The 54,419-nt window shown below is 64.1% G+C and carries 62 protein-coding genes and 2 tRNA genes (2 of these 64 only partly in view); 13 read left to right on the forward strand and 51 right to left on the reverse strand.

All coding sequences use genetic code 11. From position 1 onward, the window contains the following. The 4 genes from ACKVEX_RS05420 to ACKVEX_RS05435 form a co-directional block, all read right to left on the reverse strand. Nucleotides 1–338, reverse strand: the 5' portion of a protein-coding gene (locus ACKVEX_RS05420) for a c-type cytochrome (RefSeq protein WP_473214680.1). 25 nt of this gene lie to the left of the window's left edge; only the first 338 of its 363 coding nucleotides appear in the window; it begins with the start codon at nucleotides 336–338; its stop codon lies beyond the left edge, outside the window. 210 nt (nucleotides 339–548) lie between these two features. After that, entirely contained in the window at nucleotides 549–1,433 is an 885-nt protein-coding gene (locus tag ACKVEX_RS05425; RefSeq protein WP_473214681.1) for an ethylbenzene dehydrogenase-related protein, read from the reverse strand. Between the two features lie 33 nt (nucleotides 1,434–1,466). Further along, entirely contained in the window at nucleotides 1,467–2,069 is a 603-nt protein-coding gene (locus ACKVEX_RS05430) for a NapC/NirT family cytochrome c (protein ID WP_473214682.1), read from the reverse strand. Between the two features lie 382 nt (nucleotides 2,070–2,451). After that, entirely contained in the window at nucleotides 2,452–4,104 is a 1,653-nt protein-coding gene (locus tag ACKVEX_RS05435) for a cytochrome D1 domain-containing protein (RefSeq protein ID WP_473214683.1), read from the reverse strand. A gap of 201 nt (nucleotides 4,105–4,305) precedes the next feature. Between ACKVEX_RS05435 and cobA the strand changes: the two genes are divergently transcribed. Further along, nucleotides 4,306–5,244: a uroporphyrinogen-III C-methyltransferase gene (gene cobA / locus ACKVEX_RS05440; RefSeq protein ID WP_473214684.1), complete on the forward strand. Its 939-nt coding sequence runs from the start codon at nucleotides 4,306–4,308 to the stop codon at nucleotides 5,242–5,244. 27 nt (nucleotides 5,245–5,271) lie between these two features. After that, nucleotides 5,272–5,347: transfer RNA gene (locus ACKVEX_RS05445), tRNA-Thr, on the forward strand. Nucleotides 5,348–5,603: 256 nt separating this feature from the next. Here the strand turns inward: ACKVEX_RS05445 and ACKVEX_RS05450 are convergent. From ACKVEX_RS05450 to ACKVEX_RS05600, 31 genes are all read right to left on the reverse strand, one after another. Beyond that, nucleotides 5,604–5,918, reverse strand: coding sequence for a DUF2335 domain-containing protein (locus ACKVEX_RS05450; protein WP_473214685.1), 315 nt, complete (start codon nucleotides 5,916–5,918; stop codon nucleotides 5,604–5,606). A 573-nt stretch (nucleotides 5,919–6,491) separates the two neighbouring features. Continuing rightward, the gene (locus tag ACKVEX_RS05455; protein WP_473214686.1) at nucleotides 6,492–6,662 is read right to left on the reverse strand and encodes a hypothetical protein; all 171 of its coding nucleotides are present in this window, start codon (nucleotides 6,660–6,662) and stop codon (nucleotides 6,492–6,494) included. A gap of 303 nt (nucleotides 6,663–6,965) precedes the next feature. Next, entirely contained in the window at nucleotides 6,966–7,088 is a 123-nt protein-coding gene (locus tag ACKVEX_RS05460) for a hypothetical protein (RefSeq protein ID WP_473214687.1), read from the reverse strand. Nucleotides 7,089–7,284: 196 nt separating this feature from the next. Next, nucleotides 7,285–9,261, reverse strand: coding sequence for a phage tail tape measure protein (locus ACKVEX_RS05465; RefSeq protein WP_473214688.1), 1,977 nt, complete (start codon nucleotides 9,259–9,261; stop codon nucleotides 7,285–7,287). Nucleotides 9,262–9,293: 32 nt separating this feature from the next. Further along, nucleotides 9,294–9,485 (reverse strand): hypothetical protein, encoded by a 192-nt coding sequence (locus ACKVEX_RS05470; RefSeq protein WP_473214689.1) that lies wholly within the window; start codon nucleotides 9,483–9,485, stop codon nucleotides 9,294–9,296. Nucleotides 9,486–9,790: 305 nt separating this feature from the next. After that, nucleotides 9,791–10,924 carry a phage major capsid protein gene (locus tag ACKVEX_RS05475; RefSeq protein ID WP_473214690.1) on the reverse strand — a complete coding sequence of 378 codons (1,134 nt, stop codon included), beginning with the start codon at nucleotides 10,922–10,924 and terminating at the stop codon, nucleotides 9,791–9,793. Between the two features lie 75 nt (nucleotides 10,925–10,999). Next, entirely contained in the window at nucleotides 11,000–11,398 is a 399-nt protein-coding gene (locus ACKVEX_RS05480; protein WP_473214691.1) for a hypothetical protein, read from the reverse strand. 195 nt (nucleotides 11,399–11,593) lie between these two features. After that, nucleotides 11,594–11,869, reverse strand: coding sequence for a helix-turn-helix domain-containing protein (locus ACKVEX_RS05485; protein WP_473214692.1), 276 nt, complete (start codon nucleotides 11,867–11,869; stop codon nucleotides 11,594–11,596). Nucleotides 11,870–11,964: 95 nt separating this feature from the next. Next, nucleotides 11,965–12,441, reverse strand: a complete 477-nt coding sequence (locus ACKVEX_RS05490; RefSeq protein WP_473214693.1) for a hypothetical protein — start codon at nucleotides 12,439–12,441, stop codon at nucleotides 11,965–11,967. Continuing rightward, a complete protein-coding gene (locus ACKVEX_RS05495; protein ID WP_473214694.1) occupies nucleotides 12,438–12,641 on the reverse strand; it encodes a hypothetical protein in 204 nt (67 codons plus the stop codon). The genes ACKVEX_RS05490 and ACKVEX_RS05495 overlap by 4 nt, the downstream gene beginning before the upstream one ends. Then, nucleotides 12,638–13,354: a 3'-5' exonuclease family protein gene (locus ACKVEX_RS05500; RefSeq protein WP_473214695.1), complete on the reverse strand. Its 717-nt coding sequence runs from the start codon at nucleotides 13,352–13,354 to the stop codon at nucleotides 12,638–12,640. Before ACKVEX_RS05500 ends, ACKVEX_RS05495 begins: the two co-directional genes overlap by 4 nt. Beyond that, nucleotides 13,332–13,667 carry a phage tail assembly chaperone gene (locus ACKVEX_RS05505; RefSeq protein ID WP_473214696.1) on the reverse strand — a complete coding sequence of 112 codons (336 nt, stop codon included), beginning with the start codon at nucleotides 13,665–13,667 and terminating at the stop codon, nucleotides 13,332–13,334. The genes ACKVEX_RS05500 and ACKVEX_RS05505 overlap by 23 nt, the downstream gene beginning before the upstream one ends. A gap of 58 nt (nucleotides 13,668–13,725) precedes the next feature. Further along, nucleotides 13,726–14,085, reverse strand: coding sequence for a single-stranded DNA-binding protein (locus ACKVEX_RS05510; RefSeq protein ID WP_473214697.1), 360 nt, complete (start codon nucleotides 14,083–14,085; stop codon nucleotides 13,726–13,728). Between the two features lie 11 nt (nucleotides 14,086–14,096). Further along, the gene (locus ACKVEX_RS05515; RefSeq protein WP_473214698.1) at nucleotides 14,097–14,648 is read right to left on the reverse strand and encodes an ERF family protein; all 552 of its coding nucleotides are present in this window, start codon (nucleotides 14,646–14,648) and stop codon (nucleotides 14,097–14,099) included. 292 nt (nucleotides 14,649–14,940) lie between these two features. Continuing rightward, on the reverse strand, nucleotides 14,941–16,044 hold the full coding sequence (locus tag ACKVEX_RS05520) for an AAA family ATPase (protein WP_473214699.1): 1,104 nt from the start codon (nucleotides 16,042–16,044) through the stop codon (nucleotides 14,941–14,943). Beyond that, nucleotides 16,041–16,460, reverse strand: a complete 420-nt coding sequence (locus ACKVEX_RS05525) for a hypothetical protein (protein ID WP_473214700.1) — start codon at nucleotides 16,458–16,460, stop codon at nucleotides 16,041–16,043. The genes ACKVEX_RS05520 and ACKVEX_RS05525 overlap by 4 nt, the downstream gene beginning before the upstream one ends. Continuing rightward, a complete protein-coding gene (locus ACKVEX_RS05530) occupies nucleotides 16,457–16,708 on the reverse strand; it encodes a hypothetical protein (protein WP_473214701.1) in 252 nt (83 codons plus the stop codon). Before ACKVEX_RS05530 ends, ACKVEX_RS05525 begins: the two co-directional genes overlap by 4 nt. After that, nucleotides 16,705–16,911 (reverse strand): hypothetical protein, encoded by a 207-nt coding sequence (locus ACKVEX_RS05535; protein WP_473214702.1) that lies wholly within the window; start codon nucleotides 16,909–16,911, stop codon nucleotides 16,705–16,707. Before ACKVEX_RS05535 ends, ACKVEX_RS05530 begins: the two co-directional genes overlap by 4 nt. Beyond that, complete coding sequence (locus ACKVEX_RS05540) at nucleotides 16,911–17,138, reverse strand: hypothetical protein (protein WP_473214703.1); 228 nt, start codon at nucleotides 17,136–17,138, stop codon at nucleotides 16,911–16,913. Before ACKVEX_RS05540 ends, ACKVEX_RS05535 begins: the two co-directional genes overlap by 1 nt. A gap of 88 nt (nucleotides 17,139–17,226) precedes the next feature. After that, complete coding sequence (locus ACKVEX_RS05545; RefSeq protein WP_473214704.1) at nucleotides 17,227–17,931, reverse strand: hypothetical protein; 705 nt, start codon at nucleotides 17,929–17,931, stop codon at nucleotides 17,227–17,229. A 99-nt stretch (nucleotides 17,932–18,030) separates the two neighbouring features. Further along, complete coding sequence (locus tag ACKVEX_RS05550; RefSeq protein WP_473214705.1) at nucleotides 18,031–18,228, reverse strand: hypothetical protein; 198 nt, start codon at nucleotides 18,226–18,228, stop codon at nucleotides 18,031–18,033. Between the two features lie 86 nt (nucleotides 18,229–18,314). Next, nucleotides 18,315–19,646, reverse strand: a complete 1,332-nt coding sequence (locus tag ACKVEX_RS05555; protein WP_473214706.1) for a tyrosine-type recombinase/integrase — start codon at nucleotides 19,644–19,646, stop codon at nucleotides 18,315–18,317. An 835-nt stretch (nucleotides 19,647–20,481) separates the two neighbouring features. Further along, complete coding sequence (locus ACKVEX_RS05560; protein ID WP_473214707.1) at nucleotides 20,482–20,814, reverse strand: helix-turn-helix domain-containing protein; 333 nt, start codon at nucleotides 20,812–20,814, stop codon at nucleotides 20,482–20,484. After that, complete coding sequence (locus ACKVEX_RS05565; protein WP_473214708.1) at nucleotides 20,811–21,008, reverse strand: type II toxin-antitoxin system RelE/ParE family toxin; 198 nt, start codon at nucleotides 21,006–21,008, stop codon at nucleotides 20,811–20,813. The genes ACKVEX_RS05560 and ACKVEX_RS05565 overlap by 4 nt, the downstream gene beginning before the upstream one ends. Before the next feature lie 266 nt (nucleotides 21,009–21,274). Further along, nucleotides 21,275–21,688 carry a tyrosine-type recombinase/integrase gene (locus ACKVEX_RS05570; protein WP_473214709.1) on the reverse strand — a complete coding sequence of 138 codons (414 nt, stop codon included), beginning with the start codon at nucleotides 21,686–21,688 and terminating at the stop codon, nucleotides 21,275–21,277. A gap of 341 nt (nucleotides 21,689–22,029) precedes the next feature. Then, nucleotides 22,030–22,302 carry a hypothetical protein gene (locus tag ACKVEX_RS05575; RefSeq protein ID WP_473214710.1) on the reverse strand — a complete coding sequence of 91 codons (273 nt, stop codon included), beginning with the start codon at nucleotides 22,300–22,302 and terminating at the stop codon, nucleotides 22,030–22,032. 309 nt (nucleotides 22,303–22,611) lie between these two features. Continuing rightward, nucleotides 22,612–23,637, reverse strand: a complete 1,026-nt coding sequence (locus tag ACKVEX_RS05580) for a DctP family TRAP transporter solute-binding subunit (RefSeq protein WP_473214711.1) — start codon at nucleotides 23,635–23,637, stop codon at nucleotides 22,612–22,614. Between the two features lie 49 nt (nucleotides 23,638–23,686). After that, nucleotides 23,687–24,985, reverse strand: a complete 1,299-nt coding sequence (locus tag ACKVEX_RS05585; protein ID WP_473214712.1) for a TRAP transporter large permease — start codon at nucleotides 24,983–24,985, stop codon at nucleotides 23,687–23,689. Beyond that, complete coding sequence (locus ACKVEX_RS05590; RefSeq protein ID WP_473214713.1) at nucleotides 24,982–25,518, reverse strand: TRAP transporter small permease; 537 nt, start codon at nucleotides 25,516–25,518, stop codon at nucleotides 24,982–24,984. The genes ACKVEX_RS05585 and ACKVEX_RS05590 overlap by 4 nt, the downstream gene beginning before the upstream one ends. After that, nucleotides 25,511–26,494, reverse strand: coding sequence for an alpha-ketoacid dehydrogenase subunit beta (locus ACKVEX_RS05595; protein ID WP_473214714.1), 984 nt, complete (start codon nucleotides 26,492–26,494; stop codon nucleotides 25,511–25,513). Before ACKVEX_RS05595 ends, ACKVEX_RS05590 begins: the two co-directional genes overlap by 8 nt. Then, nucleotides 26,485–27,507: a thiamine pyrophosphate-dependent dehydrogenase E1 component subunit alpha gene (locus ACKVEX_RS05600; RefSeq protein WP_473214715.1), complete on the reverse strand. Its 1,023-nt coding sequence runs from the start codon at nucleotides 27,505–27,507 to the stop codon at nucleotides 26,485–26,487. The genes ACKVEX_RS05595 and ACKVEX_RS05600 overlap by 10 nt, the downstream gene beginning before the upstream one ends. A 227-nt stretch (nucleotides 27,508–27,734) precedes the next feature. Here ACKVEX_RS05600 and ACKVEX_RS05605 point away from each other — a divergent pair. Further along, nucleotides 27,735–27,811, forward strand: a tRNA-Met gene (locus ACKVEX_RS05605). A gap of 293 nt (nucleotides 27,812–28,104) precedes the next feature. On the opposite strand, the gene ACKVEX_RS05610 is transcribed toward ACKVEX_RS05605, so the two are convergent. The 11 genes from ACKVEX_RS05610 to ACKVEX_RS05660 all read right to left on the reverse strand — a co-directional run bounded on the left by ACKVEX_RS05610 (nucleotide 28,105) and on the right by ACKVEX_RS05660 (nucleotide 36,414). Next, a complete protein-coding gene (locus ACKVEX_RS05610) occupies nucleotides 28,105–28,626 on the reverse strand; it encodes a hypothetical protein (protein WP_473214716.1) in 522 nt (173 codons plus the stop codon). Between the two features lie 77 nt (nucleotides 28,627–28,703). Next, nucleotides 28,704–29,153 carry a DUF4124 domain-containing protein gene (locus tag ACKVEX_RS05615; RefSeq protein WP_473214717.1) on the reverse strand — a complete coding sequence of 150 codons (450 nt, stop codon included), beginning with the start codon at nucleotides 29,151–29,153 and terminating at the stop codon, nucleotides 28,704–28,706. 310 nt (nucleotides 29,154–29,463) lie between these two features. Further along, nucleotides 29,464–29,925, reverse strand: coding sequence for a hypothetical protein (locus ACKVEX_RS05620; RefSeq protein WP_473214718.1), 462 nt, complete (start codon nucleotides 29,923–29,925; stop codon nucleotides 29,464–29,466). 68 nt (nucleotides 29,926–29,993) lie between these two features. Next, nucleotides 29,994–30,431, reverse strand: a complete 438-nt coding sequence (locus tag ACKVEX_RS05625; protein ID WP_473214719.1) for a DUF5681 domain-containing protein — start codon at nucleotides 30,429–30,431, stop codon at nucleotides 29,994–29,996. A 111-nt stretch (nucleotides 30,432–30,542) separates the two neighbouring features. Further along, nucleotides 30,543–30,854, reverse strand: a complete 312-nt coding sequence (locus ACKVEX_RS05630) for a hypothetical protein (protein WP_473214720.1) — start codon at nucleotides 30,852–30,854, stop codon at nucleotides 30,543–30,545. Between the two features lie 136 nt (nucleotides 30,855–30,990). After that, entirely contained in the window at nucleotides 30,991–33,024 is a 2,034-nt protein-coding gene (locus tag ACKVEX_RS05635) for an AAA family ATPase (protein ID WP_473214721.1), read from the reverse strand. 8 nt (nucleotides 33,025–33,032) lie between these two features. Continuing rightward, complete coding sequence (locus tag ACKVEX_RS05640) at nucleotides 33,033–33,383, reverse strand: hypothetical protein (protein ID WP_473214722.1); 351 nt, start codon at nucleotides 33,381–33,383, stop codon at nucleotides 33,033–33,035. A 288-nt stretch (nucleotides 33,384–33,671) separates the two neighbouring features. Then, nucleotides 33,672–34,292, reverse strand: coding sequence for a hypothetical protein (locus ACKVEX_RS05645; protein WP_473214723.1), 621 nt, complete (start codon nucleotides 34,290–34,292; stop codon nucleotides 33,672–33,674). A gap of 121 nt (nucleotides 34,293–34,413) precedes the next feature. Further along, nucleotides 34,414–34,698 (reverse strand): hypothetical protein, encoded by a 285-nt coding sequence (locus ACKVEX_RS05650; protein ID WP_473214724.1) that lies wholly within the window; start codon nucleotides 34,696–34,698, stop codon nucleotides 34,414–34,416. 54 nt (nucleotides 34,699–34,752) lie between these two features. After that, a complete protein-coding gene (locus tag ACKVEX_RS05655) occupies nucleotides 34,753–35,067 on the reverse strand; it encodes a hypothetical protein (protein WP_473214725.1) in 315 nt (104 codons plus the stop codon). Between the two features lie 33 nt (nucleotides 35,068–35,100). Beyond that, the gene (locus ACKVEX_RS05660) at nucleotides 35,101–36,414 is read right to left on the reverse strand and encodes a tyrosine-type recombinase/integrase (protein ID WP_473214726.1); all 1,314 of its coding nucleotides are present in this window, start codon (nucleotides 36,412–36,414) and stop codon (nucleotides 35,101–35,103) included. 391 nt (nucleotides 36,415–36,805) lie between these two features. Between ACKVEX_RS05660 and ACKVEX_RS05665 the strand changes: the two genes are divergently transcribed. Both ACKVEX_RS05665 and mgtE read left to right on the forward strand, forming a co-directional pair. Then, complete coding sequence (locus ACKVEX_RS05665) at nucleotides 36,806–38,218, forward strand: dihydrolipoyl dehydrogenase (RefSeq protein WP_473214727.1); 1,413 nt, start codon at nucleotides 36,806–36,808, stop codon at nucleotides 38,216–38,218. A 117-nt stretch (nucleotides 38,219–38,335) separates the two neighbouring features. After that, the gene (gene mgtE / locus ACKVEX_RS05670) at nucleotides 38,336–40,000 is read left to right on the forward strand and encodes a magnesium transporter (RefSeq protein WP_473214728.1); all 1,665 of its coding nucleotides are present in this window, start codon (nucleotides 38,336–38,338) and stop codon (nucleotides 39,998–40,000) included. A gap of 44 nt (nucleotides 40,001–40,044) precedes the next feature. Here mgtE and ACKVEX_RS05675 read toward each other — a convergent pair whose 3' ends face one another. The 3 genes from ACKVEX_RS05675 to ACKVEX_RS05685 all read right to left on the reverse strand — a co-directional run bounded on the left by ACKVEX_RS05675 (nucleotide 40,045) and on the right by ACKVEX_RS05685 (nucleotide 43,500). Next, a complete protein-coding gene (locus tag ACKVEX_RS05675) occupies nucleotides 40,045–40,527 on the reverse strand; it encodes a DUF456 domain-containing protein (protein WP_473214729.1) in 483 nt (160 codons plus the stop codon). A 109-nt stretch (nucleotides 40,528–40,636) separates the two neighbouring features. Then, nucleotides 40,637–42,064 carry an alanine/glycine:cation symporter family protein gene (locus ACKVEX_RS05680; RefSeq protein ID WP_473214730.1) on the reverse strand — a complete coding sequence of 476 codons (1,428 nt, stop codon included), beginning with the start codon at nucleotides 42,062–42,064 and terminating at the stop codon, nucleotides 40,637–40,639. Nucleotides 42,065–42,303: 239 nt separating this feature from the next. After that, the gene (locus tag ACKVEX_RS05685; RefSeq protein ID WP_473214731.1) at nucleotides 42,304–43,500 is read right to left on the reverse strand and encodes an NnrS family protein; all 1,197 of its coding nucleotides are present in this window, start codon (nucleotides 43,498–43,500) and stop codon (nucleotides 42,304–42,306) included. A 237-nt stretch (nucleotides 43,501–43,737) separates the two neighbouring features. Here ACKVEX_RS05685 and ACKVEX_RS05690 point away from each other — a divergent pair, with 237 nt between their 5' ends. Beyond that, complete coding sequence (locus tag ACKVEX_RS05690; protein ID WP_473214732.1) at nucleotides 43,738–44,190, forward strand: RrF2 family transcriptional regulator; 453 nt, start codon at nucleotides 43,738–43,740, stop codon at nucleotides 44,188–44,190. 246 nt (nucleotides 44,191–44,436) lie between these two features. Further along, nucleotides 44,437–44,967, forward strand: a complete 531-nt coding sequence (locus ACKVEX_RS05695) for a Spy/CpxP family protein refolding chaperone (RefSeq protein ID WP_473214733.1) — start codon at nucleotides 44,437–44,439, stop codon at nucleotides 44,965–44,967. 15 nt (nucleotides 44,968–44,982) lie between these two features. Here the strand turns inward: ACKVEX_RS05695 and ACKVEX_RS05700 are convergent, their stop codons facing one another. Together ACKVEX_RS05700 and ACKVEX_RS05705 are read right to left on the reverse strand one after the other, a co-directional pair. Then, entirely contained in the window at nucleotides 44,983–45,573 is a 591-nt protein-coding gene (locus tag ACKVEX_RS05700) for a response regulator transcription factor (RefSeq protein WP_473214734.1), read from the reverse strand. Next, entirely contained in the window at nucleotides 45,570–46,838 is a 1,269-nt protein-coding gene (locus ACKVEX_RS05705; protein ID WP_473214735.1) for an ATP-binding protein, read from the reverse strand. The genes ACKVEX_RS05700 and ACKVEX_RS05705 overlap by 4 nt, the downstream gene beginning before the upstream one ends. A 276-nt stretch (nucleotides 46,839–47,114) precedes the next feature. Here ACKVEX_RS05705 and nosZ point away from each other — a divergent pair, with 276 nt between their 5' ends. From nosZ to ACKVEX_RS05735, 6 genes are all read left to right on the forward strand, one after another. Further along, entirely contained in the window at nucleotides 47,115–49,028 is a 1,914-nt protein-coding gene (nosZ, locus tag ACKVEX_RS05710) for a TAT-dependent nitrous-oxide reductase (protein WP_473214736.1), read from the forward strand. Between the two features lie 271 nt (nucleotides 49,029–49,299). After that, complete coding sequence (locus ACKVEX_RS05715; RefSeq protein ID WP_473214881.1) at nucleotides 49,300–51,501, forward strand: 4Fe-4S binding protein; 2,202 nt, start codon at nucleotides 49,300–49,302, stop codon at nucleotides 51,499–51,501. Nucleotides 51,502–51,558: 57 nt separating this feature from the next. Next, nucleotides 51,559–52,002 (forward strand): transcription regulator, encoded by a 444-nt coding sequence (locus tag ACKVEX_RS05720; protein ID WP_473214737.1) that lies wholly within the window; start codon nucleotides 51,559–51,561, stop codon nucleotides 52,000–52,002. A 2-nt stretch (nucleotides 52,003–52,004) separates the two neighbouring features. After that, nucleotides 52,005–53,417 (forward strand): nitrous oxide reductase family maturation protein NosD, encoded by a 1,413-nt coding sequence (locus ACKVEX_RS05725; protein WP_473214738.1) that lies wholly within the window; start codon nucleotides 52,005–52,007, stop codon nucleotides 53,415–53,417. Nucleotides 53,418–53,511: 94 nt separating this feature from the next. Then, the gene (locus tag ACKVEX_RS05730; RefSeq protein WP_473214882.1) at nucleotides 53,512–54,375 is read left to right on the forward strand and encodes an ABC transporter ATP-binding protein; all 864 of its coding nucleotides are present in this window, start codon (nucleotides 53,512–53,514) and stop codon (nucleotides 54,373–54,375) included. A gap of 14 nt (nucleotides 54,376–54,389) precedes the next feature. Next, nucleotides 54,390–54,419: the beginning of an ABC transporter permease gene (locus tag ACKVEX_RS05735; protein ID WP_473214739.1), read on the forward strand. It continues 786 nt past the right edge of the window; the window shows 30 of its 816 coding nt (coding positions 1–30); its start codon is at nucleotides 54,390–54,392; its stop codon lies off the right edge, out of view.

The following is a 54,419-nucleotide window of genomic DNA, read 5'->3' on the forward strand; positions in this document are numbered from 1 at the left end:
AAACCTTCGGCGAATGCACCGACCATCCATGTGGCTTCGCATTCGTCCATGAAGCGCGACCAGCCGGGCATCGCGGTGCCGGGACGGCCGTTCATCACCGTCGCGACCATCGAGTCGAGCGGTTTGTCGGCCATGGTTTCGGGCAGCAGCGGCGGACCGAGTCCGCCCGCGAGCGTGAGCCCGTGACAGGAGCCGCATTCCTGGCGCACCAGTTTGATCAGTTGGTCCTGTCGTTCCAGCGCAGGCGCCGCAGCCTCGTTGGCCTCGGCGGTGAATGCTGCCAGCAGCGCGGCTCCGAGCAGCACGGTGACATGGATGACGACCGGCGGGAGATTCATCTCCTTTCTCCTGAAACGCAGTGGAATGACGGGAAGCTTAGAGAGGAACGCACGCCGGAACCTTGACAGGTATCAACCCACGACCGTGCGGGGTTCGGAAGATGGCGGCACGAAAAGCATACCGGGGCGGCCCTGTCCGTCAGGGGCGCCCCGGCATGTAGCGACCCGATACGGCGGAACGGATGTCCGCCCGCCGTATCGGCCATGAATCTACTGCTTCTTGGCGGTGATGTCCGCTTCGGCGTCCAGGCCCAGCGTGTAACCCAGCGACACGTAGTGGAAACGTCCGGCGGTATGGCCATCGTGGATCGCAAAGCCGAAGTTGTACTTGTTGCCCGGTTCGAGGCTCACGTCGCCCTCGCCGCCGGCGAGCTTGCGCGTGAACACGACGGTCCAGTTGTCGCCGTCCTGCGTGCCCTCGGCACTGACCAGCGCCGAGCCGCCTTCCATGACCCGCTTGTCCGCGACGTAACCGTCGTAGGCCTTGTTCTCGCCGCTGCGCCACTGCGCCAGATCGTAATACACGCCGCTCGCGAGCGAGCCGTCCTTCACGTACTTGGTCTTGTCGTCCGCGCCTTCCGGCATCATGCGCGAATCGCCGTGGCAACTGGCCCAGCAGCCGCTCAGATCGGCCGTCTCGACCTTGCCCGCATCCAGCATGTACGCGATCTTGACCGGATTCGCCTCGTCCATCTTGGCGCCCTGAGACGCGGGCGGCTGCTGCCAGGTGAATTTCAGGTACAGCATCTCGCCGTCATGGGTGGCCTGCACCTTGACCGGAACATGACCCGCCTTGCCCGGGATAGGCGTCGGCTCGAGCTTCTCGCCCGACACGATTCTGGCGCCCATTGCCGCAGCCTCGTCCGAGTGGCAGTCGGCACAGGTGTCACCCTGCTTGAAGGCACGTCCGCCACCGTGGCGCACGCGATCGACGCGGATGTCGCCGGTGATCCATTCCATCGGCGACACGCCGGGATAGAAGAGGATGATTTCAGTCGCGTCGACGGCGCTCCAGTCGGCCGGTGGCGCCGCCAGCGCCAGGGTCGGGGCGGCGAACAGCAGGGCGATCGAGGTGGTGATCAGGTTCTTCTTCATGGGTCGGTCCTCCACAGACGGAAATCGATTCGTTCAGTTGAAATAGTCTTCGTCGGTCATGGCATCGGACAATTCGTGCGCGATGCCCTGGTGGCAGACGATGCAGGTCGTGCCATCGGCGAGCGCACGCTCATGCTGCCGAGCGGCACGTGTTGCCTGCTTTGCACTGTCCATGCTCTCCAGGCTGTGGCAGTTGCGGCACTCGAGCGAGTCGTTGGCGAGCATCCGCTTCCATTCGCGACGTGAAAGTTCCAGGCGCTTCTCGACGAACTTCTCGCGCGTGTTGATGGTGCCGGTGAGCTTGCCCCATACCTCGCGCGAGGCCTGGATCTTGCGGATCATCTTCGGACCCCACTCCTGCGGCACATGGCAGTCGGAACATACCGCACGCACACCGGTGCGGTTGTTGTAGTGGATCGTGTTCTTGTATTCCGTATACACATTGTCATGCATCTCATGGCAAGAGATGCAGAACTTCTCGGTGTTGGTATATTCCATCGCGGTGTTGAAGCCGCCCCAGAAAAGAATCCCCAACACAAATCCGACGATCAGCAGACCACCCAGCGAGTATTTGGTACTCGGCTTCTTGAGTCGACTGAATAACCCACCGGTTTTTTCGGGCGTCTGCTTGTCCATTTTCCTGCTCTTGTCCGTTTATTCACTCACACCACGCGCCTGCTGGCCCGGGTGACCTCACCGAAACCCTAGAGGGGCCCTCGGCATTCAAGACTTGTTCGTTACTGGTGTATCGACCCGCGTTGGGCCGACTTACCGTCGCCGCGTAGTGGTCATTACGCCGCTATTTGCTCCATGATTCCTTGTCCAGCATCAACATCCAGCCGACCAGCGTGCGAATGTCCTCTTCCGGCACACGCCGTGTTCAGGCTCAATGCAAGACTCGCAAGGACGATTCGCTTCGTCGTCGCGTCTCGTTGCATGCTGCTCTCCGATCGACGCCAGCCCACCGTGTAGCAGCGCGGGGCCCCGAAAGGCCCCGCTTGCTTGCAACCGACCTGGATCAGGTCACGTGGTTGGTACGGTTATAGACGTTGAACTTGCCGGTCGGCGCATACAGCCCGTCGACACGTCCCTTCTCCTTGAGCGTCTTGGCATCGAACACGATCATCGAACCATTCGGCTGCAGACTGTCACCGCGGTTCCAGACCGACGCCCAGACTTCGGAGCCGTCTTCGCTGAACTCGAAGTGCACCGCCACCTGACCTTTCTGTTCGGTCAGGCGGATCGTCTTCACGATCTCGCGGGTCTTCTTGTCGATGACCTTGATCGACTGCTGAACTTCAGGCTCGGGGTGCAGGGTCTGGTCGATCCACACATAGTCGCTCTTCGGATGGGTGCGGATGAACAGCCCCGGACCGTCGGTCTCGACTTCGTAGCAGATCTTCCAGGCGTGATCCTTGTTGCCTTTCGGATCGTTGCCCCAGGCCGTCATCTTGCCGACGCCCAGGTGAGGCGTGCCGCCCACCGGACCGCAGGTCGGATCGATCCAGTTCGCCCCCGGACCCGGGTGCGGACGCAGATCGGTGTCGATCAGGGCCTCGAGCTTGCGGGTCTCGGTATCCATGATCGCCATCTGGTTCGACGCGTTGGCGGCGATCTGGAAGTAACGACCGGTCGGATCGAAGAAGCCGTCATGCAGGAACTTCGAGTTGTCGATCATCTCGATGCGCAGGTTGTCGATGTCGGTGTAATCGACCTGCCAGGTCTGCCCCAGCTCCTTGATGTTGACCAGCCAGGTCGGCGCCAGCGGCGTGTCGTAGATCGCGGCAACGCGCGCTTCGTTGACATACTCGCCATCGATGTTGACCCCGCGTGCCGACACCACCTTGAGCGGCTCCATCGTGCTCGCATCCAAGATCACGAAGTGCGGCGGCCAGTATCCGCCACCGATCACGTACTTGCCGTCACCGGACACGGCGACGTCACGCGCGTCATACGCGACTTGCGTTTCGGCGACCAGCATCTTCTCGGGCACCTGCCACAGGTCGATCTTGGTCATCTTGCCGTCACGACCCATCGTGTACCAGAAGCGGCCGATCTCTTCCGGATTCGGATGTGCGATCGCCTTGTTCTTCTCGACGGTCTTCAGCACGTGCACCGCGTAGCCGGTCGGGATACGTGCGACCAGTTCGTACTTGTCGCCGTCGATGACCGAAACCGAACCGTGGTCGCGCTCGATGACCAGGAAGAAGTTCTTCCAGTTGCGGTCGTGCATCGGCTTGGTCGGATAGTCCGCGATTTCGACGTGACGCTTGACGCTCTCCTTCATCTGCGCGAGCGACATTTCCGGCGGAACCGGCGGCGTCATCTGGATGTAGGTCGCGAGCAGCGAAATGTCTTCGGCCGAGTAGATCTTGTCGAAGTTGTTCATGCCGCCTTCGGTACCCAGCGCGATGATACGCTCGAGACGCTGCTGGCCGAGCTTGAGCATGTTCTCCGGCTCGAGATTCTTGCCGGTCGCGCCCTTGCGCAGCACGCCGTGACAGCCGGCGCATTGCTGGAAGTACAGCAGGTTGGCGCGGTCGAATTGCTCCGAGGACAGCGTGGGCGCATCCTGCGCCTGCGCAGTCGCACCAAACGCCGCCATGCCGCCTACCAGCAAGCTGGCGAGGACGGAAGCGTAGCTTTTGCGAAGCTTGGGTCTCACTTTCATGTTTGTATCTCCTCTGAATTGCCGAAAGTGGCATCTTTCAGGACCGGTCAGCCCGCGCACATGTAAGTCACACGTGAAGACTTGCCCTGGCCAGTGCATACTTTCTCCCCATGGCGACATGGTTTCTTTAACCTGCGTCAAGTTCAGCCATTCCTTCGCACTGCTACAGTCCGTCTCAAGCTACCGGCGAAAGGAATCGCGATGAATGCCCCGACCCAAACCCTGTTCTGCCGCACGCCCGGGCAGGTCACCGCATCACTCGATCCATCGGCGGCCCTGCTTTCACGGCATGCGCCTTACACGCCTGACTTCATGACAGCGAGAACACCCTCTACCAACGGTGAAAAGAACGACGGGCCACTACAGACCAACGCCAGCACGCCACGCGGGCGCGTCTGTCTGGTCGGGGCCGGGCCTGGCGACCCGGAACTGCTGACCGTGCGCGCGGCGCGCCGCATCGCGGAGGCGGATGCGGTGGTCTATGACAATCTGGTCGGAGAGGGCATCCTCGATCTGGCGCGGCCGGATGCGCGCCGCATCTATGTCGGCAAGCAGGCCGGTAATCATGCGTTGCCACAGGACGAGATCAACCGCCTGCTGGTAGACCTCGCCGGCCAGGGACTCAATGTGGTCCGGCTCAAGGGTGGCGACCCACTGATCTTCGGACGTGGCGGCGAGGAGATGGAGGATGTCATCGAGGCCGGCTTCGCCTGTGAGATCGTGCCCGGCGTCACGGCGGCCTCAGGCATGGCGGCGAGCACCGGCATTCCACTGACGCACCGGGATCATGCGCAGACGGTGACCTTCACCACCGGTCACCTGCGCGACGGCAGCGTCAACCTCGACTGGGAGGCCCTCGCGCGCCCGCACCAGACGGTGGTGATCTACATGGGCATGGGCGCGCTGGAGATCATCTGTCGGGAACTGATCGCGCACGGCCTGCCGGCGAGCACACCGGCCGCAGTGGTGCATGCGGCGACCACACCGAGACAGCGCATCGTCACCAGCCCGCTCGCCACGCTGCCCGAACTGACCCGCGAGGCCGGCCTGCGCACCCCGTCGCTGATCGTGATCGGCTCGGTGGTCGACATGTACGAGCGGGTGAGCCACGCCGTGCTCGGGAGCGCCAGTAGCGCATGAAAGCATATGCGCTATAATCCGCCCCGCGCCGGCATAGCTCAGTTGGTAGAGCAACCGCCTTGTAAGCGGTAGGTCATCTGTTCGAGTCAGATTGTCGGCACCAAGGAATCAATGACTTAGCCCGGTTACACAGACCGGGCTTCTTGCTTCTTGGGTGCCGTGTAACCCCCATGTAACCCGCAGCGATGCATGTAACCCACTGTGAAAGTGCATCAAGTGTTCAGTACCCGCACCAGCCGATCAACAAACACGCCCACCACGCCATCAGATAAGCCCGTGCGCCATTCGCGCCCGGTCATCGGCCAGGCACAAGAAACCCGCTCTGGGCGGGTTGCGGTTTGTTGCTGGGGGTGGGTGAGTCAGCGTCGTGTAATAAGCGCTCGCACCGCGCCCATGACGGGCACGCTTACAAGCGCGATCGGAACGGTAGGGTGCGCGTCGGCATAGATCGCAAAGATTGCACCGCCTATCGCCATGGCGGACACGAGAAGCCCCATCCATGACCCCCGACGCGCCGCCTCAATCTCGGCCAGGGTTGCGGCTGAGTTGACTTTAAGCGCGTCGGCTTCGGACTTGATCCTGTGCTCTTGCTCTTTTTCCGCCATCCGGAAGATGCGCTCGGCACCTCCAGCCACAATGTTGTCGAACTTCTGGACGGCCTCGGGGGGTGGCAACGGGCCTTGCCACGCGGTCGAAACCGAGTGGGTAGGCGGTCGCTTAATGCTTGGGGTTGGACGCCCTTTCTTCGCAGGCGATGACACGGGCAAAATCGTCTCCAATCCTTATCCAGTCGCCGCGCATGGCGTCACGCGCTCCGCCTGAAGGCGGCTCAACTCTTGTGATTCTTGTGGGCTCGGCAGCAAACAGCACGGCCGGGGACGAAACTGCACTCCAGAACGCAGCCCAGAACGCCCGTTTGCGGCGTTCTCGAATTGATTCCATGATTACTCTCCTTGTCGTGCAAAAAGCCGCTCTTTTCGGCGGCTCCTGTTTGACACACCGAATCTACCATCGTTTCCCGGAATCCGCTGTGGATAAGTGGTAGAAAGTGTGAGTGTGTGTGGAAAACGTTCGGATCTCTGCGGGACCATCACAGCCCCTCTCCCGCCGTTCGTGTCCCAAGTTGATCGTTCAGCGACTGGACCGCTCACGCGAACATACGTTGCGTGCTGCTCCAGGTGCAGGCCTCTGCGTCTGATGATCGCGAGCAGCGCCCGGACGCGATGGTTGCTGGTGTTCAGCATGGGTCAGGCTCCGAGCAGCATTTCGTAGCCGTCCTGGTTCACCCTTACCTGTATCGCTCTGAGAATTTCCCACATGAAAGCCTCGAGGTGTGGCTGTAGGCCGGCGCCGTCGATCTGGATCATGGCGTCGCCCCGTTGCATGGCTTCGGTGCGGGCCTGGATTTCCTTGATCATCGCGTCTGTGAGTTTCTTCTGCTGGTCGAACGCCTCGGCGCGGCGGTAGCGCCAGATCGGCCCAGGTGCCGACCGTCGAGGGTAGTCGATACGTCGGGCGCCTCGACGTGGCGGAGACCGTCAGCGGGCTTCAGGCAGATTTGTAGCGGCGGCGACGTGTTGCCGTGCAGCACCGCGACAACTAAAGCAAGTTTCCCTCCATTGTCGTATTTGCCATGCTGCACAAGCGAGGCCCCGATTCTTGCTTAGGCTTGTGGTTGGCATTGTGCGATGCAGGATCGACGGCCGGAGACGCCGCGGGAATTACTCGCGGTTTCGGGTGCGAGCGCGCGGGTCGAGTTCGTCCAGCTGGATCAGGTCGAGGCGCAGTCCGCGCGACTCGATCAACCGGATCGTCCGCTGTCGCTTGCGCTTTAGGTCCATCATCGGCTTCGGATCGCTGGCCCATGCACGAGTCGCCGGGCGTCGTAACCAAGTCGGATTAGTGTCGCCTCAATCGCGTGGTCGCTGCCCCTGGCGCGAGACTCGATCTCACTCGCCAGGGCGGACAGATTGCGGCCTTGCAGCTTGGCGCCGTCACACATCATGAGGCGCGCGAGAATTTCAGCTTTGGTCATTGTCGTCAGGCCACCACGCTACGCATCACGCCCGGATTGCGGCGGATGACGTTAAGGATGACTTGTTCCCCGGACGGGCTGGCGATGTAGTCGCCAACGAACGCAGGATCAATCGTATTGACAATGCGGATGTTGTTTTGCGACGGCTGCGCGGACTGCAGCTTGTTGTTTGGGACGATCGAGCCGCTGTTTCGGGGAACGAACAGTTCCGGGCCGCGCTCGCCCACCAGGTACGTCGATCCGCCCGATACGGGGCCGCCTGCTGCGCGGGGCTTGATGCCGGACAGCGCCGTGCCCAGCGTGCCAAGGAACCCGCCCTGCCCGGAAAGGCTCGTGCCGAGCAGGTTCAGCAATTGAGATGCAAGCAGTTCGGACGCCATGCGTCGGATCGAATCGACAAATCCAAGAACCATCCCTTCGACGCCGTCCTCGAACGGATCAAACAGGAAATCCGCGAACGCGGTCTGCATGTTGCGCGCGGCCTGGTCGGCGAAGACCGTCATCTGATCGGCGGCTTGCTTGACGTTTTCCGGCAGCGTCCCAAGTCGGGTTTGTGCGGCTTCGACGAACTGTTCGGCAGTGATGTCGGTAGCCAGAAACGCTTTTTGAAGCAACAGCATTTCGCCGCGCAATGATTCGAGTTGGGCGGTTGGGGTGGCGTCCAGTAGAGCATTCAACCGGTTTTGCTCGTCGGCGCGTTGCCGCAAAACGTTCAGTTCGCGCAGCAACACATCTGCGCTCGCAATCTGCGCATCGGTTGCACCCTCGATCGACAACTTGTAAAGCGTGGCCTGGCGCTCGGCTACGCCGAACGTAGCGGCTTGCATCTCCAGCGCGGCAATCTGTCGTTGCACGGCTTCGTAGATGCGCTCCTGCGCGTTGATGACACGGCCCGCAGCCGCTCCGCGCGGAGCCACCGTACCACCTACCACCGGTGCGGTCAGGGATGCAGCAGTACGCGCGGACTTGTTGAGGTCGTCGACGAACTTCTGGTAGTTGCTCTGCGCCAACTTCAGCTCAGCCGACACGCGGCCTAGGCGTGCCTGCAGATAGTCCGGTGCGCTTTGCCCGCTGGCATCATAGGGGGCGATCTCACGCTTGAGTCTGTTGTACTGCTCGGTAAGCGTTTCGATGTCTCGCGCCGCGCCAACCAGATCGGAACGGTTGCCCACGACCCCGCCACGCAACACGCGCTCGAAGACGCCCATGATCGTCTCGCCATCCTGCGCGGCCCGCAGCATCTCGGTGCTCATGTCGGCAAGAGAACGGATGACGGGACCGGCGATGAGGTTGCTCAACCCCTCAAGGCTGGCGCTGAGGCGGGTAATGTTGTCATTGAACTGCTCGGCCGCCCGGGCCGTTTCCGCAGATATTGTGCGCCCGAGTCGGTCAGACTCGTCCGCCATACTCTGCAGTCCATCCGCACCCTGGTTGAGCAGCGGTATCAACTCCGCGCCGACCTTGCCGAACAGGCGCTGCGCGAGCGCCGACTTCTCGGCGCCATCCTTATACGAGGCGAAACGGTCCGCAACATCGCGCAGCACGTCGTTCTGATTGCGCAGCGAACCATCGGTGCCCTTGACGTCGACACCCATCGCCCGAAAAGCTTCGGCGGCCTCGCCGGTGCCCTTAGCCGCGTCGGCAATGCGCTGAGACAGGGTGCGAAAACTGGTGGCGAGTTGGTCGTTCGAAACGCCGGAAAGCTCGGCGGCGAACTGAAGGCGCGATAGATCCTCGACCGCAAGGCCGGTTTTCTGCGACAGCTTGGCGAGCTCGTCGAAGACCTGGCGCTGGCTGTTGACCATCGCCACCAGTCCAGCGGCTGCGCTGGCTGCCCCGGCTGCGCCGGCAATGCTTAGACGTTTGCCAAGTGCTGCGGCCTCGGCGCCAAGACTGTGCATGCCACGTTTCGCCGAGGCGAAGCCTGCGCGGGTCTTGTCGTCTGCGGTGATGACGATGCGGGTTGTGGTGGGTGTACTCATTGTCCGTACTCCAGTCGGCGGCAGTGTGTGTGCTACGCGGTTTTCACGGGCTCGGCGCGTCCGATTCGAGTGAGTTCCTCGGAGTCTGCGAGGCTGACTTCATCGGGTACCGTGTAGATTCGGCCGGCATCGAGCGGCCGCCCAGAGGCGAACACATTGGCGAGCACGCGCAGCTTGCTGCCGTGGAACATTGGGTCGGAGCCCGGTTGGATCGTGGTTAGCATCGCTTCATCCTCGTGCGTGGTGCAAACTGGCCGGTCGGTGGGGTGCGCTCCCTTGCTCCGCGTGAAATCATCAAACCCGCAGGTCCGGTGGGGGTGCGTGCAAGTGCAGCGGCTTGCCCGGTGCTGGCCATGGGTCGGGACGCTTCCGGGCTATGGCCTGCAGTCTCGCCCGGTGCGATTGCGCGGCGCTGAAATTGTCGGGGCACGCCGCGCCCCTTTCGCCCCTGGAGATTCGGTTGGGGGAGGGATGACAGGCGGCCACAGGAAACCGCCGGCCGGCCCCTTCGTCCCCCGGTGCCGGCCAATTATGTGGTGACGATGTCCTTGCAGATCGCGAAAGATTGGACTCGACGAACGCCGACTCCGACCTCGACGAAGGCGGTGATCTTGACCTCGTTGAAGTTGCGCGGGTGCATGATGACATCCATCGCGGGAGGTCCGAAGAATCCGATGATGATGTCGGTGAAGTTACCCATCACGGCTGCAGACAAGTTGCCCCCACCGCCTTTCGACAAGTTGTTTGGCATGTGCTCGCTGACGATGGCACGGCGCCCCATCAGATCATTTCCTGTCAATATGTAATCAAGCCCCGTGCCGCGTGCGGTGTTGCGCAGCTTGCGGCGGACAGCCGAGTTCGTGATCCAGCTCGTCGAGGTGGTTTCGGTGTTTGCGCTCGCAATCGTGTCCTCGATCTCGGCGAGTTTCGCCCAGGTCAATGGCCCGCCGTCAGTGCCAAGGCTGACGACCCCCACATCGGCATTGTTGAGGAGCCCGAGGGGCTCCGCGTCGATACCGCTTCCGGCGAGGGCAGCACGGTCGATCTCTGACATCGCAGCGCGGAGCAGTTGCTCACGCAAGGCGAACTCGAAACCGCCGGCCAAGGTGGCATCACGGATCAGCTGGTGGCTGACGGTGACGGTTGCGCACAAGGTCCGAGGGACGATGACCAGTTGCGAGAATGAGGGCACCGTGGCAGGTGCCGGTGAGGATTCACCAACCCAAGCAAGCGTGGTGGTGTCGTCCCATCGGGGGATTATGAGTTTGGAGCCTCGGATGCCCTCGATCACGGTTGCGCCGGCGGCGAGCACGGCAGAAGCGGGGCGGACGGCGTCGATGATGCCGCCGGTAAAGTATTCACTCGCCAGGGCACCCCCGCTCGCGCTGGTAGTCATTGACAGGTCTCGCGAGAGTAGCTTGTCGAATGGGATCAGCAGCCCGCGTGATTGAGTGCCCCACTGCTCGACGATCGAACTCGACAACTCCTTGACGCCCCAACCCTCTGTAGACCGGGTCTTGTTCAAGAGATCGCTGAGGGCGGATGTGATCGAGTACATCGGCGGCGTCTGGCGTGTCAGGCCGGCCAGCGCTTGCGCGTCTTTGGCGTGGCGCTCGATCAGCGCTTTGACGTGGGGTTCATAGGGGTTCGTGGTGCTCGGCATGGTGGGCTCTCAGGTGCGGTGATGTGGTGTCATCATCCTACTGGGCAGGACGTGAATTCCGATTGGAGTCCCAGTTCACGATTGCAAAATCTTGTGAATCTGGCGTGAGGTCGTCGGCATCTCGGCGCCGGCGCGCATCGCGTAGAAGAGGCGGGCCTCCAGTGCGGTGGCGTGAGCCGGCGGAAAGTTGGCAGTGCGCCAGATCGGCCACTTCCGGCGCTCGAAGGTGGTGATCTCGGCCAGCAGCGCACGGGCCCTTGATCTCGTGGGCGGCACCTCGAGCACGCGGGCGGCATCGCACAGCCAGGCGTTGCGCATCTCGCGCTTCAGCTGCTCGCGCGAGAACCCGGCGCCGACCAGATGCACTGCGAGACTGGGATCGGCGCCCGGGCTCATCCATGCCGTGAGCGCATCGGCGAGGAACTCGGCGGTCTGGTCGTCGGCCGTGCGTGATTCGATGAGCCGCTGAATCAAGACGGCCGCAGTGCGTCGATCCCTCCTGTCGTTCCCCATTGCGGGTAATCGCGACTGCGGTTTTCGATTAGCGACAGCCGCGAGCCCGGAGTAAAGGGTTAAAGGGGTTGTGCGTATTGGGTCCCTCTGGAGACTCCCCATTAAGGGTAATCCGAGCCCCGGTGTTTCGCTAGTCACGAGAATTCCACAAAGGGGTTATATCCCGCGCCTGGGGGGTAATACTCGGACGACAGCCACCAGGCGCCCATCTTCCCGCGGGACAAGCTCGCACCAGGTGCGCAACATCGGGCGCTTTGGCGCTCGGGGTCCGACAACGATCGCAACATCCCGGAGCAGTCGGTGAACGTGCGATTTCGACAGACCGAACTGCGAAGCGATTGTCCGGAACGTCGCGCCTCTGGTGCGCTCGGCCACCATCAGCCGTTCGAGCCAGGGGGCAATCTTCGTGTTGCTTGGTTTTCGCTTTTTCATGCGTTGTTGCCTATGTGCGTGGGTCGTGTCCTAGCGGCATTTCGAGGTTCGAATTACCCGTGGACGGATCACTCCAGGAGGACCCGTGCACCCGGTCAGCCACGCCGACGCCGTCCAAACTCGGCGAGCAGCAGCGCCTCGGCACGGCCGTCGTCCCTCTTGCGCATGAGGTGCTCGGCCGCGGTGGGCAGCAGCCGACGTGCAGCCGAGATGCTCGCTTCCTTGTCGGCGCCAGGCGGAATTGCCATCCCGCGCTTCCAGCCCGCCGGGCTGGCGAGCTCGTAGGGAAACCCGAGCGCCTCGAGCACGCCCACGATGCCGCCGAACGTCTGCCCGAAACTGAACGCCCCGACCGCACCTTCGCCAGGGCGGGCATGCACCCGCTCGAGCGTGGCGTAGCCTGGGTAGCGCTTGAGGATCTCGGCCAAGCTGGCCGCATCCAGTTGGCGGCGCCCGGTCGTGCTCGCGGTCGTGGGCATGTCAAAGACTCCGACGAACGTGCCCCACTGGTCCAGCACGCCGACCGCACCGCCGACGCCGGGATCGATGCCGAGGTAGAAGGGCACTTTCACTGACGAGCCCTCCGGCGCTCTTCGTCCTCGATGCGGTCCATCTCGGCGTTGAGCGTGACCAGGGCGGCCTGGTAGGCAGTCTCGACCGAATCCGCATTGAGCCGATCGCCGGCCGGAAGGGGCCGGCCATCGAGGATCAGCCCGAAGTTCCAGCCCACACCCGGACCGAATGTCAGTTGAATGACCAGCCCCTGTCTCATGCTGCAGCCCCTCGAAGCATCGGCGCGAGTCGGCCCCAGATCGACCGCACGGCCTCGACGTCGCCGGCGCAGTAGCGCGCCACCCGCTCGAGGTCGCCATCGAGCCACCACTGCCACGCCTGGGCGCCGGTGCCATCGGCTTTCGGATCGGGCAGCCCGAGTGCGCGACATAGGGCCTTCAAGCCGATCCGGTCGCGGTAGCCAGCCCATGCCATCATCGTGCACCCGAAGTCCTTGCCGGGGCGGGCATTGGGGCCCGGGATGCGGAAGGGCGGGACCAGGCCATTGATGATCGAGCGGCGCCACAGCCAGCCCAGATCAAAGGCGGCATTGTGCGCGACGAAGTGCGGGTCGCTTCCCCACACTGCACGGCCGGCGCCGTCCATGACCGCATTTTCCTGGATCCAGTCGGTCACCAGGCCGAAGAGTTGACCGAGCAGCACGATCTCGGGCTCGTCGGGGGTGCGGGTGAGCACCCGGGGGGGGAGGTCGTCATCGCGCGCGACTCCGATCGCGATCAATTCGCCTTGGGCGGCATCCAGGGCAGTCTTCGCGACAGCATCCTGTGCAGCGCGCTCGCCCTCGGACTCCATCCACTGCGCGACGCTCTCGGGCTTCTTGTACGTCGCGGGCGGGCGAATGCCGGCGCGGATCTCGGCGATCAGGTCGGGGTCGCGGGTGGGGGAGGTTTCAACGTCGAGAAAAATCAACATGGCGGATGTCTCCAAAAAAGTTCGGGTCTTGAATGGTGAGAGCGACCAAGTACGCAGCGAAGAATGCGAGCACGGCGCCGTGATGGTTGTCGAGCAGTGTGGAGAGCGCCTCTCGGTTAAAGGGCGTGTCGATCTCATCGCCCCAGCCGACCACTACGTCGAGCAGCCAATCGGCTTCGTTGCGGTTGTGGACCGAGGCCATCCAGTCGAGCACCTCGGCCGCAGGCATGCGTTTGCAGAAGATCGTGAGCAGGGCTGGTGCGTCCTGACCTGGTACGTTGATCGCAGCTGTTGCGGGAATGATTTTGTTCACGTGTGTGCCGTCAAGTAGCGCCTGGCGCCGTCGGTGAAAATCAGCATGTGCTTGCTCCTCAGAATCCGATGTCGTCGAAGTCAGCATCGGCGGTGGCGACCGGGGTGTCCTTGGTACGGCCGAGCAGGGTGATGTCATTGACGCGGACATCGATGCTCGTGCGCTTGCTGCCCTTGGAATCGGTCCATTCGCGGGCGGTCAGCTCGCCGACGACGCCGACCAGCTGCCCCTTGACGAGGTACGGCTCGAGCGCCTCGCCACGATTGCCCCACAGCTTGCAGCGCGCCCAGGTGGTGGCCTCGTTTTTGCCGAAGCCGGAACGGACTGCGACCGAGAAGTTGACGCAAGAGGTGTTGCCGTCGGTGAGGTGTGTCTCGGCATCGGATCCGATGTTGCCGGTAAATGACCAGGAATTCATGAGGGGTCTCCTTAAACGGATGTGAGGTCGGTGGCTTCGATCGTGAGCTTCTGGGCGTCCTTCGTTGCTGCGCACGCCTTGTGCAACGAGGCCGGGATCTTCGACCAGGTGGTCTTGAGCTCTTCCATCGTCGTGCAGCTGCGAAGCGCGTCCCGGGCCTTCTCGATGGCAGCCTCTTCGCTGCGTTTGCCTTGGCTGCCGGCATTGCCGTCGTCGTCCTCGGGGGCGATCCCGCAGGCGGCCATCAGGGAATAGCGGCGGGCGTAGGTGAGCGCGCTGCCATAACCCTGGGGGTCGCTCTTCGGCGCCGGGACGTGAAGGGGGCCTGACGACCAGCTTTCACCCGATTCGTGGAGGAACACGGTCTCGACGATCACGCCGTCTTCGCACTCGCGGGTGGTCTGGCTGAGCATGATGCCGTTGGCGTTGAGGGCGTCGACGACAGCTTCGACGCAGGCGGACAGGTCAGCGTACTTGGAACGGAAGTGCGGATTGCTCGAGGTCTTGAGCGCTGGTCCGAAAGCCTTCTGCGCTTTCACCAGGGCGGCGGCGATGTTCTTCATGATGAAGCTCCTGTGTGGGGTTCGACGTGTGCGCTTGGCCACTGCGCGCGGATCTCCTCGACGCTGGCACCCTGCAGGCACCAGGCGACGAAGGACGGCCGGCCGGGAATCGTGATGAGCCACGAATTGGGCCCAGACTTTCCCGAAATCGGTTTTTCGGGGCTGCGGATAACTTCCCGAAACTTCCCGAAACTTCCCGAAACCGGGCCGTTCCGGTCTAATGTTTTCCCGAAATTTCCCGCGCCCTCTATAAGAGGGCGGGGGAATTCGGGAAGGACCGGGAAAGCGTTCTTCAGGCGAGCCATAACCAACCCTCCTTCAAGACGATGGCGCCGCGATTGACGAGTCCAGTCAGTGCCTCGCGGGCACGCTCGGTCCGGCGCTTGGGTTCGCAGGTGAGCCGGTCGCGAACTTTCGTGACCGCCTCCTCGATCTCGAGGCAGGGGCGAGTCGGGGGGGCGCCTGCCATGCCGAACCGACCGGCCTTCTTGAGCAGCTCGAGCAGCGCGTCGTAGATGACCCGCTGATTCCCGCCGGCCGGCAGGTTGAGCTTCTTCATCTGGGTGTCGGTGCTCTCGAGCGGCTGCACCACGCAGCTGGTGATCGGGTCGCCGTCTTCATCGAAGCCGAGTTCAACGACCTCGAGCTTGAACGGGTGGGCCTCGCCGTCGCTGGCGTCCTTGGACTTCACGAGCGCCCACTCGCGCCGGTCGCCCTCGCGCCGGACCTCGATCGCGGCATCCAGCGCGGCCAGCAGACTCGAGTGTCCGCGGAGCCCCCGGGTCGCGTCCTTGCCGCTGTGATGCACCAGCAGGACCAGACCGCCGACCATCGCCTGCAGCCGCTTGGCCCCCTGGATGATGCGGCCCATGTCGCGGCTGTCGTTCTCGTCGGCGCCCGGGCTCGCTGCGTTCAGCGTGTCGATGACGACGACTCCGCCGTTCATGCCCTCTTCGTGGATCCGGCAGGCGAGCTCGTCGAGATCGTCCGGATTCAGCAGCGACAGCGGCGCGGTGATGAAGCGAAGCCGGTGGCCGGCCCCGCGTGCCTTGGCGACCTGGATTGCCCGGGCTCGCTGCGGTAAGCCTCCGGCCCCCTCGAGTCCGCAGTACACGACCGGGCATGCCTTCGATTTGTAACCGAAGAACGTCGACCCACCCTCGATGCTGGAGGCGATGTCGAGCACCAGGAAGGTCTTGCCGGATCCGGCCGGCCCATAGATCGCCGCGATCCCGCTGGACGGCAGCAGCGGCTTCAGAATGTAGGGCTGCGGCGGGGTGGCGATCATGTCCGCGACGGTCAGCAGCTTGAAGCGCTCACGCTCCTCGACCAGCTGGTCGACCACTTCAGTTGATCGCGCCAGTGCGAGCGCACCTGCTCGTGATTCGAGTCTCACAGGCCGGCCCCCCTGGCACCCGCACGGATGCGGCCGACTGCCTGGGCGAGCCGTGTTCGGTCTTCGGTGTCGATGGCTTTGCCGGCCATCACGTCGGCGGCCGCAGTCAGCACGACGAGCACCTCGAGCTGGAGGGCACGCAGCACGTCGGCAGCCGGGAAGGGCTGACGGTCGGGCTTAGCCTGGTGCGCGGTGCTGGGCGGGAACAGGTCGGCGAGCTCGAGGCTGATCGCGCCGAGGATCTCCTCGACAGAGTCGCCTCCGTGGTCGTGGATCAGTAGCCGTCCATCGGCGAGTTCACGCCAGGTGCCGCTCATGTTCCGATCGCGCCGGGTGGGCACGCGGAAGACGCCATGATCGCGGCCGGTCGTCCGATGCTCGACGCGGGCGAGAAACTTCTCGCGCGGGCTGGTCATTGCTTGCCCTTCGCGCCGGCGATCGCGAGCAGCAGCGGCAGGGCGCCATTGTTCGCGCGGTCGCAGGCGCGGCAGATCGCGACCGCTGTCCACAGGCCAGAGGCAACCTCTCCGACCCGGTGAATACGTCCGCTGCCCGCGGTGCCCAGATCGATCTCGGCATCGCAGAGCAGGCAATGGACGCTCGGGCGCGGTCGGAACGCAACCAGACCGCCGGGTGTCCGGCGCAACTTTGCTTTCCGCTTCATGCGCCACCCCGCTTGCGAGCGGCGATTGCGCGCCTGGCATTGCGGCGGTGTTTGCCACGTGGCATCCGCTCGCGCTTCTCAGGCTTCGACCAGGTCAGCGGCAGATACAGCGGCCGGTCTTCATCGCGGTGGTCGTTCGGGGTAGAATCGTCGCCGGTGCTGGCGCTCGTTTGCTCTTCGGGGCGGCGAGCGTTTTTTTCCATTACGCCACCTCGCCGCTGAGCGCCTTTTCGATCTGATCGACCGGCCAGCGCAACATGCGATTCGGGGCCTTCAGCGGCACGACGCCGCAGTAGTGCCCGCGGCGACAGAGTGACACTCTCAGGGTGTGCGGTTTTACGCCGAAGAGGTCGGCGGCCTCATCCGTGCCGACAAACGGGCGCCCTTCATGGCGCCACTGAGGGGGGATCGTGCTTCGGTTGAGTTGCATTCACTGGCTCCTTTCGGGGCCGGCCTCAGCGGGTGCTGTGGCGCGGGTGAATACAAGGTTATTGACTCGTGTTTATCGTCGCGCCCGATTAACTGCGCAGGTTTCGAGCCTTAGTCGGGTCTTTCGCTGTTCTGAGAATGTTCTCGACATCCTTTGCATTCATGTGATCTTCGGACGGACATACCGCGGACGCAAGGCAGGCGAGTAATTCTGTCGACGCCTTCCCGGATGCTAACCGGATCCGATTTGCACAGTGCCTGACGAAGGCTCTGGCAATGCTTCGCCGAACTGGGTCTGTGCCTTGTTTTCTCTCAATAACATTCGGGTGCTGACGGTTGATTCGCTGCTCGCAGTCGGCCTTGAGGGTGCGCAGCGCGTCTGGGAGGTTGACGACCCGGTCCAACCCAAATGGGTTTGATCCGATCGTGCTCGCTACTCTGTCGGTCCATGCGTAATGACACATCAACCCGTCGACTTGACCAATGCACCCGCTGTTCTGCAGCGGTTGAGCACCTTGTAACGCCTTCAGCAGCGTGTCAGCCGCTTTAACGACTTCCTCGAGCGTCCGCTGCTCTTCCTTGTGTGGCAGACGCTGCGAGTCTTTCAGTGCGTGCGTCAGTGAATCAACCGCAATGCCGGCGATCTTCAGTGCTGGCAGACCATTGTCGGCGAGTCGCGGCCACCATCTGTTCATCTCGTGACTGGCGACCAGTGCGGCGAAGACGTCTCGATAGGGGAAAGGTGCGTGCCGGTTGTGTTCGAGCCAGTCGACTAGCTCTTGCTTGGGGCTCATGCTCGCGACCCTGTCGGCTAACCCTGGAAGAAGGTGCCGCGCCAGCCGGGCAGGGTGTCCCGGGGTTCCCTCCGTCGAGGTAGGCGCGGCATTGCTGGCTCAGCTGATGTTCGGAAGACGCTCCATCAGGTCTTCGGCCTGATCTTGGAGCGCATGCAGGAATACCCGCAAGTCGGACTCCGTGAGGTTGTCGGACTCGGCCGCGGCGACGAGCACGTTGATGCTGCTCGTCAGTTGCTCGAGCTTTACGCCGAAGCGGTTGAAATCGCTGGAGGTGGTAGTGTTCGCGTCAGACATGATTCGATCTCCTCAGTTGATCGAGTTGTGTTCAGGGCCGGCCCGATGGTGACACACCTGGTCGGCCCGCTTTGCCTAGTGTCCGACTAGGCGGCGGTCTTGCTCGTTACGACGCGCAGCGGCTGCGCGTCCTCGTCCGGCTGTTCGATGCCGGCCTGGTCGAGAATCCATCCCTCGATGCGCACATGCCACATGCGCAGCAGGTCGAGCGGGCGGCGGCGGTAGTGCTTCTCAGCCAGTGCTGACGGCTTGTGTCCCATGATTTGCGCGACGACGCCGACCGGGGCTTCGCACCACTCCGACAGGGTGCCGAATGACCGCCTGAGTCCGTGAATCGACACATGCGGCAGGCCGGCGGCGGTCAGCGCCTTGACGTGCTGAATGCGAGGTTCCTGCAGCCTCCCGTCTTTCGATGACGGGCTCGAAAACACCCACTCATTGCGACGCGGCAGCGCGGCCAGCAATGACGCGACATGAGGAGTCAGCGGGATGACGCGCTCGCCCTCCACCTTGTCGTGGATCGTCAGGCTGCGCCACTGAAAATCCACGTCGGCCCACTTCAGGCTGAAAAGCTCGGTGCGGCGCGCGCCGGTCAGCAGTGCTGTTTGCAGGAATGCTGCAATTGCCGGATTGCGTATCTGCGTCACCTGGTCGAACCAAGGCTTCAGCATTTCCCGCTGCAGGCAATCGTCTTTCGCTCGCGGCTTCGGCAGCGCGTCGCGAGTCTCGCGAGCGGTGCATGCGTCCGGTTTCACCTGGTCGCGGTACTCGGGGCGATCCGCGCACCATCCCATGAATGCACGCACCGCGCGGTAGGCTTGCGCGGCCTGCGTCGGGCCTCGGGCGGTCTGGGTCTCAAGCCAGGTCCTGATGGCGTCGGAATCCAGGTCGCGCAGGCGCTTCTCCATCAGCGAGTGAATCGGGCCGGGTAGTGTCGTCGCCGGCTCGCCCTTGCGTCGCCCTCGCCCGCGCGGTTCGCCTCCGGGTTTCGCCAGCGCCACATGGTTCTGCAGGTGTCGCTCGCTCCACTTCGGACTGCGGGCTTTCAGGTAGGCTTTCCACGCCTCGCCCACCGTCACCACCTCGCGCCGGGTTTCCTCGGCCTGCGCCTCGATGACCGCGATCTTGTCGGCCTTGTCCTGCCGGGGATCAATACCCTGGTCGACCAATGTCCGCATGCGGCGGGCTTCGGCTCGGGCGTCATCAATGCCCCAGGTACGAGCGTCGCCAATCCTCACCCGCAGCGCACTGCCGGCCAGCTTCGCCTGGAACACATACGTCTTTGCACCCGCAGGCGTGACCCGCGCGGCCAGTCCCGGCGCTTCCGTGTCCCAAAAAAAGGTTTGTGTCTTGTTCGGATCGCACGAAAAGTCCCGTATCCGTCCGCCGGTAAACTTGACTCGGTTGTCTTGGCTCATGATCGGTAGGTCGTCCGTGTAACCCTGGTGTAACCCGATTCTAGAACACCGATCAATATTAATCAACCTACCGCTGAAACGGTTACACGGTCAAATTGCTGTTTTTACTGCGTTTATGCTTTACGGGTAACACAGATCAACACGGTTAAATGTGCCTCGTAGCCGCCTTGTAAGCGGTAGGTCATCTGTTCGAGTCAGATTGTCGGCACCATAAGAATCAGACACTTAGGCCAGTTCAGATGACTGGCCTTTTGCTTTATTGGCGCCATTGCTCCCTTATTGCTACACCCAGCGCGCATGCTACGAAACGCCTTTCCGTTACCGACCCAGCCCCGCCTTGGCGGCGGCTGAATTGGTCGTCTATCGCGACATGCAGTTCCGTCTCGCTGTCGCGCACTTCAAAGTGCTCGATGTCGTTGAGCCTGAACCAGTGGAGTGCGGACGGATCGCGTGGTGGCGGGAAGCGCGAAAACCTGACAACGCGCTCCGGGTCGTCCAGAGCGGCGCGAATCGCAGCGGTCGGCACGGGAATCTGATCGCAAGGGAACCACTCCTGAAGATCAGCGTAATAAGTGTCGTCAGGCGGGCGTGGACAGAACTGTGCGAAGAATCGTCCATGCGCGGGCCAGCTCAGCACAACGTCACCGCGAAGTGCGGCGTCCAAGATCGCCTCGCGTGTCGTGTCCAATATCTGTCGGCAACTTCAAGCCTGTACCATCGCGGTTTGATCGGCATCTTCGCGTTTCTTCCAGCGCACCTTCGCAAAAGGTGCCACCCCAGGCCGGCGAAGGTTTCCGGCTTTTCTCCCCGTCGGAATAGGGGCGGCATTGCTCGGTCAGGCGGTGGGCTCTTGCTTCGGCTCGAAACGAATCACCAAGCGCTGCCCGCAGGCATCGGCGTACTTGCGCAGGGTCGCTATGGACGGGGCGTGCTTGCGACTGCCGATGCTGCCCTCGATGCGGGCCACGACAGGCTGAGATACCCCCATGCGCTCCGCCAACTCGGTCTGGGTCAAGCCAGCACGCTGACGGGCGCGCAGCAACTCGCCAAGGGCGGCGAACTCATCGGCCATACCTTCATAGGCTTCACGGAATGCCGGATCACGCTTGCTGGACTCCTCCGCGAAGGCGTGGGGGTCGAAGGCTACCGGGTTGTATTTCTCGCTCATGGGCGGACCTCCTTCATGCGACGGCGTGCGGTGTTCAATACACGCTGCGGGGTTTGTTCAGTCTTTTTGATGAAGCCGTGCAGGATGACGACACGCTTACCTACGACAGTGCAGAACAAGGCGCGTCCGATTCCCTCCTGCCCCTTGGCGCGAATCTCGAAAAGACCTTCACCCATTGCGCGGGTGTAGGGCATGCCCAGATTCGGGCCATGTTCGACGATGCGCTCCGCAATCCTGGTGAAGCTGGCAAGAATGCCTCCCGGCTACTCCATGACCTCGGCTTCCGCGGCCTCGTTAAAGAACTCGATGCGATAGCTCATGAAGTGAATATAGCCTTCATGCTATAAATGATCAATGTGCAGAGCGATCAGGCCACCAGCCGCAAACCGGGCGCGGCCTCTTTTTGGTTCGGTTGCTTGATACCGGCCTGGACAGGAATCCACCCTTCAATCTTGGTGTGCTACATCCGCCGCAGATCGAGCAGGCGGCGGCGGTAGTGCTTTTCAGCCAGGGCGGACGGCTTGTGTCCCATGATTTGTGCGACAACACCGACCGGGGCTTCGCACCACTCCGACAGCGTGCCAAATGATCGCCTTAGTCCATGCAGGGACAGTGCCGGCAAGCCCGCTGCGGTCAGTGCCTTGTTGTGGCCGATGCGCGGCTCTTGCAGGCGTCCAGACTCCGCCTTGACGCTACTGAACACCCACCCATTGCGACGGGGCAATGATGCCAGCAGTGACGCGACAAAGGGCGTCAGCGGGATGGTGCGCTCGCCCTGCACCTTGTCCCGGATGGTCAGGCTCGCCCACTGGAAAACGACATCCTTCCACCTCAGGCCGGCCAGTTCTTCGCGGCGAGCGCCGGTCAACAGCATGGCTTGCTGTGCAGATACCCTATTGCTACGAATTCCAGCAATATCGATCGATATCGCCCAACATCGATGAACGTCTGTTCCTCTATTTTTCAGACACTTTTGTAAATTTATCTACATCGTTAAACACTGATAAACCCCGTTTTTTGCTGACCTTGTAAGCGGTAGGTCATCTGTTCGAGTCAGATTGTCGGCACCAGCGGACGCAGGGAATGAGCCCGACCTCGATGGCCGGGCTTTCTGTTTCGTGACGTTCCCGTCGGCGTGTTACCGTCGCCCGCCGGTCATGGACGCGCACGGGCGGCAGTGCAACGTAAGGCGTCGCCGCTGTCAAAGCTGAGCGACTACCGGATCGCGCTTGCGTCCGCGCTCGCGGTCCGGGCATCCGGAACCTTGCGCGTGAATACCCAGCCGTTCGGGGTGTGGACGAAGGCGAATCCGGTCGGTTCGTCGATATAGACGTCGAACGATCCCGGCCGGGACTTCGCGACCTCATCGGTCGACACCAGGCGCTTGCCTGGCGTGGCGATCGTTTCGTCGACCGGTGATGCGTGGGCGCTGAGGCTGGCGCCGAGCAGAACCGCGGCACCAACCGCGATCATGTGTGCGAGTTTCATGGAGGGGCTTCCTTTCCGAGTAATAAAAGGGCGCCAAGGTTGCGGTGTGCCGTCGTGCAGCACCCTTGTTATCCCCTGCATGACTGGATGCCCTCATAAGACGGCGGAATGGCGCAGTGCAGCAACTCGCATCTGCTGATGACGTCATAGGCCCTGTCTCTTACGTTGTACTGTCCTCGCGCGCCCCGAACGCCTCTGCGGACTCGCGCGGGAGTCGTACATCATGCGTTCCTTCGGTCGGCGGACCCGACGAATCGGTCGGGCCCACCTGTGTCGCGCCCCCCAGCGGGTGCGCGTATTCGATCGCGATCAGCGGTTTGCGATCGCCTTTTCCGCCATGTCGACCAGGTCGGCACCGATCTGGCTCTTCCACTTCTCGTAGACCGGCTTGGTCGCGTCCACAAAAGCCTGGCGCTCGTCAGGGGTCAGACGGACGATGTCGACGCCCATCGCCTCGATCTCCTTGAGCAGGGGCTGACCTTCCTCGACCAGACCCTTGCGAGCGATCTCGATCTGCTGCTTGCCGGCATCGATCGCGGCCTGGCGGACGATTTCCCGATCGGCCTCGGTCCAGGAGTTCCACACATCACGGTTGACCACGAAGATCAGCGGATCGGCGACATACCCCCACATCGTCACATTGGTCTGGCCGACGGTGTGCAGCTTGGCCGCGGTGAAGATGGACATCGGGTTTTCCTGGCCATCGACGGCGCCGGACGCGAAGGCGGGCTGCGCATCGGCCCAGCTCATCTGGGTCGGATTGGCTCCGAGCGCGGTGAAGGTGTCCAGGAACAGCGGCGAGCCCACCACGCGGATCTTCATGCCGCTGAGGTCGGCCGGGGTGCGGACCGGCTGACGCGAGTTGGTCAGTTCGCGATAGCCATTCTCGCCCCAGGCCAGCGGCACGACACCGGCGCGGTCGACGAGGCTGAAGATCTCCTTGCCGACATCACCCTGGGTCAGCGCGTCGATCGCCTCGTAGTCCGGCATCAGGAACGGCAACGAGAACAGGTTGAGCTGACGAACCTGCGGCGACCAGTTGATCGTCGACCCGACCGCCAGGTCGATGACGCCCTGACGAATCGCGGAGAACTCGCGCGTCTGGTCGCCCTGCACCAGCGACACCCCCGGGTAGAGCTTGATGTCGATGCGACCGTCGGTACGCTCACGCACCAGGTCGGCCCATATCTCGCCGCCCTTGCCCCACGGGAAGGCCGTGCCCACCACCAGCGACATCCTGTATTCCGACTTGTAGTTCTGCGCCATAGCTGCGGTCGAGAGCGTCAGCGCAGCGGCGGTGGCCGCGAGCAGGCCCAGTAGCGGCTTCAATTTCATGTGCATGTCTCCTTTTGTTGTGAGGGTGTTACGACGACTAAAACAACGGCTAATAACCCAGAGCGCCCGGCAACCACAGCGCAATGGACGGGAAGATCACGATCAGCAGCAAGGCACAGCACATCGCGATCAGAAACCACACGACCCACTTGATGGTGTGTTCCATGCGGACCTTGGCGATCCTGCACGAGACCATCAGATTGACCGCGATCGGCGGCGTGAACTGGCCGAGCGCGATCATCATCGTCAGTATGACCCCGAACCAGACCAGATCCCACTGATAGAACAGTGCAATCGGCATCAGGATCGGAATGAAGATCAGAAAGATGGACACGCCATCAAGCACCATGCCGACCGCCACCAGCAGCAGCAGGATCAGGAAGAGCACGCCATACTCGCCCAGACCGGACCCGGTGATCGCGCGGGTCACCGGGTCGATGATGCCCAGCGTGTTCAGCGAAAAGGCGAAAATGCCGGCCAGTGACACGACCAGCAGAATCACCGCCGACAGTTCGCCGGCGTCACGCAGCACGTGGAACAGATCCCGGACCGATATCGTCCGGTAGATGACCATGCCGACGAACAGGCCATAGAACACCGCGACCACCGCGGCCTCGGTCGGCGTGAACCAGCCCGCCCGCATGCCGCCGAGGATCAGCACCGGTGCGGCCAGCCCCCAGGCGGCTTCGCGGAAGCTCTTCCAGAATGGCGGACGGGGCAGGCTCGCCTCGTTTGCACCCATGCCGTACTTGCGCGACAGCCATACCGACGGAATGATGAACGCGATGCCGACCAGCAGACCCGGTAGCAGGCCGGCGGCGAACAGCGCCGGCACCGACGCGCCGGGCACCAGCACCGAATACACGATCAGCGCGATCGACGGCGGAATCAGAATGTCGATCGCGGCCGACGCGCCGATCACGCTCGCCGAGAACGCACCCGGATAACCTGCGCGCGACATCGCCACGATCATCACGCCGCCGACCGCCGCCGCGGTGGCCGGACCCGAGCCGGAGATCCCGCCCATCAGCATCGCGACCGCGACCGCGACCAGCGGCAGCATGCCCGGCCCACGACCGACGATGGACACCGCAAAATTGACCAGCCGCAGCGCCACGCCGGAACGCTCGAAGATGGTGCCCACCAGCACGAACATCGGAATCGCGAGCAGCGGATACTTGCCCAGTCCGGCATAGAAGTTCTGGGGCACGGCCAGCAGACCGAACCAGTAGGTCTCACTGTTGGCCAATGCGATCGCGGCCGCACCGGCCAGACCGAGCGCGGCACCGACCGGCACGCCCGCCATCATCGTCACGACGAAGATCGCGAACAACAGGACTGCGATCATGCTGCGGCCCTGCCCCGGATGAACAGGCCAAACGCGCGCAATGCGATGCCGGCCGACACGACCGGCAGCCAGATCGTGTACCACCATTGCGGGATGCCGATGCCGGGCGAGGTCTCGAAGTAGCGATAGTCGTCCCAGACGACGCGTGCGCTGAGGACCGCGATCAACAAGAACAGCACCGTGACCATGAGTGCGCCGAAGCGCAGCAGCATGCGACGCCGCGCCTGCGAGCCCTGATCCGAGAAGTACTCGATGCGGATGTGACGATTGCGCGCCACCGCGGCCGATGCAGCGACCAGCGTCAGCAGGATCATCAGGAAGATCGAGATCTCTTCGGTCCAGGCAAAGGACTGGTTCGTGAAATAGCGGGTCAGCACGTTCGCGAACGTGATCAGCGCGAGCGCACCCATGATCAGCACGGTCAGCCAGTCTTCGATCGCGAGCGGGACGCGCGCCCGCGCAGTCTCCCCGGTCTCGGCTGCCGCCTCCTCTGGCTCCCGCGCATCGAGCTTGCGATCGGTCGTCTCAGGCATGGTCCGCCTCCGCCCTGGCGAGTCCGGTGAGCGCGTGCGCGCCGGCGACGATCGCGTCCACGCCGACCCGGGATTCGGCCTCGAGCACCGGCGAGTAGCCGACCGGAATGCGTGGTGCACCGAGGCGGCGGACACGGCAACCGGTTTCCTCGGCGGCGGTCGCCGCGATCTCGGCGCCAAAACCCGCCGCCTGCACCGCTTCATGCACGACCAACAGCCGGCCGGTTCGGGCACACGAGGACAGCACCGTCTCCCGGTCCCATGGCCAGATCGTGCGCAGATCGATCAGCTCCACCCCGATGCCCGCGGCTTCGAGCGCATCGCACGCCGCGGCGCACACCGACACCTGTCGGCTCCAGCTCACCATCGTCAGGTCGGCGCCCGTCCGCAACGTGCCGGCTTTGCCCAGGGCGGTGACGCTGCCCGGTTCGACTTCGCCCTGGCTGCCCCACAGGGTCTTGTGTTCCATGTAGATCACCGGATCGCCGCATCCCAGCGCCGAACGCAGCAAACCGTAGTTGTCCTGCGGGGTCGCGGGACATACGACGACCACCCCGGGCAGATGCGCGAACCAGCTCTCCAGCGACTGCGAATGCTGTGCTGCGGACGCGTCCCAGATACCGTTGGGCATGCGCACGACCAGCGGCACCCGGCCCTGCCCGCCGAACATGTAGCGGTTCTTCGCGGCCTGATTGACGATCTCGTCCATCGCGCACAACGCGAAATCCACCACCCGCATCTCGACCACCGGCCGAAGCCCGGCCAGCGCCATGCCGACCCCGGCACCCAGGATCGCGGCTTCGCTGATCGGCGTGTCGATCACCCGCTCCGCGCCGAAGCGGGTCTGCAGTCCGGAGTATTGCCCGAAGATGCCGCCGCGACCCACGTCCTCACCGAGCACGACCACCCGGCTGTCGGCCGTCATCTCCTCCTGCAGCGCCAACACCGCGGCCTGTGCATAGGTCATCACCGCCATTGGCCGGCTCCGGTGGTCTGAACATCGGTATAGGCGGCACCCGGATCGGGCCATGGCGCGAGTTCGGCCGCCGCAACCGCAGCCTCCACCTCCTGCGCCGCCTCACGATCGATCGCGTCGAGCAACGCCAATTCGCCCTTGCTCCCCGCCATCGCGATAAAGGCGAGCCGCGCGCGCCCGACCGGGTCACCCTTCAGCGCCTCGGCCAGTTCGGCCGGATCGCGATAGCCCGCCGGGTCCACCGACACATGGCCCTTGATCCGGTATGTGATCGCGTGCAGCAGATGCGGTCCGCGTCCGTCGCGCACCCGCTGGACCAGGTCGCCGGCGGCCTCGTACACCGCGAGCACATCGTTGCCGTCGACGCTGAAGGACGGGATGTCGAAACCGGCCGCGCGCGCGGAGGCGCCCTCGCCGGCCGTCATCGGGCCGCTTGCCGTGGTCGCACTCCAGCGATTGTCCTCGCACACGAACAACACCGGCAGTCCGAACACCTTCGCCCAGTTCAAGGACTCCAGAAACGGCCCGCGGTTGATCGCACCGTCACCGAAGAAGCATACGGTCAGGCCCGGGCGCCGCTGCAGCTTCTGCGCATGCGCCGCCCCGACTGCAATCGGCATTCCCGCTGCCACCACGCCGTTCGCGCCCAGCATGCCGACCGAAAAGTCGGCGATATGCATCGAGCCGCCCTTGCCACCGTTGAAACCCGATGCCTTGCCGAACAGCTCCGCCATCATGCCCGCGAGGTCGGCGCCCTTGGCCAGCGTATGCCCGTGGCCGCGATGCGTCGAGGTCAGATAGTCGTCAGCAGCCAGATGGGCGCAGACCCCGGCGGCCACGGCCTCCTGACCGGTCGACAGATGCAGCGGCCCGCGCACCCTGGCGGTTCCATCCGCCGACTTGCCATAGGCGCTCACGCCCCCCTGACTGGCGGCCTCCGCTGCATTCTCGAACGCCCTGATCCGGACCATGGTCCGGTACAGCGCGACCAATGTCTCGCGTCTTTCCTCCAAGGCTCCGCCTCTCTGTTTATGTTTATGTGTAAACGGCCTAGGGGCGAGTATCCCTGCCAGCGAGGAGTCCAGTCAATGCCTGACGCGTCCGCACCGGTCGCCGTTCCGGCCGACACGCCCCGTACCGCAACCCGTCCTCGTCGCACCATCGTGCCGCACGGTATCGAGAAGCATCGCGAACAGAATTGACATGGAGCAGCCCATCGCCTATAGTTGCGTTCTCCAGACGCGGGGTGGAGCAGTCTGGCAGCTCGTCGGGCTCATAACCCGAAGGTCGCAGGTTCAAATCCTGCCCCCGCAACCAAACAAAACAAGCACTTAGCCCGGTTCAAAAGACCGGGCTTTTTGTTGCTTTGTCGTGGTGTAAGCACTTTGTAAGCGCTGGCAAGCAATGCCGATGGAGGCACGCGGCAAAATGTCCGCATGCGATGCGGACACTCAGTGGACTTCATCAGGATGATGCATCCCTTCAGATCCGCTCTCTTCTGACATGACGTTGCATGTTCATCGCTGTCGTCGCAGACAGAAAATCGAGCCGCACGCATTAGTCTGCATCGCGCCGCGCACTGCGTCACGCTTCGAACCGAAAATCGCCCGTCATCGGCAGTCAAGCGTAATTTCAGAGAACGCCTGCATTTCCTGAACGTAGCGCTCACCCATTTGCTGGGCACGCTGTTCATCGTTGCGCAGAATCGACATCACCGCCTCAAGGTGAAACCCGGTTGCTGTCGCCAGGGCATCCCGTGCCGGCACAACGCACGACGTCACACTCATGTTGCGCAGATCCCGGTGGATTGCCTGCAACGCTCCAATGGGCCCGCTCGCAGCAAGGCGCGGTGTGACTTCCAGCACCTTGATTGCATCGTCCCACTTTTCGGCCACCCGCTGCACGCGCTCGAGCGAGTCAAGGTTTGCGGCGCGCTCGGCTTCCTTGGCTTGCCGGTCCGCATGAACAAAATACGCGCCCGCGGCTATCGCACCAATGATCAAGAGGGCACCGACCCATCGCTTCGCCCCGCCAGAGCCCGCAGATCCGTCTGCGCCGAAGCTATCGCGCTCAATCATTGTAGAGCGTACGCTGCGCGGCGCGGCATTGCGCGCGGCTGCCTTGGCGTACACCCGACCGCATTTCGGGCACTCATAATCAGGTGCCGTATCTTCGGGTTGTCTCGTGTAGCCGCAGGATGGACAAGTCGTCATTTGCAATCCATGAACTCGCGCGAACGCAGGTCTCGCGCATTTGCTTTTTCGCGCCGAATGTTCTCGGGCACCACGAACCGATCAGCCAGATATTCCGCACTCTCGCGCCGTCGCGTCGTGTAGTCGCAGTCGATCTGTTTCGAGGTTCGCTCCCATCGCCGGTCGTGTTCGGACTGCCGTTGCGCGGCCGTGCGCTGGCGCTGCCTGTCGGCCTCGCCGCGCTCCAGTTCCATTTGCCGCCGCAACTGCATCATCCTGGCGCGCTCGGCCGCCATGGGGTCGCCCTGCCCGGCCGCAGGTGCAGCATTGATCCGGTCCGCATCAGGCGCACACGGCACCTGTGAAAACGTGGTGCGCCCATCGACAACGCACCGATACACGGTCTGAGCATTCGCGCACACCGGTAAAGCAGCGAACGCGACGACGAGTGTAAGCGCCTTGAACATGCAGGCATCCCCATCAATTTGGCGTTGCGCCGCTTGAACTCACCATCACTACGCAGAAATCGCCATGAATGTAGGGAAGAGTGTGCAGGAATACGCGTCACGTGACCACTGCACGAAAGCGATAGAGGTTCAACCGAAACAGTGTTGCCCTTCACTTCACAGCCGGCCATGAATGCAAACAGGAACCGAATCACTCGTCACAGCGCAGTGAGTTTCAATCAATCACGAAGCCTCCAACAGACGGACCTACAAGAACGACCACATCTCGTGGTTCGGCCGAACCACCCCCAGGCTATTCACCGTTCGACGGTCAGGCTTCGTCCTGGTCGGTGCGGCCATGCAAAAACGCGAGAATCGCCTTCTCAAGCTCCACGGCATCAACTTCGCGTGCAGCGCTCGGGATGCCCTCGGGGTCGGTCAGGGCGTGCAGCACGAGCGCATCGTCGCCAGCGAGACCGAAGCGACGAAGCACAGCGGCACTCACCCGGTCGCGAACATCGGTTCGGCCCTTCGTCATCAAGTCGTGCTGAGTGCGGATGGCGGTTGCAATCAGGTCAGGACCACCGGCGCAGAGTTCATCCCGGAAATGCTCGTGCAGTGTCGCAAGGGTGATTCCTGCCTTGCCCGTCTTGGGGTCGCAGACTTGGGTCGCGATGGCGGCGTGAGGCATCCCCCATCCGGCCAGCACGCGGACAAGTTGCCGGGCTTCGTCATCGAAGGCGATAGGCGGGTTCCGGGTCGGACGCTTCGTCGTGGTCTTGCGGGCGGTCATCGGGGCTTTCCTCTTGGATCAATCCGAACGGTTGCGGAAGGGTCGGCAAGGGTTCAGGAACGGTTCGGTTACTTCCTGCTCTCGCTCGCATCCTCCAGGGCGGAGATACGTCGCTCCAGGTCGGCGGACTCGATGAATCTTCGGCGGGCGTCCAGGATGTTCGTCAGAGTCATCCCCTCACCCGGCAACAGGTCGCCAGTCGATACGGCTCGGGTCACGTCGGCTTGTGCAGCGTCGAGACCGGCCAGGGTCGAGAGGTCTGGCAGATCAAACAGAATCGGGCGCTCGCGGACCGGCGGGGCCAGTCGCTCCATGACCAACTTCATCGCGGTCATGTCGCCCACGAGAGCGGCGTCGATACACGCCTGAGTGATGGTCTCGGCTTGCCCTTCCATCAGCGCCAGGACCGCCATCGTCGCCTTGTTGCGGGTGCCCTTGGGCTTGCCCCTCGGGTTCCCGCTTTGCCCCGGCTTCCATGCGCCTGCTCTCGCTCGTTTCTGGTTCACTTCGTGCTCTCCATTTGCAATATCAGCGGGTGTGCTTCGTGCGTTGCCAGCGAGCACCCGCTGATGGGCCACGGAAAAGGGCCAGGGGCGGTTCTGGCACCTTGCCCACCCTCACGCCTTGCCCTCGGTCGAGACCGGGCAGACGGCCTCCACAGCGGCCCTCAGCGGGTCGTCCGGGCCAGTGTGCGAGCGGACCAGCGCCAGGACCAGATTCAGACGGTCTCGAAGTCGCTCGGTCGCGTGGTCGAGGTCGGTCGGCAGGTGGTATCCCGCCATCTTCGCCAGGACATCCAGGTGACAGCGGTCCAGGGTGATGCAGTCATCCCCGAAACCGTTTCCGAGTTGGGTCAGGGTGATGCGCCCGTCTTCCTCGTGCTCGATTTCCAACTGGTTGATGAAGGTTCCGGTCTTGGAATTGGTCATGCTGCGGAGTCCTTTGCAAGGCAGGTTTCTTTCCCGAAATTCCCGAAACGGGAAAATTCAGGAAGTCCGGGTTTTCCCGTTTTTCCCGCTCCCCCTTTAGGGGGGCGGGACCAGCGGGAAGGAACGGGAAGGAAAATCAGGGAAGCCATATCCACCCCTCCGCGTGTCCCAGGTTTCCCCTGCTCACGAGCCCGGTAATGGCGGATTGGGCGCGCTCGCGTTTCCTCTTTGGTTCGCAAGGCAGCGCACCAGCGGCGGCTGTGATGGCGGCCTCCAGTTCGATGCAGGGGCGGCCGGGCGGGACCGATGCCTTGCCCCAGGCTTTCGCGTCTTTCAGTGCGGCGGCGATAGCGTCATAGGCAAGGCGCATGTTCCCGCCTCCGGGCAGCGATGCACGGCGCAGGGCGTCGGCGGTGCGTTCCTCTGGTGCGACGACACAGGACGTTATGGGCTCGCCGTCTTCGTCGTCGCCAAGCTCCACCACCTCCAGGCGGAAGGGATGCCCTTCACCATCAGCGCCATCCTTCGCCTTGGTGGTCTTCCACTCCCGGCGGTCGTCGGTGCGCGTTACTTCGATGGCGCAGTCCAGCGCACCCAACAGGGACGAGTGACCGCGTAACCCTTTGGTCGCATCCTTGCCGGTGTGATGCACAGCCAGCACGCACCCGCCAAGCTCGGCTTGCAGGGCTTTCAGGCCCGCAATGACGGCTCCCATATCGGCGCTGGTGTTCTCATCCATGCCCGGCGCGGATGCGGCCAGGGTATCGACGCACAGCACGCCACCCGCCAGCCCGGCCGCATGGGCAGCGCCGATGATGTCAGCGCGGTCTTGTGGCTGGCGCAGGTCCAGGGGCGCGGCGAGGAAGCGCATGCGGTCGGCGGTGCCGTGCCGGGCCTGATGCGCTCGGACGCGTTGCGAAATGCCGTGCTCACCTTCCAGGGCGATGTACAGGACCGGCGCGGGCTTCACCGAGTAGGCGAACCACGGCCGGCCGGCGGCGATGGCGGCCAGCAGGTCGAGTGCCAGGAAGGACTTTCCTGATGCGGGCGGGCCATAGATTGCGGCGATGCCATCCAGCGGCAGGACGCCACGCACCCGCCAGCGAACCGGCGGCAGGCTCGCCAGTTCGGCCGGCGTCATCAGTTGGAAGCGTTGCGGCGGGGTGCGCTCGGTCTTCAGCAGTTCGGCCAGCCCGTCGAGGTCGTGCGCGGCAGCGTAGTCGTTCGCGTCGGTGTTCGGCGGCAGGTCGTCGGGCAGTTCCACCCAGGCCACCGGGCCACCCAGCGCGCGGGCAATCTCTGCGGCCGGGATTTCTCCCCCCCGGTCGGGCACCAGCACAATGCGCAGGCCGGGGTAATGCTGGCGCAGGTTGCCGGCCACGGTCGCAAGGTTGCTCTTGCCGAAGGTCGCCACAGCGGCACAGCCGGTCGCTTGATGCAGACTCGCTGCCGTCGCCACCCCTTCAGCCAAGTAGGCCACACCACCCGCGAAGGCTTCAGCCGTTGGCCTCCCCTCTGGCGCGTCGGGATGAACAACCAGCGCACCCGCGGCGATTCGACAGCCCGGCAAGCTCAGTTTCGGCGGGCCGGCCTCGGGGCTCACGAACTGGATGCTTTGCAGTTCGGCACGCTCGATGCTCCAGACAGGCAGCGCCAGCCACCCGGCGCAGTCGTGCCCGGCGATGTGCAGGCCGGCATCCATCGGCACCACCCGCAGGCCATCGGGGGCCATGCCCTTTCGCGTCAGATAGGGATGGTCGGCGGGCGCGGGCGGAAAACGGCTCCACAAGGCCACAGGGTCGGCGGGCGTGCCGTTGGGTGGCCTCGGGGTCAATATCGGCACCTCGGCCGTTCTGGCATGCTCGGACCACGGTAGCCGGCCGGGTGCGCTTCCATTCGGTGCGGTCCGGTCGGTCCAGCCGGCGGCGCGGGCGGTCGCAAACAGGGTGCCGGGGCCGATGCCTTCGCCCTTCATGCTCTGCCAAGTCGTGCGGCAGTCGCGCTCCCCCTGGTAGTTGCCGGCGGTCGCGGACCACTGGTGCCAGTCCTCAAAGTCGAGACCGGCGGCCTTGGCTGCCATGCCCAGGCGGACCCACTCGGGGCGGGTGCATCCGGCGTCCAGATGCCACAGCGCGGACCGGGCGCGCTCGGGGTCGTGTCCGTTGTGCATGGCTGGCCTCAATGCTTCCGCTTTGCCAGGGCGGCAGCGGTTGCAGGGTCTTTCCGGTCGAGGCTGTATTCCGCAATCAGGGGCTTGCATCGCGGGTGCTTGAACTGGCGGTGACGTATCTTCCAGCCGTCGTATTCCAAGCTCTTCACATAGGCAGCGAGTCGCCAGCCGGGCCAGTAGTCACACTGGTTCTGCGGGCCAGCAATCAGGGCTTCCAGTGCGTCGGCTTTGCGGGTGCCTGCCTTCGGCCAGATGGCGGGCGCTACCGGCGGCAGGCTATCGGGGAACAAGTCTGCATTAGGATGGGCGCTGTTCCGGGCGCTCGGCTTTCCTTCATCGGGGGTCGGGCGCTTTTTCATTCCGCACCCTCCACCTTACGCGGGGTCGTCAGCCTCTCTTCGGCGTCAGCGGGCCAAAGAAGGCGCCCATTCGGCATCTTCCGCGGACGCAGGCCGAAGTAATGCCCATCCCGACACAGGGCGGCGCGCAAGCTCTGCGGTTTAAGACGCAGCAGTGCGGCCAATTCTTCAGTCGAAATTCCCATCTCGTTGAACTCCAATCATCCCGCTTGCGCGGTACGGGATGCAGTTCAACGGATTGGGAGAACGCGGGAAAATCCGGGGGTTCTTCGGGGGGAATTCGGGGCTTTATCGCCCGATGCGGTGTATTTGAGCGGCCGGACTCAGGTCGGCAGCGGGTGCGGGCGCAGTTCCGCCCCATCGGGCACGGCATTCGGCCTCGATGCGCTCCAGGTAGTACCAGCCACGTTTCCCGGTGCGGCAAGCCTTCGCCCACTCTTCAGAGCGGTCTAGAGCGGACTCCAGGGCTGGGTATTTGCGGCCCAGGCGCTCGATGATGGCGGCGCGTTTCATCGGGGTCAGGGGGACGGACTTGGCCTCTTCCTGGTGCACCTCGGTTTCGCGCTTGCTCACCTCCCACTGCACACGCACCCGCAGGCGGGCCCGTTCTTCCTCTTCGACTTGCTCAATGCGGCGCCTCCTCTCCGCTTCCTTAGCCTCGAGGATGGCCTGTATCAGTTTTTCGCCGACTCGCTTATCCCGGTCCTCTACGCCACTAAGTACGCGCTCGACGGCGCTGTCACGCGTTGCGATTGTGGGGCCAAAGTTCGAGGACATTTCCTGTGACAGTCGGTCGAACTCCTCAACTATGCTGAGAAGTTTCTGCCGCTCATCGGTGGGCATGTCGGGACCACCAATCATCATAAAAAGGTCTTCTAGGGGGCTGGCGGTTGGTTTGTCGCTCGTCACGGCGCGCTCCTTCGTGCGCACCTTCGTTCAGGTGCCACCCCAGGCCGGCGAAGGTGTCCGGCTTTTCTCCCCGTCGGGATAGGGGCGGCGTGCTCGGTCAGTTAGGGTCGGTCATCCCTGGTCACGCGGCGGCGAGCCGGGTCGGCTCCGAGACTTCCGGCTTCGCGGGCATGTCTTGCAGCAGACCGGCCAGACGGTCGATATCGTCGGCAAGGTCGGCAACTGCCCAGGCGGCGTTCTCCATCGTGGCATCGGTCACTTTGCCCGAGTCGGGACCGACTGCCCCCATCAGGCGGGCAATCGCGGCGATTTGCAGGGTCCGGCGGCGGATGGCATCGGCAGCATCCATCCGCTTGTTCACGTCGGCGTGGTCGAAACCGGCGGCAAGGGTAGCGAGGGCGGTCATAGCAGGGTCTCCAGGGTAAGGGGATGGTGCAGGGTGCCCGATAACGTCAGGCGGTCAGTAAAGGACATCGGGCCTCCACTGATAGTCAAACTTCGGGTAGTGACGCATCAGTTCGGCTGGTAGCCGGTAGTCATGGGCCAGGAAAACGACCATCTGTTCTGGCTTGTGCCAGGGGTCATCGAAGTCGATGGAGCACGGCACCGGGTCGGCTGAAATGCTCCCGTGCTCCACGGACAGGCGCAGTCGCTCACCCAGGCGCGCTTTCGCCTCGGAGCCAAGCTCCCCGGTCTCGCTGTTCCAGATGAAGTGCAGCGGTTCAGCCCGGTTCCGTGCCCAGGGGTGCGGCTCTAGGTGCAGGTCGACAATCATGATGGGCGCTCCGGTCGCGTTGGTTGTGGTCGCTCAGTTCGCCACCACCCGCAAACCGGGCGCGGCCTCTTCCTGGTTCGGTTGCTCGATGCCGGCCTGCTCCAGAATCCAGGCTTCGATCTTCGTGTGCCACTGGCGCAGCAGGTCCAGCGGGCGGCGGCGGTAGTGCTTCTCCGCGATGGCGGACGGCTTGTGCCCCATGATTTGCGCACTGATTCCGGCGGGACACTCCACCCACTCAGCCAGGGTGCCGAAAGACCGGCGCAGTCCGTGCAAGGTGACATGCGGCAGACCGGCGGCGGTCAGTGCCTTGTTGTGCGGGTCGCGCGGCTCTTGGAGCCTCCCGGATTCGGCGGTCGGGCTACTGAACACCCATTCATTCCGGCGGGCCAGCAGGGCCAGCAGTGACGCGACATAGGGTGTCAGCGGGATAGTGCGCTCGCCCTCCACCTTGTCGCGGATGGTCAGGCTCCCCCACTGGAAGTCGACATCCTCCCACTTCAGCCCGGCGAGTTCTTCCCGGCGGGCACCGGTCAGCAGCAGGGCTTGCAGATAGGCGGCATGGACCGGGTTCGGCAGCTTGCGGACATGCTCGAACCATAGTGGCAACTGTTCGCGTTGCAGACAGTCGTCCTTCGCTGCCTTCTTCGGCAGTTCGTCGCGGGCCACCCTAGCGGTGCATGCGTCGGGGTGCGTGATGCTCGCGTACTCCGGGCGGTCGCTGCACCAGTTCAGGAAGGTCCGAAGATTGCCGAAGGCGATTCGGGCCTGAGTCGCACGGTTGGCGCTTTCATCCTTCAGCCAGGACCGGACGCGGGCGGGCGTGATTTGGTCCAGCGGCAGAACGAGCAACGGACGCAGGATGCCGGGTTTCTTCTCCGCATCCTCTCCGCGCTTCCGGCCTCGGGTCTTGGGTTCCCCGCCTTCGGCTGACATCCGCTGATGGTCCAGCAGGGTGCGCGGACTCCAGCGGTCGGCGCGGGCCTTCAGATAGGCGCCCCAGGCGTCGAGAGCAGGCGCGGCAGCGCGGCGGGACTCTTCCCTCTTGGTCTCGGTCGCTGCAATGCGTTCGGCCTTCTCTTGGCGCGGGTCGATTCCCTGGTCAAGCAAGGTCAGCAGTCGGCGGGCTTCGGTGCGGGCGTCGTCGAGGTTCCAGGCGCGAACATCCCCGATGGTCAGGCGCAAGTCCCGGTCTTTCAGCCTCCCTTGGAACACAAATGCATGCGCACCAGCGGTTGCACGCACAGCGAGACCGGGGGCGTCGGTGTCCCACAGAAAGACTTGTTTCTTGTCCGGCGGACAGTTCAGGTCACGGATGCGGCCTGCGGTCAGCTTGATGCGTGCCATGTCTCGGTCTCCTTTACAGGCACTTACACGGCGGTTCCGTGTAAGCACTGTGTAAGTAGATTCTATCAATCCGCATCAATGCCGGTCAATCCGATAAAACTGCTTTTCCCTTTAAAATCTTAGCTCTAAGCTAATACTCTATGAATTTCTCAACCCCGAAAAATGCGGATTCTTTCGTTCTCATAACCCGAAGGTCGCAGGTTCAAATCCTGCCCCCGCAACCAGTCAAAGAAAAAAGCCCGGCCCTCAAGGTCGGGCTTTTTGCTTTATGGTTATGGCGGAGCCAAATCCGGGCAATGCCCATGCAAGCCGGCGGTAAGATTTCCGAACGCAATCCGGGCACCGCTCGGACTCCTGAGATGCAAGCGTGATCACTGAACGGACACAATCCATGACCAAGAATCTCGACGTCATCATCATCGGTGCAGGCTCCGCGGGTCTGGCAGCAGTCCGGCAGGTGCGCAAGCAGACCGAGCGTTTCCTGCTGATCAACGACGGCCCGTATGGCACGACGTGCGCGAGGGTGGGCTGCATGCCGTCAAAGGCACTGATCGAGGTGGCCAATGCCTTCCACGCACGGCACAAGGCGGAGGCTTTCGGCATCCGGGGCAGCGCCGGCCTGTCGATCGACGCGACGGCCGTCATGCAGCGCGTGCGCGAGCTGCGCGATCGATTCGTGCGCGGAACGCTGAAAGCGACCGACGCGCTCGCCGAGCGCAGCATCCCGGGTCGTGCGCGCTTGATCGGGCCGGGTGAGGTCGCGGTCGACCAGCAGATATTCCGCGCTCGCCGCATCATCATCGCCACCGGCTCGACGCCGGTCGTACCCGAAGCCTGGAAGGCACTCGGCGACCGACTGCTGACCACGGACAGCTTTTTCGAGCAGACGACGCTGCCTGAGCGCATCGCGGTTATCGGCCTCGGGGCGATCGGCGTCGAGATGGCCCAGGCGCTGGCGCGACTCGATGTGGACGTCCACGCTTTCGGCAAGAGCGACCGCTTGGCAGGAATATCCGACCCGCTCGTCAATGCCGCGCTGCGCGAATCGCTCAGCGAAGAATTCGCGGTCCATACCGGTCACGAGGTCGATCTGTCCCGCACGCCCAACGGCGTTCGCGTGCGGGCGGGCTCGGTCGACCTGGAGGTGGATCGCGCCCTCGTGGCCGTTGGCCGCAAACCCAATCTCGACAGGCTGGGCCTTGAAACGCTCGGAATCACACTGGACCAGCGCGGCATGCCCCCATTCGACCGCAACACCATGCGGATCGCGAATCTACCGGTTTTCATTGCCGGTGACGCGAACGCGGATGCCGGCCTGCTCCACGAAGCGGCGGACGAAGGCTTCATTGCCGGGTTCAACGCGGTGGGGACCGAACCGACCTGCTTTCAACGCCGCACGCCGCTCGCCATCGTGTTCTCGGATCCGGGCGTGGCGACCGTCGGCCAGCGCTTCTCGGACATCGACACGGATCGGTGTCTGGTCGGCAGCGTCGACTTTGCATCCCAGGGGCGCGCGCTGACCGCACAGCGCAACAAGGGCTTGTTGCGCGTCTACGCGTCGGCGGATGACGCCCGGCTGCTGGGCGCCGAAATGTGCGCACCAGCGGCCGAACACATGGCACATCTGCTCGCGCTGGCGATCAGTCGCGAACTGACCGTCAATGATCTGCTCGCCATGCCCTTCTACCATCCGGTACTGGAGGAAGGCCTGCGTACCGCGTTGCGAGAACTTGCCGCAAAATCGGGGCTGAGCCGCTTCGATCTATCCGCATGCGGCAGCTATCAGATCGAAGCGCTCGACTGACGGCGGCATCGGCAAGCGCCTGTGGAGAAAATATTGACACTTTTCTGAAGCCAGAACGGACCGTGGACCGATGTCAAACATTCTCTGGCCGGATAGACCGAAAGTATCCTTGCTGCCATGACCAACGAAAACCCCTCCACGACCTCCCAGTCCGGTGAGCGCCCGCGCAGCTACAGCGAGCAGATCGTTCAGGCGCTGGCCGATGGACGCAACAAGCGCGTGCGCAAGCTGTTGCACCGGATGCACCCGGCCAAGGTCGCCGCGTTGCTCGAAAACCTCGGCGGGGAGAAACGGCGCGCACTGTGGCAGCAGGTCGACGCGACGCGCGAACACCGGGTCCTCGCCCACCTGAGCGGTGACTTGCATCGCGAGCTGGGGGGCGAAGCGCATGAGGACCAGGCCGATGACGAACGCGCTGCCTCGGCCACGGGCGGTCAGTCTCATCAGGATGGCGTCAGCCAGCTCGAGGCCGTGCGCCAGGCGCTCGAACAGGGCAAGCTCAAGCGTGTCGGCAAGCTGCTGCACCGCATGCACCCGGCCAAGGTCGCCGGCCTGCTCGAGGCACTGCCGCCTGCCGAACGTAATCAGGCCTGGAGCATGGTCGAGACCGAGCGCGCGGGCCGTGTGCTCAGCTACCTGCACGACGAGATCAGCGCCGCACTGGCGCAGGAGCTCGATCTCGAGGATCTGATCGCCTCGATTCAGCACATCGAGCTGGACGATCTGGTCGACCTCATCCAGACCCTGCCGCAGGAACTCGGCAGCAGGCTGGTGCATGCCACCGGCGGGGCGCGTCGCGAGCAACTCGAGTCGATGCTTTCCTACCCGGAGGCGTCGGCAGGCGGCCTGATGAACGCCGACGCGATCGAGATCCGCGCGGACGTCATGGCGGGTACGGTGCTGCGCTACCTGCGCCTGCTCGAGACCCTGCCACCGCAGACCGACATGCTGATGGTGGTGGATCGCAAGGGCCACTACCAGGGCGCGCTGCGGCTGTCCGCGCTGGTGACCGCCAGCGTCGACACCCGCGTTGCCGAATTGATGCAGACCGATATCGCGGGCATCCCGGTTGCCACCGACAGCCTCGAAGTCGCCCGCCTGTTCCAGGACCTCGACCTGCTGTCCGCACCGGTCGTGGATGAGCAGCAGCGTCTGATCGGCCGCATCACGGTCGACGACGTGGTCGACCTGATCCGTGAAGAGTCGGACCGCACCGTGATGCAGATGGCCGGCCTGGATGACGAGGCCGACATGTTCGCGCCGGTGCTGGTGAGTTCGCGCCGGCGTGCGCTGTGGCTGGGCATCAACCTGGTCACTGCCTTTCTCGCCGCCTGGGTGATCGGTCAGTTCCAGGCGACGCTCGAGCGGCTGGTCGCCCTGGCCGTGCTGATGCCGATCGTCGCCAGCATGGGCGGCATCGCCGGGAGCCAGACCCTGACACTGGTGATCCGCGGTCTCGCCCTCAAGCAGGTCCAGAAGGGCAACATCCGCGTGCTGCTCGACCGCGAGGTGGGGGTCTCGATTCTAAACGGCCTGCTGTGGGCGCTGGTGGTTGCATTGCTGGCGGTCGCCTGGTTTGGTGACTGGGGCATCGGCGGCGTCATCGCCGCGGCGATTCTGATCAACCTGCTGTGTGCTGCGCTGGCCGGGCTGGCCATCCCGCTCATCCTCGATCGCATGGGCATCGATCCCGCACTCGCCGGCAGCGTGATACTCACCACCGTCACCGATGTCGTCGGCTTCTTCGCCTTCCTGGGCCTCGCGACCGTACTTCTGCTGTGATGTGTCTCGCAAGGCGCGTTTGCGCCGACGCGCAGGGCCCGGAATCAGAAAAACCGCATCACCAGGAACAAGCCCAGCATCGTAAAGCCGAGTGCCAGCTTGGCCGCACTGCCGAGCACCAGCCCGATCGTCGCGCCCCAACCGGCGCGACTGGCCGCGACCAGGCCCTTGCGCGCCGACAGTTCGCCGAGCAGCGCGCCGATGAACGGGCCGACCAACAGGCCGGGCAGGCCGAAAAAGATGCCGACCACCGCTCCCAGGGCCGCGCCGACGACCGACCGGATCGACGCGCCGTAGCGCCGTGCACCGAAGGCGCCCGCGATGAAGTCTGCCAGCGTGGCCAATGCCGCCATGACTGCCAGGCCGATCAGCGTCATCGTGCCCACGTAGGCGAACTGCTCCGCCCAGGCCGCCATCCACAGGCCGGCGAACAGCAGCAGCGGCCCGGGCAACGCCGGCAATACCAAGCCGGCCAGACCGATGACGACCAGCAGTACGGCGAAGGTCCAGACCAGGGCCGTCGTCATGCACCCGCGCCCGAGCACGACGCGAGGCGGCGCGACGCGACGCGCCTGCCGCCCCTGCCCGATGTGTGTTCACGCCCGCACGCGATTTTCCCGCCAGCGGGCACTGCGATCACCAGTTCTTCTTCGACCATGCGCTCGCATCGAGATCGAGATCGGGGAACTTCCTGACGTCCAGCACCGGCCGCTGGACGCCGGCCTTCAACTGCTCCCGGAAATCCTGGAGGATGCGCATCACGACCGGGAACAGCATCATGATCGCCACCAGGTTCACCAGTGCGAGGATGCCCATCAGCGGATCCGAGAAGAAGAACACCGACGTGGCACCGGGCGCCGACGCGCCCAGGAACACGATGCCGATCACCGCGAGACGCAGTACCTGTATCGATCCCGGATGCCTGCTCAGTTCCGCCAGCGCGGTCTCGCCGAGATAGTAGTTGTACATGATCGAGCTGAACGCGAACAGCATGATGATGAAGGTCAGGTAGTACAGCGCCCAGTCACCGACATGCGACGCGAGCGATTGCTGTGTCAGCACCACGCCGTCGATTCCGGTCGCCCCCGGCACATAGACGTCGCTGAGCAGAATCACGAACGCGGTGCACGAACAGATGATGAGGGTATCGATGAACACCGAGAACGACTGCGTGATGCCCTGACTGATCGGGTGATGCACGTCCGCCGTGGCCGCCACGTTCGGTGCCGAGCCGAGTCCTGCCTCGTTCGAGAACAGGCCCCGCCGCAGCCCTTGCGCGATCGCCGCGCCCATGCCGCCGCCGACCGCCTCCTGCAGACCGAACGCATTGGCCACGATCATCGCGATCAGGCCCGGAATCTCGGTGATGTTGATCGCGATGATGAACAACGCCATCCCGATGTAGGTGAGCGCCATGACCGGGATGATCACATCCGCCGCCTTCGCGATGCGCCTGATGCCGCCGAACACGATGAATCCGGTCATGGCCGCGAGGAACAGGCCGCTCCACAGGCGATCGATGCCGAGGCTGTTCTGAACGGCGCCCGCGAAGGTGTTGCCCTGAAAGGCATTGAAGCCGAACGCGAACGACGCGATCAGGCAGATCGCGTAGACCACCGCGAGCCAGCGGTATTGCGAGCCCAGCCCGTGCATGATGTAGCCGGCCGGTCCGCCCCGGTAGGTTCCGTCGCCGACCGATCGCTTGAACAACTGGGCCAGCGAGCACTCGACCAGGCTGGTCGCCATGCCCACCAGCGCGATCGCCCACATCCAGAACACCGCGCCCGGGCCGCCGAGCGTGATCGCCACCGCAACACCTGCGATGTTTCCGCCACCGACGCGGCCGCCCACCGACACCAGCAGCGCCTCGCGCGCGCTGATCGCGTTCGGATCGCCCGTCTGATTCTTGGACGACAGCACACCGAACATCCGCCTGAAGAACCTGAACTGCACGAAACCGGTGACCAGCGTCATGAACAGGCCGAACACCACCAGTATCGGGATCAGCGCCCAACCCCAGGTGAGATCCTCGATCAAACCGAAAAAACGGGTGATGAGTTCCATGCTCGGCCCCTATGTCAGCAATGTCGGACTGATCGCCCGCCCTGCCACATCGAAGCAATCCGCATGAGTCGGAGGGCGCGCACCAGAGTGCAGAATAGGCATCGCGCGCGACAAAGTCCATCGACTGTCATACCGGCCTTGATTCCGGGGCGTGAAACGACGGCGGCTCGGTAGCCAGGCACCCGGCGCGCAGGCACCTTGACCGGCGCCTGCGCGCCGTCGTGCGTGCGCGGCGCGGGTCAGGGCATGCCGTCTGCGCGCGGCCGGATCAGCCACGGACCGAAGCGGAACACGTACAAGGCCAGGCCCGCAGCGAAAGCCAGGCCGCTCGCGATCAACGCAGGCTGTGCGAGCGGGGTCGGCAGCGTAGACAGCAGGCGCAGCAAGGTGGCGGCCAGAACCAGCCAGAACGCGGCCGTCATCGGGGGCGGCACGTCGAGCGCGCGGCCGGTGTGGCCAAGTGCGGTGCGTGTCATCATGCCCACCGTCAGCATGCCGATGCCGCCCACGGCGATGCTGTGCAGCGCCGAGCTGGTCAGCATCGGCCGCCATGCATGGGCCATGCCATACAGTCCGACGCCGAATGCGGAGAACCCATAGCCGGCGAACAGCACCCACAACAGCGGGCGCTCGGCCACCTTCGGTTGCCACCAGCGCACGAGCTGCGCGAGATTGGTCCCCGCACCGACCAGACCGAACAGTGCAATCAACGCGACGGGACCGTCGACGGCCACGAGCAAGGCCATCGCGAGCGGCGCGGCGATCGCCACCGCGTTGACGACCGGCCCGTTCGCGACCTGCGGCGTCTGCAATGCGCGGCTGGTGAAGAATGCGATCACGCGCATGCCCATGAAGAAGATCACCGCGGTCACGATCAACAGCCCCACATGCAGCATGTGGCGCGCATTGATCGCGAGTTCGCCCGCCACCGCAAGATGGAAGGACAGGTTCGCACCCGCGAAGGCGAGCAGGATGAGCGGCACGATGTAGTTGCGGCGATTGCGCGTGCGGATCACCGGCGCGGCGAGCAGCAGCGCCGCCGCGACGAAGAAAAGCACCGACAGCGCCCCGCCCCAAAGACTGGAAGACGGCACGGCCAGCAGCACGATGCGGGCTGCCAGCCACAGTGCGACCAGCGCTGCGAGCGTCAGCCCACGTACCGGCGGCTGGCCGGTCCAGGTCGCCACCGCGGTCAGCAGGAAGCCGACGATGATTGCGCCCGCGTAGCCCCAGATCATCTCGTGTCCGTGCCACAGGAAGCCGGGTAGCGCGCGCGTGCCACCGATGCCGAACGCCCATACCGCGATGAACAGCGCCGCCTGGATCGCGGCGAGAAGATAGAACGGCCGGAACGCCATCGACATGAAAGCCTGCCAGCTCGGCGTCTGGTCCACCGGCGTGCGTCTGGGTTCATTGAGCGGAATGAGTGTGGCCATCGGGGTTCGTATCTCGTTGAATGCGGCAATGGACCGCGTCGGCAGTCAGTCCTGCGCGGCGAATTTCAGCACAAATATATTCTGCCGCCTTTAAAGAGTCAACTTATATGCATCTTATGACGGTCCGCGATATACTGCGATCAGGCGGGTGCGACAGCATGGGTCCGTGATCGCGATCATCGCGCGCGGCCGGCACCCGACGCCCCCCTGAAATCCAGCCGCCCTTCGGGAGTCCCGATGCACATCACGCAACACACCGACTACGCCCTGCGCGTGCTGATGTATCTCGGCGAGAACACGCACCGGGTCGTGACGATCTCCGAGATCTCGGAACGCTTCGACATCTCCCGCAGCCATCTGATGAAAGTCGTCAATCAGCTCGTCCGCGAAGGATTCGTGCAGGGCCTGCGCGGCAAGGGCGGCGGCCTTCGCCTCGGCTGCGATGCGGCGACGATCCGGGTGGGTGACGTGGTGCGCCGCATGGAGCGGGGCATGGAACTGGTCGAGTGCTTCGGGCCCAACAACACCTGTCTGCTCGACCCGGGCTGCAAGCTCAAGATGGCGTTCGGCAAGGCGCTGCAGTCCTTCATGAGCGCGCTGGACGAGGTCACGCTGGCCGAGTTGCTCGGCACCCCGCGAACCCGTCAGCTGCGTGTCCTCCATCGGGACATTTCGGGCGCCGCGCAGTAAGCCGGGACCGCGGTCACGGACAGATCGACCGGGCACACCGCGCATGCCCGGCCGCGCATCGCGTGCCACGGCGTGCAGCCGGACCAGGTGACGCGGTTTTGTATCCCAAAGTATCCAGCGGCGCATCCGAGACATGCCGATGCAAGGCGACGCTATCCGGACAAATCCGGCATACATGTCGGTGTTCAAATGAGCCCATCGCCCAAGCACACGGGTGACATCACCCCACCGACAAGGAGCATGATCATGAAAACCTGGATGAAAGCCTCACTCGCCGCCTCGATGATTGCGATGGCGGGACTCGCCAGCACGGCGGTACTCGCCCGCGGCGGAGATTGCGGCGGCTATGGCGCGCAGGGCGGCAAGGCCGCGTGGCAGCAGATGGCACCGGAAGAGCGTCAGGCGCAGATGCAGCAGCGCGCCGAAGCCCGCCTCGCCCGGCTCGAGCTCGCGCTGGCGCTGACCCCGGAACAGCAACCGGCCTGGAACACGTTCAAATCCGCCATGACCGAACGCGCCGGGGCCATGGGCGAGCGCATGCAGCAGCGCAGCGCTGACGGCCCGCCGCAGACGGCGATCGAACGCATGCAGCGCATGGAGGAAATGAGCCAGCTGCGCCAGACCGGTATGACCGAGACGCGTCAGGCAGTGGAAGCCTTCTACGCGACGCTGAGCGATGCGCAGAAGACCGTCTTCGACAGCGAATTCGCGCAGATGGGTCGGGGTCAGCGCGACGGCATGGGTCATGGTCACCGCATGGGACCGGGACGCAGCTGAACCCGGCGGCCGCAGTCAGTCCCGATGCGGCCGCTTCGCGAGCTTGCGCTGTAGCGTGCGCCTGTGCATGCGCAATGCGCGTGCGGTCGCCGAGATGTTGCCATCATGTTCGGCCAGCACCCGCTGCAGATGTTCCCATTCGAGGCGGTCCACCGACATCGGCGTATCGGACACGGCATCGGCCAGCACGACTTCGTCGGCGCACAGCGCCCGCACGATCGCATCGGCCTCGGCCGGCTTGGCCAGATACTGTACCGCACCCAGCTTCACCGCATCGACAGCGGTGGCGATGCTCGCATAGCCAGTCAGCACCAGGATGCGCACGTCGGGGTTGAGCGCGAGCAGGGGCTGAATCAGCTTCAGTCCGGACTGGCCGGCGAGGTTGAGATCGAGCACGACGAACTCCGGATCGTGGCGGCGCGCCAGCGCAAGCGCGTCATCGGCATCGCGCGCGCCGAACACGCGAAAGCCGCGCTGCCCCATCACGCGCGACAGCACGCGATTGAACACCGGATCGTCGTCGATGACGAGCAGCGTCGGCGCCACGAGGCCGCCGTCGGCGTCCACACCGGCGGCGTCGCCCCCGGCGAACTCAGGGGAACTCATGTCTGCAATCGCTCCAATGGAAGAGTCATGCGCGCAACCGTTCCGCCGCCCGCACGGGCAGCCAGCGTCAGTTCGCCCCCCGCGCGGGCGATCGCGGCGCGCGCCAGAAACAGCCCGATGCCCAGGCCGGAACCGCCTTCGGCGACCGGGCGATCGCCCGGATCGTTGCGGATATGCTCGGGTACCCCGCCCCCGCGATCGAGCACCTCGAACACCAGTTGCCGGTTGCTGAGCCGCATATCGATCTCCACATCCAGCGGACACGCGTCGGCTGCGTTGTTGACCAGCGTGTGCAGCGCCTGCGCGAGGGCTTCGTCGCCGACCATCTCGACACCTTCGAGCGCCGGGTCGCAGGTCACGCGCGCGATCACCTGCGGACGCTGGCGCTGCCAGCTCTCGATGACGGCACGCGCCCAGTCTTCGACCCTGACCCGCCCGCCTCCTTCGGCGCGCCGATTTCCGGCCCGCGCGGTCAGCAGTGCCAGCGTCTGACGGCAATGATCGACCTGCTCGCCAATCAGCGCAACGTCCTCCCGCGCCGCCGCCGGCACTGTGGCGTCCTGCGCCAGTTCGTCGGCCAGCAGCCGGATCGTGCCGAGCGGCGTGCCGAGGCTGTGTGCCGCCCCCGCGGCGAGATTGCCGAGTGCGACCAGATGCTCGTCGCGCGCCCGTTGGGCGCTCGCGAGAGCCAGCGCGTGGTCGCGCTCGCGCAGCGCCGCCGTCATGCGCAGCACGAAACCGACCATGACCAGCGCCGACACCGCGAACGTGATCCACATGCCCAGCAGGTGCCAGTAGGCCGCAACCTGAGGATCGGCCATACGGATCGGCTGGTTGAACTGCCACAGCAACGAGTACGACAGGATGCCCAGGCCGGCGAGCACCCAGGCCATCGGCGCGGGCAGCACCGTCGCACCGATCGCGAGCAGCGGCAGCAGCAACGATATCAGCGGGTTGGCCGCCCCCCCGGTGAAGTATACGAAAACGCTCCATGCGCTCAGATCGAGCAGCAGCTGCACGAATAGCGCAGCGCTCGAACGGCACACACCGGCCTTCAACGCCGCGATCGAAAACAGGTTGATTGCGACCAGCGCCAGCGCCACCGCCAGCGGCGGCCCGGTCCGCAGCGACAGGCCCAGCCAGCCGGGCAGCAACAGCACGCTCACCAGCATCATGCCCACCGACCACCAGCGCAGCACTATCAGCCGCGCGATCTGCGCGGACAGCAGCGGAACCGGTTCGGTCGAGGATGTTGGCTGGATCATGATTCCCTTTCGATCGTTCAAAAGCCGGACCCGCGTCGGTGCGGGCACGGCTCGACGGCAAAAACGACCGCAATGCCAAGCTTAGGCCCGCAAACATGCCCGATTCTTAACCCAGATCAAAGCACCCCCTCGAGCCGGGTCGTTTAATGCAAGTGCGACGAAATGTCGCAGCGACGATATGACGCATGCCCACGCGACCAGAAGGCGGCCACCGGCGTGACGGGCGATTCGACGATGCGGCCAGGGATTGACCACAACACCAAGGAGATCGGGACCATGAGTCACACCAACGAACCAACCAAGGACGGGGCGACCAACCCGAGCCGACGCAAGTTTCTGAACACCACCGCGATCATGGGCCTGTCCGGCGCGGGCCTGGCGACCGGTCTCGCGGTCGTACCGGGTGTCAGCCGCGAAGCGGTCGCAGCGACCGCCAATGGCGCGATGAACCCGCATGTAGCCCCCGGCGAGCTCGACGAATACTACGGCCTGTGGAGCGGCGGCCACACCGGCGACTTCCGCGTGCTCGGCATCCCGTCCGGTCGCGAACTCCACCGTGTGCCGTGCTTCGTGCCGGACGCGCTGATCGGCTGGGGCATCACCAACGAATCCAAGGCCGTCATGGGCACCAAGCCCGACGGCAGCCTGCAGTTCACCGTCGGCGACACCCACCACACGCACGCGTCCTACAAGGACGGCAACTACGACGGCCGTTATGCATGGATCAACGACAAGATCAACTCGCGCATCGCGCGGATCCGGCTCGACTATTTCATCTGCGACAAGATCACCAAGCTGCCCAACGTGATGGGCTTCCACGGCATCTTTCCGGACAAGCGCGACCCGGTCGACCCGGCGATCAACTACACCACGCGCGTGTTCTGTGGCGGCGAGTTCTCGATTCCGCTGCCCAACACACCGACCGAGGACGGCTCGCAATACCGTTCGCTGTTCTCGTGTGTCGATGCCGAGACCATGGAAGTGCGTTGGCAGGTGCTGATCGACGGCAACTGCGACCTGGTCGCGACCTCGTTCGACGGCAAGCTGGCGGCCAGCAACCAGTACAACACCGAGATGGGCGTCACCTTCCAGGACATGATGTCGGCCGAGCGCGACGCGTGCATCTTCTACAACATCGCGCGCATCGAGCAGGCCATCAAGGACGGCAAGTTCACGACCATCGGTGACTCGAAGGTGCCGGTCGTCGACGGCACCCGCGAGGCCAACAAGGACCCCAAGACCGCGCTGACCGCCACCGTCAGCGTGCCGAAGAACCCTCACGGCGTGAATGCCAGCCCGGATCAGAAGTACTTCATCTGCGCCGGCAAGCTGTCGCCGACCGCCACCGTGATCGAACTCGACAAGGTACTCGCGTGGTTCGACGGCAATCTGGCCGACATCGATGACGCGATCGTCGCCGAAGTCGAGCTCGGTCTCGGTCCCCTGCACACCGCCTTCGACGGCCGTGGCAATGCCTACACCACGCTGTTCCTGGACAGCCAGGTGGTCAAGTGGAATGTGGACGCAGCCATCAAGTTCCATGCGGGCGACAAGAACGCGCAGTACGTCGTCGATCGACTCGATGTGCATTATCAGCCGGGTCACATCAACGCGACCCAGTCCGAGACGATCGCGGCCGACGGCAAGTGGCTGGCGGTGGGCTGCAAGTTCTCCAAGGACCGCTATCTGCCGATCGGTCCGATGCACCCGGAGAACGAGCAACTGATCGACATTTCCGGCGAAAAGATGATTCTCGCGCACGAGTCGCCGATCCGCCCCGAGCCGCACGACTTCATCATGTTCCGTCGCGAGCTGCTCGCGCCGAACCCGATCTACCAGCACGAGAACTTCCCGCTGGCGACCACCGACGTGGCCAACACCGGCGTGACCCGTGACGGCAACAAGGTCACCGTGCGCATGGTGTCCTATGCGCCGACCTACGATCCGATCCTGTTCAACGTCAAGGTCGGCGACGAGGTCACGCTGATCCTGACCAACCTGGACCGGATCGAGGACTTGACCCACGGCTTCGCGCTTCCGGACTACAACATCAACTTCATCGTGAATCCGCAGGAAACCGCGTCGGTCACGTTCAAGGCCGACAAGCCGGGGGTGTACTGGTACTACTGCACCCACTTCTGCCATGCGCTGCACCTCGAAATGCGCGGTCGCATGATCGTCGAGGCCTGACCGGTCCGACCACCGGGCACGATGCCGGGCGCCTCGCGCGCCCGGCAGGTGCACCGCCCCTCTCCTGGGCGGTTCCAAAGGGTGACTTTTCGAGGGGCTCGCGCCCCTCGTTTTTTTCCTCTTAAGTTCAGTAAGCGCTTATTAGCTGATGATTTGACTTCCGTGTCTTGCACGCCATGCCGGTCGGCCGGCGGTCGAAATTGACGACCGACAATTACCCGTGCCAGCCCAGCGGCTAGACTGTGCCGAACCTAGAAGGACCGCTCTGATGATGTCGCCGCTCTCACGCCTGACCCTGTTGCTGACGCTGTTGACCCTCTGGTTCGCCAGCCCGCTCGTAATGGCCTCCGCCTACGAGGCGAAACTGGCTCCCGAGATCAATACTTCGCCCGACCTGTGCGCCTATGCGCCGTGCACCGAGGTACTGCCGGGCGCGGTCCGTTTTTCCGAACGCAAGGGCCACCCCAGCTACGTGGAAGGTTTCGACGAGCGGGACCACCTGGTCGGATACGTGATGCTGTCCACCGACATCACCGATATTCCAGCCTATTCCGGCAAACCCATCATCACGCTGATCGGCATGGATACCGAGGGCCTGTTCACCGGCATCCGCATCCTCAAGCACTCGGAACCGATCCTGCTGCTCGGCATCCCGGAAGAGAAGCTGACCGATTTCAACAATCAGTATCTGGGTCAGTACGTCGGCAAGAAAATCGAGGTCGGCCGCACCCGCCCGGGCGAGGACATCCTCGGCGTGGACGCGATCTCGGGCGCCACCGTCACGGTCATCGCGCAGAATCAGGTCATCATGACCTCGGGTAGCGCAGTCGCCCGTCAGACCGGCATTCTCGAACCTGTCCGCCGCGAACCGGCCCGCTACATCGAACGCGGCCACCAGCCCGACTGGGAGACGCTGGTCGCGGAAGGCAGCGTGCAGCAGATCGTCGTCACCGCCGAGGATGTCGGCCTGGAGCCGAGCGAAACGCCCTTCATCGAGCTGTGGTTCGGTTACCTGAACCAGCCCGACATCGGCCGCGCAATCCTCGGCGAAATGGTGTGGTCGCGCCTGATGGGCCAGATCGGTGAACACGACAACGCGATCTTCGTGATCCGCACCGGTGGCGCGGAATCCTTCAAGGGCTCGGGTTTCGTACGCGGCGGACTGTACGACCGCATTCTGGTCCGGCAGGACATGGATGCGTTCACGTTCCGCGACCTGGACTACACGAACCTTTACAGCATCCAGGCGCCGGGCGCGCCACGGTTCAACGAGTCGGGCATCTTCATCGTGCGCGGCGAGGGCTTCTCGGGCGCCTATCCATGGAAGCTGGCCTTTCTCGGCAATCGGGTCGACCAGGCCACCGGCCAGCGCAGCTTCGCCAACTTCGATCAGGAATACTGGCTCGCGCCGGAATACCTGGAAGGCGGTCGGCCGGTCATCAAGAAGCCGGATGCGCCCTGGGTCCGGGTGTGGAAGATGCGCACCGTCGAGATCTTGTTGTTCACCGCGCTGCTGGTCGCGGTCGCGGCAGTCTATGCCAATCGCGACCGGCTCACGCGCGCCTCCACCCGCAAGAACAAGTGGCCGGTCAATGCGTTCAAGTACACCGCCTGGCTGATCAGCATCTTCTTCGTCGGCTTCTATCTGATGGCCCAGCCGTCGATCACGCAGGTGCTGACCTGGTTCCACGCGCTGCTGTTCCAATGGACCTGGGAACTGTTCCTGACCGATCCATTCATCTTCATCTTCTGGATCTTCATCATCGTCACCGTGTTCCTGTGGGGACGCGGGCTCTTCTGCGGCTGGCTGTGCCCGTTCGGGTCGCTGTCCGAACTGCTGTACAAGATCGGCGCCGCGATCGGCCTGAAGCGCTTTCAGTTCAAATTGTCGCAGCCGATGCACGACAGGCTGAAGTGGGTCAAATACATCGTGTTCGGGGGACTGCTCGCGGTGTCGGTGTTCTCGATGACCACCGCCGAGATGCTGGCCGAGGTCGAACCGTTCAAGACCACCTTCCTGGTGGGCCTGCTCAACCGCGCGTGGCCCTACACGCTGTTCGCGGCCGGCCTGCTCGCATTGTCGATCTTCACCGAACGGCCGTTCTGCAAGTACCTGTGCCCGCTCGGTGCGGCGCTCGCGATGCCGAGCACGTTCCGCTGGGTTGGCCTCAAGCGCAAGCAGGAATGCAACTCGTGCAAGGCCTGCGCAGTGGGTTGCGGGTCGCTCGCGATCGACCAAAACGGGCGCATCGACCACCGCGAATGCATGCTGTGCCTGGACTGCATGGTGCTCTACACTGACGAGCACGCGTGTCCGCCACTGTCGCACGAGCGCAAGCGGCGCGACAAGGCAGGCCTGCCGCTGACGCCGATCGGTCGGGACGGTTACTACATCCCGATCAAACCGGTTCCCGGCGGTCCGCGCCCCGCCGCATCCGGCGCCGGCACGGCCGCGACCCATCCTGCCGCCTGATTCGACGAGGTCCATGCCGTGACGAACACGACCCTGAACACGAACGGAAACACGAAGATGGAATCAGCTCGCTCGCAGGTCGACCCGACCATGCAGACCGATCCGGTCGAACCCCCCTACGCCCATGGCAGCGTGCCGACCGTGATCCTGGCCGAAATCTGGGATCACCTGTGGCCATGGAGCCGCAAGGGTTTCCAGCGCCATCGTGCCATACAGGCGGCCGGCGTCGCGGCGGCCCTGGGCGTCATCGTGATGTGGCTGCTCGCGGCCGGCGGTCGCCTCGAGGCCGGCGCCATCATCGGCTGGTGGTTCGGCTGGAGCGTGTTCGAGGTCATCGTGCGACTCGGATCCAAGCCCTATGTGAAGGAGGGCGTGTGGTGGGGCCGCCGCTATCGCAAGGCCTCGGTCATGGACATGCTGAGTTATGTCGGCTTCAAGAACCTGCTGATCGGCGCAGTCTTCTTCATCACGTTGAAGAGCCAGGGCCTGCTGGTCCTGTAGCCATGACGCGCCTGCTGCATCCGCGCCGGTCCTGCTCCGTCGAAGTGCTCGTGGTGTTGCTGCGCGCGGCATTGCTGGTGGTCGCCGTCGCGTTTACCGGAGCCGCTGTCGCGCAGATGCACGACGCGCCGACGACCGGTGCGGGTCCGTCCGGTCGGGCGGGTATCCAGACGGGGCGGGAGTCGGCCCCGCCGGTGGCCCCGGGCGAGGTCATCCGGGTCGCCCCGGGCGAGTCGATCCAGCAGGTGATAGACCGCGCCGGACCCGGCGACATCCTCGAGATCGAACGCGGCCGCTATGTCGAGAACCTGCGTATCGACAAGGCGCTGACCCTGCGCGGCATCGACCGTCCGACCATAGACGGTGGCCTGTCCGGTCACACCATTCTGGTGACCGCGGAAGACGTCACGCTCGAGGGCCTGATCGTGACCAACTCGGGCGCGAGCCTGCGCGACCAGAACGCCGGCATCTACCTCCATCCGGGCGCCCACCGCGCGACCGTGCGCGACAGCACGCTGACCTACAACCTGTTCGGCCTCTGGATCGAACGTGCCGACGACGTCATCGTCGAAAACAACGTCATCACCGGCAAGCGCGACATGCGCTCCGCGATGCGCGGCAACGGCATACAGCTCTACAATGCGCAGCGCGCGCGGGTGATCGACAACGAGATCAGCTTCGTGCGCGACGCGCTCTATGTCGACGTCAGCCACGATGCGCTGTTCCGGGGCAACCGGCTGCATCACAGCCGCTACGGCACCCACTACATGAACTCCTACCGCAACATGTGGGAGGACAACGACGTGTGGATGAACCGCGGCGGACTCGCGATCATGGAGGTGCGCTGGCAGCATGTGCGCAACAACCGTGTGTGGGGGAATTCCGACCATGGCATCATGCTGCGCACCATCGTCGACAGCGTGGTCGAGAACAACATCGTCGCGGGCAACCAGCGCGGTTTCTTCATCTACGATGCCGAGTACAACACGCTGCGCGACAACCTGGTCGTCGACAACATCGTCGGCATGCACGTGTGGGCCGGCTCCAAGAACAACGAGGTCGAACTCAACGATCTGATCGCCAACCGCGAACAGGTCCGCTACGTGGCTTCGCGCGACGAATTGTGGGGAATCAAGGAAGGCAACCACTGGAGCAATTATCTTGGCTGGGACCGCAACGGCAACGGCATCGGCGACGTCCCCTACGAGGCCAACGACATGGTCGACCGGCTTTCCTGGCGCCACCCGATGATGAAGCTGCTGCTGGCCAGCCCGGCGGTACAGACGCTGCGACTGGTCGGACAGCAGTTTCCGCTGCTGCGCGCACCGAGCATCGTGGATCCGAATCCACGCATGGAGCCTCAGAATGAGAACTGGAGAGATTGGCTTGGCAAGTATTACCAGACGGCCGGCTGAGACCCCTGGCGAGGCTGTTCCCGGCACCGGAACCGAGGTCGGCGCCGATGCCACGCCGGTGATCGAGGTCCGCGCGGTCAAGAAGCACTACGGCATGGTCCATGCGGTCGATGGCGTCGACCTCGTGGTCGGTCGCGGCGAGGTGTTCGGCCTGATCGGCCACAACGGCGCGGGCAAGAGCACATTGTTCAAGATGATGCTCGGGCTGACCCCCTTGACCGCCGGCGAGATCCGCATCGACGGCGAGAGCATCACCGGCGGGAACTTCCGCGCGGTCCGGCGCAAGGTCGGTTACCTGCCGGAGAACGTGGTGCTGTACGACAACCTGACCGGACTGGAGACGCTGCGATTCTTCGCCCGGCTCAAGCATGCGCCGCTGGCCGAGTGTCCCGAAATCATGGCCCGCGTCGGTCTGACGCATGCCGCCAACCGACGCGTTCGCGAGTATTCAAAAGGCATGCGCCAACGGCTCGGTTTTGCGCAGGCGCTGCTGGGCAAGCCCCGGATCCTGTTCCTGGACGAACCGACCACCGGCCTCGACCCGGAGGCCATCCGCGAGTTCTACGTGATCCTGCGCGGCCTGCGCAACGACGGCGTCACGGTGGTCATCACGTCCCACATCCTCGCCGAGATCCAGGAGCGGGTGGACCGTCTCACCATCATGGCCGCCGGCAAGGTGCAGGCGACCGGAACGGTACAGGCCCTGCGCGAACAGATGGATCTGCCGCTCACCTTCGAGCTACGGCTCGCCGCTGCAGGCAGCGAAACGCTCGCGGCCGCCCTGGCGCACCTGCCGATCGACACGATCACGACCTGCGACGATCACGTGCAGGTGCATTGCCGGCGTGAGCTCAAACTGGCCGTGCTGACCGCACTGATGGGGCTGGGCGACCAGCTGCGCGACCTGCAGGTACGCGAACCCTCGCTCGAAGACGTGTTCTTCGGCTTCTCGGATTGACTGGAGAGATCGGCATGGATATCGGCGCGGTGGCGACGCTCGCG

This window comes from Denitraticella aggregata (assembly GCF_048158365.1).
Lineage (GTDB): Bacteria > Pseudomonadota > Gammaproteobacteria > Burkholderiales > Rhodocyclaceae > Azoarcus_F.

Coding starts and splice junctions, on each gene's coding strand:
- ACKVEX_RS05425 (WP_473214681.1), bottom strand. CDS start 1,433: ATGAAGAAGAACCTGATCACCACCTCGATCGCCCTGCTGTTCGCCGCC.
- ACKVEX_RS05570 (WP_473214709.1), bottom strand. CDS start 21,688: ATGCTGTTGACCGGCGCTCGCCGCGAAGAACTGGCCGGCCTGAGGTGG.
- ACKVEX_RS05555 (WP_473214706.1), bottom strand. CDS start 19,646: ATGAGCCAAGACAACCGAGTCAAGTTTACCGGCGGACGGATACGGGAC.
- ACKVEX_RS05655 (WP_473214725.1), bottom strand. CDS start 35,067: ATGATTGTCGACCTGCACCTAGAGCCGCACCCCTGGGCACGGAACCGG.
- ACKVEX_RS05685 (WP_473214731.1), bottom strand. CDS start 43,500: ATGGCCACACTCATTCCGCTCAATGAACCCAGACGCACGCCGGTGGAC.
- ACKVEX_RS05615 (WP_473214717.1), bottom strand. CDS start 29,153: ATGTTCAAGGCGCTTACACTCGTCGTCGCGTTCGCTGCTTTACCGGTG.
- ACKVEX_RS05595 (WP_473214714.1), bottom strand. CDS start 26,494: ATGGCGGTGATGACCTATGCACAGGCCGCGGTGTTGGCGCTGCAGGAG.
- ACKVEX_RS05530 (WP_473214701.1), bottom strand. CDS start 16,708: ATGAAGCGGAAAGCAAAGTTGCGCCGGACACCCGGCGGTCTGGTTGCG.
- ACKVEX_RS05705 (WP_473214735.1), bottom strand. CDS start 46,838: ATGATCCAGCCAACATCCTCGACCGAACCGGTTCCGCTGCTGTCCGCG.
- ACKVEX_RS05650 (WP_473214724.1), bottom strand. CDS start 34,698: ATGACCGCCCTCGCTACCCTTGCCGCCGGTTTCGACCACGCCGACGTG.
- ACKVEX_RS05695 (WP_473214733.1), top strand. CDS start 44,437: ATGAAAACCTGGATGAAAGCCTCACTCGCCGCCTCGATGATTGCGATG.
- ACKVEX_RS05620 (WP_473214718.1), bottom strand. CDS start 29,925: ATGACCGCCCGCAAGACCACGACGAAGCGTCCGACCCGGAACCCGCCT.
- ACKVEX_RS05500 (WP_473214695.1), bottom strand. CDS start 13,354: ATGTTGATTTTTCTCGACGTTGAAACCTCCCCCACCCGCGACCCCGAC.
- ACKVEX_RS05550 (WP_473214705.1), bottom strand. CDS start 18,228: ATGTCTGACGCGAACACTACCACCTCCAGCGATTTCAACCGCTTCGGC.
- ACKVEX_RS05725 (WP_473214738.1), top strand. CDS start 52,005: ATGACGCGCCTGCTGCATCCGCGCCGGTCCTGCTCCGTCGAAGTGCTC.
- ACKVEX_RS05535 (WP_473214702.1), bottom strand. CDS start 16,911: ATGGAAAAAAACGCTCGCCGCCCCGAAGAGCAAACGAGCGCCAGCACC.
- ACKVEX_RS05430 (WP_473214682.1), bottom strand. CDS start 2,069: ATGGACAAGCAGACGCCCGAAAAAACCGGTGGGTTATTCAGTCGACTC.
- ACKVEX_RS05580 (WP_473214711.1), bottom strand. CDS start 23,637: ATGAAATTGAAGCCGCTACTGGGCCTGCTCGCGGCCACCGCCGCTGCG.
- ACKVEX_RS05455 (WP_473214686.1), bottom strand. CDS start 6,662: ATGATCAAGGAAATCCAGGCCCGCACCGAAGCCATGCAACGGGGCGAC.
- ACKVEX_RS05575 (WP_473214710.1), bottom strand. CDS start 22,302: ATGAAACTCGCACACATGATCGCGGTTGGTGCCGCGGTTCTGCTCGGC.
- ACKVEX_RS05690 (WP_473214732.1), top strand. CDS start 43,738: ATGCACATCACGCAACACACCGACTACGCCCTGCGCGTGCTGATGTAT.
- ACKVEX_RS05630 (WP_473214720.1), bottom strand. CDS start 30,854: ATGACCAATTCCAAGACCGGAACCTTCATCAACCAGTTGGAAATCGAG.
- nosZ (WP_473214736.1), top strand. CDS start 47,115: ATGAGTCACACCAACGAACCAACCAAGGACGGGGCGACCAACCCGAGC.
- ACKVEX_RS05540 (WP_473214703.1), bottom strand. CDS start 17,138: ATGCAACTCAACCGAAGCACGATCCCCCCTCAGTGGCGCCATGAAGGG.
- ACKVEX_RS05465 (WP_473214688.1), bottom strand. CDS start 9,261: ATGAGTACACCCACCACAACCCGCATCGTCATCACCGCAGACGACAAG.
- ACKVEX_RS05565 (WP_473214708.1), bottom strand. CDS start 21,008: ATGCCCTACACCCGCGCAATGGGTGAAGGTCTTTTCGAGATTCGCGCC.
- cobA (WP_473214684.1), top strand. CDS start 4,306: ATGAATGCCCCGACCCAAACCCTGTTCTGCCGCACGCCCGGGCAGGTC.
- ACKVEX_RS05660 (WP_473214726.1), bottom strand. CDS start 36,414: ATGGCACGCATCAAGCTGACCGCAGGCCGCATCCGTGACCTGAACTGT.
- ACKVEX_RS05665 (WP_473214727.1), top strand. CDS start 36,806: ATGACCAAGAATCTCGACGTCATCATCATCGGTGCAGGCTCCGCGGGT.
- ACKVEX_RS05680 (WP_473214730.1), bottom strand. CDS start 42,064: ATGGAACTCATCACCCGTTTTTTCGGTTTGATCGAGGATCTCACCTGG.
- ACKVEX_RS05635 (WP_473214721.1), bottom strand. CDS start 33,024: ATGCACAACGGACACGACCCCGAGCGCGCCCGGTCCGCGCTGTGGCAT.
- ACKVEX_RS05585 (WP_473214712.1), bottom strand. CDS start 24,985: ATGATCGCAGTCCTGTTGTTCGCGATCTTCGTCGTGACGATGATGGCG.
- ACKVEX_RS05495 (WP_473214694.1), bottom strand. CDS start 12,641: ATGAGACAGGGGCTGGTCATTCAACTGACATTCGGTCCGGGTGTGGGC.
- ACKVEX_RS05510 (WP_473214697.1), bottom strand. CDS start 14,085: ATGAATTCCTGGTCATTTACCGGCAACATCGGATCCGATGCCGAGACA.
- ACKVEX_RS05700 (WP_473214734.1), bottom strand. CDS start 45,573: ATGAGTTCCCCTGAGTTCGCCGGGGGCGACGCCGCCGGTGTGGACGCC.
- ACKVEX_RS05640 (WP_473214722.1), bottom strand. CDS start 33,383: ATGAAAAAGCGCCCGACCCCCGATGAAGGAAAGCCGAGCGCCCGGAAC.
- ACKVEX_RS05730 (WP_473214882.1), top strand. CDS start 53,512: ATGGTCCATGCGGTCGATGGCGTCGACCTCGTGGTCGGTCGCGGCGAG.
- ACKVEX_RS05590 (WP_473214713.1), bottom strand. CDS start 25,518: ATGCCTGAGACGACCGATCGCAAGCTCGATGCGCGGGAGCCAGAGGAG.
- ACKVEX_RS05675 (WP_473214729.1), bottom strand. CDS start 40,527: ATGACGACGGCCCTGGTCTGGACCTTCGCCGTACTGCTGGTCGTCATC.
- ACKVEX_RS05560 (WP_473214707.1), bottom strand. CDS start 20,814: ATGAGCGAGAAATACAACCCGGTAGCCTTCGACCCCCACGCCTTCGCG.
- mgtE (WP_473214728.1), top strand. CDS start 38,336: ATGACCAACGAAAACCCCTCCACGACCTCCCAGTCCGGTGAGCGCCCG.
- ACKVEX_RS05485 (WP_473214692.1), bottom strand. CDS start 11,869: ATGAAAAAGCGAAAACCAAGCAACACGAAGATTGCCCCCTGGCTCGAA.
- ACKVEX_RS05435 (WP_473214683.1), bottom strand. CDS start 4,104: ATGAAAGTGAGACCCAAGCTTCGCAAAAGCTACGCTTCCGTCCTCGCC.
- ACKVEX_RS05515 (WP_473214698.1), bottom strand. CDS start 14,648: ATGAAGAACATCGCCGCCGCCCTGGTGAAAGCGCAGAAGGCTTTCGGA.
- ACKVEX_RS05545 (WP_473214704.1), bottom strand. CDS start 17,931: ATGAGCCCCAAGCAAGAGCTAGTCGACTGGCTCGAACACAACCGGCAC.
- ACKVEX_RS05715 (WP_473214881.1), top strand. CDS start 49,300: ATGTCGCCGCTCTCACGCCTGACCCTGTTGCTGACGCTGTTGACCCTC.
- ACKVEX_RS05475 (WP_473214690.1), bottom strand. CDS start 10,924: ATGCCGAGCACCACGAACCCCTATGAACCCCACGTCAAAGCGCTGATC.
- ACKVEX_RS05460 (WP_473214687.1), bottom strand. CDS start 7,088: ATGATGGACCTAAAGCGCAAGCGACAGCGGACGATCCGGTTGATCGAG.
- ACKVEX_RS05720 (WP_473214737.1), top strand. CDS start 51,559: ATGGAATCAGCTCGCTCGCAGGTCGACCCGACCATGCAGACCGATCCG.
- ACKVEX_RS05470 (WP_473214689.1), bottom strand. CDS start 9,485: ATGCTAACCACGATCCAACCGGGCTCCGACCCAATGTTCCACGGCAGC.
- ACKVEX_RS05525 (WP_473214700.1), bottom strand. CDS start 16,460: ATGACCAGCCCGCGCGAGAAGTTTCTCGCCCGCGTCGAGCATCGGACG.